General features: G+C 71.6%; 37 protein-coding genes and 1 pseudogene. 15 read left to right on the top strand and 23 right to left on the bottom strand.

The features are described 5' to 3' along the window. Positions 1-235: 235 nt before the first annotated feature. On the top strand, positions 236-685 hold the full coding sequence (locus tag C7C46_RS13815; protein WP_110669342.1) for a hypothetical protein: 450 nt from the start codon (positions 236-238) through the stop codon (positions 683-685). Between the two features lie 42 nt (positions 686-727). Here the strand turns inward: C7C46_RS13815 and C7C46_RS13810 are convergent, their stop codons facing one another. Beyond that, positions 728-1,708 carry a MerR family transcriptional regulator gene (locus C7C46_RS13810; protein WP_245984403.1) on the bottom strand — a complete coding sequence of 327 codons (981 nt, stop codon included), beginning with the start codon at positions 1,706-1,708 and terminating at the stop codon, positions 728-730. Between the two features lie 94 nt (positions 1,709-1,802). On the opposite strand from C7C46_RS13810, the gene C7C46_RS13805 reads away from it, so the two are divergent. Further along, on the top strand, positions 1,803-3,344 hold the full coding sequence (locus tag C7C46_RS13805) for an alpha/beta hydrolase family protein (protein WP_110669340.1): 1,542 nt from the start codon (positions 1,803-1,805) through the stop codon (positions 3,342-3,344). A gap of 61 nt (positions 3,345-3,405) precedes the next feature. Here the strand turns inward: C7C46_RS13805 and C7C46_RS13800 are convergent, their stop codons facing one another. Then, a complete protein-coding gene (locus C7C46_RS13800) occupies positions 3,406-4,725 on the bottom strand; it encodes a radical SAM protein (RefSeq protein WP_110669338.1) in 1,320 nt (439 codons plus the stop codon). A 170-nt stretch (positions 4,726-4,895) separates the two neighbouring features. Between C7C46_RS13800 and C7C46_RS13795 the strand changes: the two genes are divergently transcribed. Continuing rightward, positions 4,896-5,597: a Clp protease N-terminal domain-containing protein gene (locus tag C7C46_RS13795; RefSeq protein WP_110669335.1), complete on the top strand. Its 702-nt coding sequence runs from the start codon at positions 4,896-4,898 to the stop codon at positions 5,595-5,597. A 132-nt stretch (positions 5,598-5,729) separates the two neighbouring features. On the opposite strand, the gene C7C46_RS13790 is transcribed toward C7C46_RS13795, so the two are convergent. Together C7C46_RS13790 and C7C46_RS13785 are read right to left on the bottom strand one after the other, a co-directional pair. After that, on the bottom strand, positions 5,730-6,515 hold the full coding sequence (locus tag C7C46_RS13790; RefSeq protein ID WP_181442344.1) for a GNAT family N-acetyltransferase: 786 nt from the start codon (positions 6,513-6,515) through the stop codon (positions 5,730-5,732). Positions 6,516-6,636: 121 nt separating this feature from the next. Beyond that, positions 6,637-7,509: an acyl-CoA thioester hydrolase/BAAT C-terminal domain-containing protein gene (locus tag C7C46_RS13785; RefSeq protein ID WP_110669331.1), complete on the bottom strand. Its 873-nt coding sequence runs from the start codon at positions 7,507-7,509 to the stop codon at positions 6,637-6,639. A gap of 197 nt (positions 7,510-7,706) precedes the next feature. Here C7C46_RS13785 and C7C46_RS37305 point away from each other — a divergent pair, with 197 nt between their 5' ends. Continuing rightward, positions 7,707-8,300 (top strand): TetR/AcrR family transcriptional regulator, encoded by a 594-nt coding sequence (locus C7C46_RS37305; protein ID WP_110669354.1) that lies wholly within the window; start codon positions 7,707-7,709, stop codon positions 8,298-8,300. 27 nt (positions 8,301-8,327) lie between these two features. Next, a complete protein-coding gene (locus C7C46_RS13775) occupies positions 8,328-9,113 on the top strand; it encodes a VC0807 family protein (RefSeq protein WP_245984402.1) in 786 nt (261 codons plus the stop codon). 117 nt (positions 9,114-9,230) lie between these two features. On the opposite strand, the gene C7C46_RS13770 is transcribed toward C7C46_RS13775, so the two are convergent. The 5 genes from C7C46_RS13770 to C7C46_RS13750 all read right to left on the bottom strand — a co-directional run bounded on the left by C7C46_RS13770 (position 9,231) and on the right by C7C46_RS13750 (position 16,879). Next, on the bottom strand, positions 9,231-12,074 hold the full coding sequence (locus C7C46_RS13770) for a DUF5682 family protein (RefSeq protein ID WP_110669327.1): 2,844 nt from the start codon (positions 12,072-12,074) through the stop codon (positions 9,231-9,233). A gap of 62 nt (positions 12,075-12,136) precedes the next feature. Continuing rightward, positions 12,137-13,252 carry an ATP-binding protein gene (locus C7C46_RS13765; RefSeq protein ID WP_110669325.1) on the bottom strand — a complete coding sequence of 372 codons (1,116 nt, stop codon included), beginning with the start codon at positions 13,250-13,252 and terminating at the stop codon, positions 12,137-12,139. 191 nt (positions 13,253-13,443) lie between these two features. After that, positions 13,444-14,913, bottom strand: coding sequence for a VWA domain-containing protein (locus tag C7C46_RS13760; protein WP_110669322.1), 1,470 nt, complete (start codon positions 14,911-14,913; stop codon positions 13,444-13,446). After that, a complete protein-coding gene (locus C7C46_RS13755; RefSeq protein ID WP_181442345.1) occupies positions 14,910-16,382 on the bottom strand; it encodes a hypothetical protein in 1,473 nt (490 codons plus the stop codon). The genes C7C46_RS13760 and C7C46_RS13755 overlap by 4 nt, the downstream gene beginning before the upstream one ends. Then, positions 16,349-16,879: a hypothetical protein gene (locus C7C46_RS13750; protein WP_245984404.1), complete on the bottom strand. Its 531-nt coding sequence runs from the start codon at positions 16,877-16,879 to the stop codon at positions 16,349-16,351. Before C7C46_RS13750 ends, C7C46_RS13755 begins: the two co-directional genes overlap by 34 nt. A 181-nt stretch (positions 16,880-17,060) precedes the next feature. Between C7C46_RS13750 and C7C46_RS13745 the strand changes: the two genes are divergently transcribed. Next, positions 17,061-17,765, top strand: coding sequence for a flavodoxin family protein (locus C7C46_RS13745; protein WP_110669317.1), 705 nt, complete (start codon positions 17,061-17,063; stop codon positions 17,763-17,765). 353 nt (positions 17,766-18,118) lie between these two features. On the opposite strand, the gene C7C46_RS13740 is transcribed toward C7C46_RS13745, so the two are convergent. Together C7C46_RS13740 and C7C46_RS13735 are read right to left on the bottom strand one after the other, a co-directional pair. Continuing rightward, positions 18,119-19,045 (bottom strand): hypothetical protein, encoded by a 927-nt coding sequence (locus tag C7C46_RS13740; protein ID WP_146259087.1) that lies wholly within the window; start codon positions 19,043-19,045, stop codon positions 18,119-18,121. A 4-nt stretch (positions 19,046-19,049) separates the two neighbouring features. Beyond that, entirely contained in the window at positions 19,050-19,445 is a 396-nt protein-coding gene (locus C7C46_RS13735; RefSeq protein WP_110669312.1) for a hypothetical protein, read from the bottom strand. A gap of 73 nt (positions 19,446-19,518) precedes the next feature. Here C7C46_RS13735 and C7C46_RS13730 point away from each other — a divergent pair, with 73 nt between their 5' ends. Together C7C46_RS13730 and C7C46_RS13725 are read left to right on the top strand one after the other, a co-directional pair. Beyond that, positions 19,519-22,983 (top strand): CHAT domain-containing protein, encoded by a 3,465-nt coding sequence (locus C7C46_RS13730; RefSeq protein ID WP_110669310.1) that lies wholly within the window; start codon positions 19,519-19,521, stop codon positions 22,981-22,983. Between the two features lie 5 nt (positions 22,984-22,988). Further along, a complete protein-coding gene (locus C7C46_RS13725) occupies positions 22,989-24,413 on the top strand; it encodes a tetratricopeptide repeat protein (RefSeq protein ID WP_146259086.1) in 1,425 nt (474 codons plus the stop codon). 171 nt (positions 24,414-24,584) lie between these two features. Here the strand turns inward: C7C46_RS13725 and C7C46_RS35920 are convergent, their stop codons facing one another. Next, positions 24,585-25,298: a WD40/YVTN/BNR-like repeat-containing protein gene (locus C7C46_RS35920; RefSeq protein ID WP_220040614.1), complete on the bottom strand. Its 714-nt coding sequence runs from the start codon at positions 25,296-25,298 to the stop codon at positions 24,585-24,587. 117 nt (positions 25,299-25,415) lie between these two features. Here C7C46_RS35920 and C7C46_RS35915 point away from each other — a divergent pair. Then, a pseudogene (locus tag C7C46_RS35915) lies at positions 25,416-26,315 on the top strand (ricin-type beta-trefoil lectin domain protein); the annotation flags it as partial. A 131-nt stretch (positions 26,316-26,446) separates the two neighbouring features. Here C7C46_RS35915 and C7C46_RS13715 read toward each other — a convergent pair. The 4 genes from C7C46_RS13715 to C7C46_RS13700 all read right to left on the bottom strand — a co-directional run bounded on the left by C7C46_RS13715 (position 26,447) and on the right by C7C46_RS13700 (position 31,430). Then, positions 26,447-28,216: an amylo-alpha-1,6-glucosidase gene (locus tag C7C46_RS13715; RefSeq protein WP_110669304.1), complete on the bottom strand. Its 1,770-nt coding sequence runs from the start codon at positions 28,214-28,216 to the stop codon at positions 26,447-26,449. A 113-nt stretch (positions 28,217-28,329) separates the two neighbouring features. Next, positions 28,330-29,151 (bottom strand): carbohydrate ABC transporter permease, encoded by an 822-nt coding sequence (locus C7C46_RS13710; RefSeq protein WP_110669302.1) that lies wholly within the window; start codon positions 29,149-29,151, stop codon positions 28,330-28,332. Then, complete coding sequence (locus tag C7C46_RS13705) at positions 29,148-30,140, bottom strand: carbohydrate ABC transporter permease (protein ID WP_110669300.1); 993 nt, start codon at positions 30,138-30,140, stop codon at positions 29,148-29,150. Before C7C46_RS13705 ends, C7C46_RS13710 begins: the two co-directional genes overlap by 4 nt. 33 nt (positions 30,141-30,173) lie before the next feature. Then, positions 30,174-31,430: a sugar ABC transporter substrate-binding protein gene (locus C7C46_RS13700; protein ID WP_110669298.1), complete on the bottom strand. Its 1,257-nt coding sequence runs from the start codon at positions 31,428-31,430 to the stop codon at positions 30,174-30,176. Positions 31,431-31,755: 325 nt separating this feature from the next. Here C7C46_RS13700 and C7C46_RS13695 point away from each other — a divergent pair, with 325 nt between their 5' ends. Then, positions 31,756-32,778 carry a LacI family DNA-binding transcriptional regulator gene (locus C7C46_RS13695; RefSeq protein WP_110669296.1) on the top strand — a complete coding sequence of 341 codons (1,023 nt, stop codon included), beginning with the start codon at positions 31,756-31,758 and terminating at the stop codon, positions 32,776-32,778. Positions 32,779-32,929: 151 nt separating this feature from the next. Then, positions 32,930-33,157 (top strand): DUF6458 family protein, encoded by a 228-nt coding sequence (locus C7C46_RS13690; RefSeq protein ID WP_110669294.1) that lies wholly within the window; start codon positions 32,930-32,932, stop codon positions 33,155-33,157. 109 nt (positions 33,158-33,266) lie between these two features. Here the strand turns inward: C7C46_RS13690 and C7C46_RS13685 are convergent, their stop codons facing one another. The 5 genes from C7C46_RS13685 to C7C46_RS13665 all read right to left on the bottom strand — a co-directional run bounded on the left by C7C46_RS13685 (position 33,267) and on the right by C7C46_RS13665 (position 40,251). Continuing rightward, positions 33,267-35,015, bottom strand: a complete 1,749-nt coding sequence (locus C7C46_RS13685) for a cellulase family glycosylhydrolase (protein WP_110669292.1) — start codon at positions 35,013-35,015, stop codon at positions 33,267-33,269. 50 nt (positions 35,016-35,065) lie between these two features. Further along, on the bottom strand, positions 35,066-36,574 hold the full coding sequence (locus C7C46_RS13680) for a glycoside hydrolase family 43 protein (RefSeq protein ID WP_110669290.1): 1,509 nt from the start codon (positions 36,572-36,574) through the stop codon (positions 35,066-35,068). A gap of 88 nt (positions 36,575-36,662) precedes the next feature. Beyond that, on the bottom strand, positions 36,663-37,634 hold the full coding sequence (locus C7C46_RS13675; protein WP_110669288.1) for a carbohydrate ABC transporter permease: 972 nt from the start codon (positions 37,632-37,634) through the stop codon (positions 36,663-36,665). Continuing rightward, entirely contained in the window at positions 37,631-38,578 is a 948-nt protein-coding gene (locus C7C46_RS13670) for an ABC transporter permease (protein ID WP_245984401.1), read from the bottom strand. The genes C7C46_RS13675 and C7C46_RS13670 overlap by 4 nt, the downstream gene beginning before the upstream one ends. Further along, entirely contained in the window at positions 38,575-40,251 is a 1,677-nt protein-coding gene (locus tag C7C46_RS13665; protein ID WP_110669286.1) for an ABC transporter substrate-binding protein, read from the bottom strand. Before C7C46_RS13665 ends, C7C46_RS13670 begins: the two co-directional genes overlap by 4 nt. Positions 40,252-40,455: 204 nt before the next feature. Between C7C46_RS13665 and C7C46_RS13660 the strand changes: the two genes are divergently transcribed. The 4 genes from C7C46_RS13660 (at position 40,456) to C7C46_RS13645 (ending at position 48,636) form a co-directional block, all read left to right on the top strand. Continuing rightward, positions 40,456-43,308 carry a glycoside hydrolase family 3 protein gene (locus tag C7C46_RS13660; RefSeq protein ID WP_245984400.1) on the top strand — a complete coding sequence of 951 codons (2,853 nt, stop codon included), beginning with the start codon at positions 40,456-40,458 and terminating at the stop codon, positions 43,306-43,308. Between the two features lie 90 nt (positions 43,309-43,398). Next, the gene (locus C7C46_RS13655; RefSeq protein WP_110669284.1) at positions 43,399-44,382 is read left to right on the top strand and encodes an acetylxylan esterase; all 984 of its coding nucleotides are present in this window, start codon (positions 43,399-43,401) and stop codon (positions 44,380-44,382) included. A gap of 147 nt (positions 44,383-44,529) precedes the next feature. Beyond that, positions 44,530-46,812 carry an alpha-xylosidase gene (gene yicI, locus C7C46_RS13650; protein ID WP_110669282.1) on the top strand — a complete coding sequence of 761 codons (2,283 nt, stop codon included), beginning with the start codon at positions 44,530-44,532 and terminating at the stop codon, positions 46,810-46,812. A 264-nt stretch (positions 46,813-47,076) separates the two neighbouring features. After that, positions 47,077-48,636, top strand: coding sequence for an alpha-L-arabinofuranosidase B (locus C7C46_RS13645; protein ID WP_110669280.1), 1,560 nt, complete (start codon positions 47,077-47,079; stop codon positions 48,634-48,636). Between the two features lie 616 nt (positions 48,637-49,252). Here the strand turns inward: C7C46_RS13645 and C7C46_RS13640 are convergent. Together C7C46_RS13640 and C7C46_RS13635 are read right to left on the bottom strand one after the other, a co-directional pair. Further along, a complete protein-coding gene (locus tag C7C46_RS13640) occupies positions 49,253-51,637 on the bottom strand; it encodes a non-reducing end alpha-L-arabinofuranosidase family hydrolase (RefSeq protein WP_110669344.1) in 2,385 nt (794 codons plus the stop codon). 174 nt (positions 51,638-51,811) lie between these two features. Then, on the bottom strand, positions 51,812-52,819 hold the full coding sequence (locus tag C7C46_RS13635) for a sugar ABC transporter substrate-binding protein (protein WP_110669278.1): 1,008 nt from the start codon (positions 52,817-52,819) through the stop codon (positions 51,812-51,814). Positions 52,820-52,946 lie beyond the last annotated feature (127 nt).

The raw sequence follows: 52,946 nt of genomic DNA, 5'->3' as shown, positions 1-52,946 counted from the left end.
ACGCCGGGGAGGAGTCACGTCGGTCTGGACCAGGGTCGGCCCGCGGGTGGAACAGCGCGTGGTGGAGCAACTGCGTGCCGACCTCGCCGGCGGCCGCTGGGCCGAACGCAACCGAGACCTGGCCGCCCTGGACGCGGCCGAGTTGGGGCTGCGGCTGCTGGTGGCGTGACGGGGCTGACGGGCCGGACGGTCGGCCCTCTTGACCGGGGTGGCCCGGCGGGGGCATGAAAGGGGGATGGAGCAGCGGCGGCGGGCAGGGGCGGCGATCGTGCGGTGGCCGGTCGCGTTGGCGTGGGTGTGCGCGGGGGCCGCGCTGGTGGTGGTCGGGTACTGGGCGGTGTGGTTCACCCACCGGTCGGTGATCGCCAGCAGCAGCCGGCCGTCCTACCTGGACTTCGAGAACGCCTTCCCAGCGGCGGACGGCTGGCTGACGCTCTGTCTGCTGCTGGCCGCGCTCGCCCTGCTGCGCGGGTGGGCGAGCGCCGGGTACTGGCTGCTCGCCGCCGGGGCGAGCGGGCTCTACCTGTTCGGTATGGACGTCTGCTACGACGTTCAGCACGACGTCTGGGCAGCGGGCGCGGGCGGGGCGGTGGAGGGTGCGATCAACGCGCTCACCCTGGCGCTGAGCCTGCTCCTGCTCCGGGTGTCGTGGACGGCGCTGGTCGGCCCGGCCGCGGAGGAGTGAGCCGTCGGCGCCGAGCTGCCCCATGTACCACTCGCCGTCGGCTCACGCTCCGGCTCCGGATTTTGCGAGCGTGGCGTCCAGGGCGGCGTGGAGCCAGGTGTGGGCGGCGCCGAGGGTGGGGGGTGTGGTGAGGTCGGCGGCGAGGGACCAGTACTGGGTCATGACCGGGTCGGCAGTGCGGGTGAGCAGGGTGGTGAGGGAGCGGCGGAAGGCGGGGGTGTCCTGCTGGTCCAGGGAGCGGGCGTGGGCGGCGACGAAGCAGTCCACGGCCGCGCCGTCGCCCTGGGCCGGCGTGTGACCCGCCGTCAGGTCGGGTAGCGCGAGCTCGTACGCCTCGCGGAGGCCGTCGTAGAGCAGGGCGGGCCGGTGCCAGGGTTCGGGTTGACGGGCCGCCAGGCAGGCGTTGCTGACGCCGGAGACCAACTGGGTCAGCCGGGCGAAGGCGAGCACCTGGCCGGGCGCCGGGTCGGCGGGCGGCTGCGGCACGGCGGCGTCGACGATCGAGGAGGTGAGCCCGGTCGGCAGCCGGGCCGGCAGGACCAGCCGCCAGAAGCGGGCCAGGACGGCGGTGCTCGGCGGGGTGGTGATGCCACCGATCAGGCGCAGCCGTTCGGCGCGCTGGGCCGGGGTGCACTCGTGCAGCAGCCGCAGAGCGGCCTCGCGCCAGCGCAGGGCGGTCAGTTGGCTGCCCAGCTGGGTCAGTTGGCGAGCGACGGCGTCCTCCAGCGCGCTGTCCAGAGCGCCCGGGCCGTCCGGTTCGGCGGGGTCGGCAGCCGTGTCCAGCACCCGGCCGACCTCCGGTACCGGCAGGTCCAGCGCGCGCAGCGAACGGATCAGCTGCAGCCGGTCGAGCGCCTGCGGGTCGTAGCGGCGATGGCCCCCGCTGCTGCGGTCGGCCTCCGGCAGCAGACCGCGGTCGGAGTAGAAGCGCACGGTCTTGACGGTGACCCCGGCGAGCCGGGCCAGCTCGCCGATGCTGAGCAGGCCGTCGGGAGACGGGGACGGGAGCGGGGGCGCGGACACGACTTGAACCTCCCTCAGGGGGAGTTCCTACCGTACCCGTAGGTGCACGGCCGGGTTCGGCCGACCGTGCGGATCGAGGCGTGGAGGAGATGCCATGACGGCCACCGGAACGGTCACGGGTGCGGGTGCGGGTGCGGGTACGGGTGCCGGGACAGCGTTCATCCTGGTGTCGGGCCCGTTCACCGACGGCCGGGTCTGGACCGGGGTGACGGAGCGGCTGCGCGCGGCGGGCTGCGAGGTGCACCCGGCGACGCTCGCCGGCGCCGACCCGGGCGCCGGCCAGAACGTCGACCTGGAGGCCCACATCGCGGCCCTGGTCGAGCTGATCGACGTCGTCGAGGCCCCGACCCTGGTACTGGTCGGCCACGACTACGGCATCCACCCGGTGCTGGGCGCCGCCGACCGGCGGGCGCGGCGGGGGGCCCGGATCGTGTACCTGGACGCCGGGCTGCCGCAGGACGGGGACCCGGCGCTCGCCGCCGTCCCGGACCGCAGCGTGCACGAGCTGCTGTCCGCTGCCCCCGCCGACCCCGTGCCGGTGCCGGCGCCGGACGGCTGGCAGCGCTGGGGCAGCACCGCCGGCCTGACCGAGGACCAGCTGTCGCAGCTCACCGCGCTCGCCGCGCCCCAGCCGCCCGCCACCCTGACCCAGCCACTGAAGCTGACCGGCGCGCTCGCGGCCGTGCCGACCAGCGGCATCCTGTGCACCGCGGGCGGGATGAGCATCGACGGCCTGCAGCAGCTGGTGGCCGTCGGACCGCCGCAGGTGCGTGCGCTGGCCGACCCGCGGGTCGGGTTCTTCGAGCTGGCCACCGGGCACTGGCCGATGCTCTCCGCCCCCGCCGAACTCGCCGAGGTGCTGGTGCGCGCCGCCGCGGGCGAGGGGCGCCGGCTGACGCCGCCCGCCGAGGGGCAGAGCCCGTACGGGCGCCCGTTCCTGCTGGACCCGCCCAAGCGGCCGTGGGTGCGCAACGGCCGCCTGGACCTGCACCTGCCCGAGGGCGACGGCGGACCGTACCCGGCGGTGCTCTTCGTGCACGGCGGCCCTGTGCCGCGCGACGCCTACCCGACGTCCCGGGACTCGGAGTTCTTCCTCGGCTACGCCCGGTACGCGGCCGGCTTCGGCGTGGTCGGCGCCACCGTCGACCACCGGCTGCACGGGGTGGCCGACTGCGCCCAGGCCGCCGCCGACGTGGCCGAGGCGGTCGAGGCGCTGCGCGCCGACCCCCGGGTGGACCAGGACCGGATCGCGCTCTGGTTCTTCTCCGGCGGCGGCCTGCTGAGCGCCGACTGGCTGGGCGCGCCACCCGCCTGGCTGCGCTGCCTGGCGGTGAACTACCCGGTGCTGGCGCCGCTGCCCGGCTGGAACACGCTGGAGCCGCGGTTCCGACCGGTCGAGGCGGTGCGCGGTGCGGGCGCCCTGCCGATCGTGCTGACCAGGGCCGGGTTGGAAGCCGCCGAGATGGCGGCCACGGTGGCGGCCTTCGTCGCGGCGGCGCAGGACGCCGGGGCCGCGCTGGAGGTCATCGACGTGCCGAACGGCCACCACGGCTTCGAGGCCGTCGACCGGACCGAGGAGTCGCGGGCGGCGGTCGAGCGGGCGGTGCACACGGTGCTGGGCCACCTGCACGGCTGACCGGGCATCAGGGGCCGCCGCCGCACCGGCGGGGGCCCCTGGCAAGGCATCTGACGGGACATCAGCCCGGCAGCGAGTCCATGAACGAGCTCACCGAGAAGACCGCCTTGCCCGGACCCGCCGGGCCGTAGCCGGGCGGGGAGGAGAGGCCGAACTCCTCCAGCGCCGCGCGGTAGGTTCGCAGCAGTCGGATGTGGTACTCCAGCGGCGCGCCGCCCGGGTTGGCCTTGCCCAGCGGGGTGGTGGGCTCCGGGCACCAGGTGGTGAAGCGCGGCACGATGCCGTGCGACATGAAGAACCGCAGGCCCTCCTGGGTGGAGGCGATCGCCTCGTCGACCGTGGTGAACCCGAAGGGCTCGGCCATCTCCACCCCCGCCACGAAGTTGGGGATCACGTTGGCCGCGCCAAACACCTCGGCCGAGTCCAGGATCCGGCGGTGCCACTCGGCACGGCCCACGTACCGCTCCTTGCCCGGGCAGTACAGCTCGAACAGCCGCTGGTCCCAGACCTCGAAGTTCGGGTGGTAGATCCGCACCCCGTAGTCGTGGAACCGCTGCACGTCCTCGCGCGGCAGGGCCTGCGCCACCACCTTGCCGATCCACCGGCCCGGGAACCGCTCCTCGATCGCCTTGGCGTACTGCCCGTAGAAGTCGGCCTCGTCCTTGCCGCCGACCTGCGAGGTGATCGCGCCGCCGGTGAGGGTGTACGCCTTGGAGGTCCCCGCCGTGTCGTGACGGTCGATCAGCTCCAGAGCCTCCAGCACCTCCTCGACCGGCTTGACCCCGGTGTACGGGCGCCCGGCCGCCTTGTGCTGGCGCCAGTTGTGGTTGATGTCGCAGTACTGGCACTCCTCCTTGGCGCCGAAGTACTGGCAGACCCGGAAGACCGTCAGGTAGATCAGGTAACCCCACTGGATGGTGGGTGCCACCTCCATCACCGACTTGCCGTTGGCCAGCGTGTGCCGGTAGTAGTCCGGCATCGGGGGCAGGCCCACCTCGGCGATCCGGCGGCCGTCCAGGTAGAGGCCGAGCGTTCCGTCCTCGCCGGCGCCGACCCGGTACGGCGAATCCGGGTTGACCCGCACCGAGACCACCGTGCGGCGCAGCTCGTACGGACCGCCGGTCAGCACGATCTCCTCCGGCGGCCGGTTGAGCGCGGCCGCACCGAGTTCGGGCAGCGTGCGGTGGTCGAAGGAGAAGATGAAGTAGGACTTCGGCTTGACCTCGCCGCCCGCACCGCCGGCGCCACCGCTGAGCGCCGACTCGTCGAAGGCCATGCCGCCGCGCAGCAGGTCCTCCTTGATCACCGCCTCCCGGGGCACCTCGGGGAACCGCTCCATCAGGTCCTCGACCAGCTCGGTACGGGTACCCGCCTGAGGCATGCCTGTTCTCCCTCCCGGCCCTCTCGGTGCGGGCCTCGTTCGTCATCATCGCAAGCCGCCCGGCCGGATCGTGCGCGGGGGCGCGCGGCCGGCAGGGGCGTGTCCGGGCGCGCCGAGGTAATCGTCAAGGAGAAGTTGACGTCCGGGAGGCGTCAACCTAAGATTGACGCATGAGTCCACTCGACATCAGCCTCGCCGACCTGATCGCTCGGCTCGACGAGGAGCTCCCCGACGCCAGTGAGCTGGCCCGGATCAGCGAGGCGCGACTGCGCGCCCAGACCCTGTCCGACCTCGGTGACCAGCTCATCGACCACTACGTCAGCAAGGCCAAGCAGAACGGCGCCTCCTGGACCCAGATCGGCGACGCCATCGGGGTCTCCAAGCAGGCCGCCCAGCAGCGCCACGCGCCCTCCGCCTTCGAGCGGTTCACCAACCTGAACCGCCACAGCATCGTGCTGGCGCAGGAGGCCGCCCGCACGCACAAGCACGACTCCATCGGCACCGAACACCTGCTGCTCGGCCTGCTCGGCGAACCGCGGGGCGTGGCGTACGAGGTGCTGGTGGCGAAGGCCGGGTCGGAGCAGCGCGTCCGCGACGCGATCGAGGAGGTGCTGCCGCCGGCCGGCGAGAAGGCGCTGCGCGGCCACATCGCGTTCCGGCCGGAGAGCAAGGAGGCCATCGAGCAGGCCCGCCGCGCCTCGGCCGACCTCGGCCACGGCCGGGTCGGCACCGAACACTCGCTGCTGGGGCTGATCCAGGTGGCGCAGAGCCCGGCCGCGCAGGTCCTGCACACCCTCGGCTTCACGCCGGACGAGTTGCGCGAGAGGGTCAGGACCGAGGCCGCCGGACGGGGCGCCGCGGGCGAGGAGTAGTAGCCGGCAGGCCGTCTGTGGTGCGCGATCGGCCGGTCGCCCACCCGGACGGCTCGTTGCCGCAGCTGCGGCGCCGGCCCACGGTGTCCCCGTTCAGGCGCAGGGGAGCGCGGGTGGCCGCCGGGCGGGGGGTCAGCGCAGCGGGACGGCGTAGATCGGCTCCTGGCCGAAGGAGGTGAAGCCCGCCTTGCGCAGGATCGGGGCCGAGGTGTTCACGTTCCCCTTCACCACGGCCATCCTCGCGCCGTGCTCCGCCGCGTAGGCCAACCGCGCGTCGAGGAGCGCCCGGTAGATGCCCCGGCCGCGTTGGGCGGGGACCACGACCCCGCCCGAGAGCCGGGCGACACCGTCCAGCAGCGACAGGTCGCCGAAGCCGACCGGCGTCCCGTCCAGGTAGGCGACCAGCATGCCGCCACCGCCCGCGGGGACGGAGGCCGCATCCTTGGCCGCCCGCGCCTCGATCCGCGCAACGGGGGGCAGGGCGCCGCCGAACCCGGTGAGCGCGACTGCCATGCCGTCCCGCGAGGTCTCGAAGTCCGTCGCCCATCGGACCGTCAGGTCCGCTACGGGCGAGGGCAGCGCGGGCCCGTCCTCGCGCAGGTCCCGGGCCAGGACGTCCAGCGCCATCTTCACCTGCCCGCCGCGTGCCGTCAGCTCGGCGGCCAGTCCGGCGGGCGCGCCGAGTCCGACCTCCCAGTCCAACGCCGGGACCTCGAGCGCCCGCGCCCGCTCGATCACCGCGTCCACGGCCGGACCGAGCGGGCCGCTCGGTGTGAAGGCGAGCACCGAGAGGTCCCAGGCGAAGTGCTCGGGCATCCGCGCGATCGTGAACTCCTCGCCCTCGACGAGCTCGGCATCGTCCGGGATCCATGTCCACGCCGCACAGGCGGCCGCAACGTCAGTGGCTGTCAGGAGCATGCGTCGCATCCTAACTGCCTTGCCTTGCCTCGCCTTGCCTCGCCGTGCCTCGCCGTGCCGTGAGCCGGGCCGGTGAACTGACGGTGGACCAGCTCGCCCGGCGAGCGCGTCGGGCGCCGCCTCAGCCCCCGAAGGACTTCCCGGCTCCGAGCAGGGTGAGGAGGGGGCCCCAGGCCGCTGCGCCGAGTTGGGCGTCCGCGTCGGGCGTCCCGCCATAGGCGAAGACGGCGGAGGGTACGGCGGGTTCCTCGCCCGGGAGGTGGAGACGGTGGCCGGCGTCGGGGCGGGTGACCAACTGGACCGGGGCGCCGGCGGCGCGGCGGCGGGTGGCCAGGTGTTCGGCGTACCGGAGAGAGGGCCACATCTGGTCGTCGCCGCCGGCGATGAGCAGGAGGTCGGCGGCGGCGATCTCCACCGGGATGCCGGCGGCGGCCAGGCGCTCGGGGTAGCTCTGTTCGCTCAGTTCGTACCAGCCGCGGATCGCCACGGGGCCCCCGCTCCCCCCTTCGGGCTCCCAGGCGTCGCCGGCCGCCGGGACGAAGGGCAGCGGCCGGCCCCGCCAGCTCCAGGAGGAGCGCCAGGGCCGGTCCTTCCCGTCGAGGCCCGGTCCGACGTTGCACCAGACCAGTGCGGTCGGTGCGACGGCCACCACCGCGTCGACGCGCGGCTCGTGCACGGCGGTGAGCATCGCGGCCTCGGCGCCCTTGGACCAGCCGAGCAGGGAGATGCGCTCCGCGCCACGAGACCGGAGCAGGTCGACGGCTGCGACGAAGGTCTCCAGCGGGACCTCACAGATACCGGGCGGCTGCCCCGGTCCGCCGAACCAGCGGATGGCCAGGGTGAGGAAGCCCTGTTCGGCGAGCAATCTCGCCCGGTGCCGGTCGATCCGGCCGCTCGATCCGGCCAGGACGAGGACGGCGGCGCGGCTACCTGCGGCCGGCTCCAGCAGCACCCCTTCCCAAGGGGTCGTCAGCTCGTGCTCGATGACGGTCACGGTGTCCCCATCTCCCCGTACGAAGCCCGCGGAGAGGCTATCAGCGGGCCGAGACGCACCGGTGGGCCGGGCGGTGACGGCAGGGCGGTTTGCTCGGGTGTGCAGAAATTCTTCTTGCTTGCCTGAGCAAAGGGGCGTACCGTTTTGCTCAGGCAAGCAAGGAACTGCTCAGGCAAGCAGATGAGGGGGTGGCGGAGATGGCAAGGACGGTGACCGAGACGGCCCGGCGCGGGCAGATCGTGCAGGCCGCGATCGAGGTGATCGCGACCGAGGGGTACGCCAAGGCGTCCTACGCCCGGATCGCCAAGCAGGCCGGGCTGAGCAGTACGGGGATGATCTCGTATCACTTCGCAGGCAAGGGGGACCTGCTGCGCGAGGTGGTCGGGGAGGTGCTCCGGCTGTCGGGGGAGTACATCGTGCCCCGGGTGGAGGCGCAGAGCGGGGGCCGCGCGCGGCTGCGGGCGTTCATCGAGGCCAACGTGGGCCTGGCGGCGGTCTACCCGCAGCAGCTGCTGGCACTGATGGAGGTGCTGAACGTGCTGGGGGAGGACCCGCAGGGTCAGTTCGCCGAGACCCGCAGCGAGCTGATGGAGGCCCAGGTGCGGGCGGTGCAGGCGGCGCAGGAGACCGGCGAGTTCGGGCAGTTCGACGCCCGGGTGCTGGTCACCGCGATCCGGGGCGCGGTGGACGCCGTGCTGAGCCGCGCCGTGAAGGACCCGGCGCTAGACCCACTGGCCGCCGCCCGCGAGCTGGCCGAACTCTTCGACCGGGCCGTCCGGCCCGCCAACTGACAAGCGAAGCATGAGATGGGGGACATCATGAACGAGAAGCAGAACAGCACGGTGGCAGTGGCGGGTGCGGGTGCGGGTGCGGGTGCGGGGACGGATGCAGTGGCGGGGGCGGGGGCGGTCGGCACGCCGGGATCGGCTGCGGCGGTACCGGAGGGCGGGGCCCCGGCGGGGAGCCAGGTGAGCGAGAAGGAGAAGGCCGCCCGCGCCAAGCGGATGCTCGTCCAGTCGCTGCTCTTCGAGGCCGCCCTGCCGATCGGCGGCTTCTACCTGCTGCACGGCATCGGGCTCAACCAGTGGCTGGCGCTGACCCTGAGCGGACTGGCCACGGTGCCCTGGCTGGTCTACGGCTTCGTCCGCCGGCGCCGGGTGGAGGCGATGCCGCTCTTCTCGCTGCTGCTGATCGCCGTCGGCACCGTGCTCTCGATGGTCACCGGCAGCCCGCGGCTGCTGCTGGTCCGGGACAGCTGGGTGTTCGGCATCATCGGGCTGTGGGTCCTGGGCTCCCTGGCCACCCAGCGCCCGTTCATGCTCAGCATGGCCCGCACCATCGTCAGCACCAAGATCGGCGAGGCGGGCGCGGCCGCGTACGTCGCCCAGTGGCACACCGACGAGCGGTTCCGGCACCACATGCGGGTGCTGACCGCCTTCTGGGGCGCCGGGTTCGCCCTCGACACCGTCATCCGGGTGGTGTTCGCGATGACCCTGCCGGTCAACACCGTCCCGCTGGTCAACGGCCTGCAGTGGATCGCGGTGCTGGGTGTGCTGATCGGCGGCCACTACTGGTACGTGACCAAGAACGGCCTGAAGGTCTGACGGAGCGTCACTGTGCGGTGGTGTGCTGCACCCGGTGCCGGCAGCGGGTGCCGGAGCCGGATGTCGACAGCGGGTGGGGCGGGGCCGACCGGCCCCGCCCCACCCGCTGTGGCGCTGTCAGCCCACCAGGAGCAGGCTCGCCAGTGCCTCGGCGGTCTCGGGGTACCGGGCCGGCAGGGCCAGCCCCGCCGCCGCGGGCTGCTGCCAAACCCCTTCGCAGCCCAGCAGAGCGGCCAGCGCGTCGCAGCTCGCCGGGTGCGCCGCCAGCAGTGCCGAGCCCTGGTCCGTGCCGATGCCCGAGCTGGTGCGCCGGGGCCGGACCGGGGCCGGCGCCGACTCCGCCAGCCACGGCGGCGTCCAGGCGTCCAGCGCGCCCAGCTTGCCGGGGAAGATCCGCCCCGCCTCCCGGGTGAGCAGCGGCGCCAGCTCGGCACCGCCGGCCCGCAGGGTGGTGATCAGGGTGGGCAGCCACGGCAGCAGCACCGCGTCCGGCAGCCGGGCGAAGGCGTTGGAGACCGCCTCCACCACGAAGCCGGTCAGCCCCGGCACCGGCTCCAGCGCCTGCACCAGCCCGCTCAGGTAGCGCGGGTAGGCGGGCAGCACCAGCGGGTTGGCGAGCAGCGCGTCGCAGCGTTCGCGCAGCTCGGTCCGGCTCAGCGTGCCCAACTGCACCTGCGCGGCCCACAGCAGTGCCGTCCGGTCCGGCTCCTGCGGGTGCGACTGGGCCACCGCCAGCTCCAGTTGGGTCCGGTCGCAGCCCAGCGACAGTGCCAGCGACTCCATGCTGAACAGGAAGCCGAGCATGGCGGCGAGTTGGCGCACCGTCGCCTGGTCGTCGGCGAACGCGATCGGCAGCAGGGTGCAGTAGTGCGCGTACCCGGTCTTCACGAAGGACTCGATCCACCCCGGCAGCACCGGCTCGCTGGTCCGGTAGTGCGCGAGCAACCGCCTTATACGGCCCAGCACTTCGGGCGCGCCGTCGACACTGCGCTCGTTCGCCAACAGGTAAAGTGCCCGGGTGCCGAGCTCGTCGGCCAGCCGGCGGCTGCCCAGCAGGCGCAGGGCGTCCTCCACCGCCGCCAGTGCCACCGCCGCGGTGGCCTGCGGACCGTGGGCGGCCCGGCGCAGCCGCTGCTCCAGCACCTGCTCGATGCTCACGCCCTCGTAGCCGAGTTCGATCAGGGCCCGCTGGTGGGTGCCGAGCGCCAGGTCCCAGGACTCCTGGAGGGACCGCCGGCCCAGCTCGCGCTCGCCCATGATCGGGCGGGCCGCGCCGTCCGGCAGCAGCTGTCGCAGGATCCACAACGCGTCCGAGCAGGCGTTGAGTTGGGGTTGGCCGGTGAGGTCGAGCAGAGCCCGTTTGACGCCGCGCTGCTGGAGGTTCAGGCCGAGCGGGGCGAGCCGGTCGTGCACGTCGCGGGCCAGCGGCGGCAGCGACTCGTAGCCGACCTGGCCGATCCGGTCGCCGCCCATCATGATCTCGACCAGCCGCCCCACGTCCCGCCGGCCCGGTACCGCGTCCTTCTCGATGCAGGTCACCGCCGCGTCCTGGAAGTCGTACGGGGTGGGCCGGGCCCGGTCGCGCATCCCCGCCAGCAGGATCGAGGTCTCGAAGACCGCGATCGCGTCGGCGGTGGAGGCCAGGTAGCCGGCCCGGCGGGCGGCGCGCACGATGTCCACGGACCAGGTGAGGAGTTCGGCCTCGTCCAGGGCGTCGAGCACCGGCGGGCGCTGCAGGAAGCCGGTGAGGCGGTCGGCGGGCGGGAGGACTGGTGCGGGTGCGGCGGATGCGGCGGGTCCGGGGAGTGCGGGCGGGAGGGCTGTCGTGATGCTCTTCTTCGTGGTTCTCGTGGTCTTCGCAGTCCTGGTGGCCTTGGCGGATCCCGCCTGACCCGCGAGGCGGAACGGCTGCACCCCCGTCCGCTTGAGGTTCTTCGCCCAGACCGAGGCCGCGATCGAGACCGACCCTGCCGCCAGTGCGAACTGCGCCTCGATCGCCGCGTGGCTGGACGGGATCAGCCCGTACCGCCAGGCGGTGACGGTGCGCTCGCCGATCTCGAAGGTGTCGCTGCCGTGCACGCCGAACTCGGCCACCCGGCTGGCCGCGTGGAAGGCGCCGCAGACGTACAGGCAGTCGGCCGGGTCGGTCCCGGTGGCCGCCAGGTGCGCGCGCATCCTGGTCCACATGTACCGCTCGCGGTCCTCGTCCACCCTGGTGCGCCGGACGTCGCCCGGGGCAAGTCGGCGGAACAGGCTGCCGATCAGCAGCATCACCTGCCGGTAGGTGTCGTGGTCGGCGTCGCCGAGCGAGAGTTCGACGTACTGGTGCCACCACTCCGACCAGTGCCGCACCTTGCCGTGGTGCAGCAGGTACTGCTCCAGTTCGGCGAACCGGGGCCGCAGGTCGCCCAGTTCGACGCCCACCGCGTCGCCGTGCAGCGCGGACTCCTCGTCCTCGGGCAGCTCGCCGGCCGCCGGGCGCGGCTCCCACTGGAACACGTGGTCGCTGGAGCGGTCCACCAGCACCAGCTCCACGCCCGGGGTCTCCAGCGCGTAGGCGATCGCCTGGTACTCCGCGGAGGCCTCGGTGATCGGGGCCACCACCGAGAGCGGGGCCCACTCGGCGGGGAAGCCGTCCACCTCGCCCGCGAAGGCCTGCAAAGCCACCGGCAGGCGGCAGTTGCGCAGCTCGGTCAGCAGCGGGGCCAGGTCCTCGCAGAGCTCCAGGTAGACCACCTTGGGCTGCTTCTCGCGCAGCCGGCGGGCCATCGCGGTGGCCGAGGCGGGCGAGTGGTGGCAGACCGGGAAGATTTCCAGCGGCTCGCGCACCGCGCGGTCCACGTCGTCGACCAGGCCGAGCAGCAGCTCCGCGAGTGCGTCCGGCCCGTCGGCGAACGCCTGCGCGGCTTCCTGGAGTTGGGCGCGAAGCGGGTCGAAGACCGGCGGCTGGTGGGGGGACATCGGGGCGGCCTCCTCGGCGGCGGACGGGGGAGTGCTGGTCGGGGTGGACCGGGATCGGGGGGTCAGGACAGGTTGGCGATCGCCTCGCGGCCGCCCGCCAGGAACTCCGGCCAGTCGCCGCCCTCCTCCTTGCTGCGCGGCTCCACCACGCCGTGCAGGTACTTGTTGAGGATCGCCAGGTCCTCCGGCTCGCGCCGGGCCAGTGAGCCGACCAGCGAGGAGGCCAGGGTGTGCGCGTTGAGCGCCTTCTGGCCGAAGAAGTTGCTGTGCAGCACCGCGTCCTCCAGCACCCCGATCTGCTCGGCGGTGGAGAGCGCCGACTCCAGCTTCTCGTCGTCGCTGCCGGCCGCGGCCGCGGAGGCGCGCAGGTCGGCGAAGGACTGCAGCAGCACGTCCAGCAGCGTCGGCGGCACCTCCAGCTCGATCTGGTGGCGGCGCAGCAGCTCCTCGGTGCGGTAGCGGACGATCTCCGCCTCGCTCTTCCTGTTGGTCACCACCGGGATCCGGACGAAGTTGAACCGGCGCTTGAGCGCGGAGGAGAGGTCGTTGACGCCGCGGTCGCGGCTGTTGGCGGTGGCGATCACCGAGAACCCGGGCTTGGCGAAGACGATGCCCTCCTCGCCCGTCAGCTCCGGCACCGAGATGTACTTCTCGGACAGGATCGAGATCAGCGCGTCCTGCACGTCGCTGGTGGAGCGGGTCAGCTCCTCGAACCGGCCGACGGTGCCGGCCTCCATCGCGGTCATGATGGGCGAGGGGATCATCGACTCGCGGGACTGGCCCTTGGCGATGACCATCGAGACGTTCCAGGAGTACTTGATGTGGTCCTCGGTGGTGCCGGCGGTGCCCTGGACCACCTGGGTGGAGTTGCGGCAGATCGCGGCGGCGAGCAGCTCGGCCAGCCAGCTCTTGCCGGTGCCCGGGTCGCCGATCAGCAGCAGGCCGCGGTCCGAGGCGAGGGTGACGATGGCGCGCTCGACGATGCTGCGGTCGCCGAACCACTTCTGGTCCACCTCGCGGTCCAGGCCGTCGGCGCGCTCGGAGCCGAGGACGAACAGGCGGACCATCTTGGGGGACAGGCGCCAGCTGAACGGCTTGGGGCCGTCGTCCACCGACTCCAGCCAGTCCAGCTCGGCGGCGTACTTGAGCTCGGCGGGGGCGCGCAGCAGGTCGCTCATGGTGGTGTGGGCCTTTCGGGTGATTGATTGTCAGTTGACTGGCAATTGATCAGCAGTTGAGGGGGAGGTGTACCGGTGGCCGGCAGGTGTACTGGCGCGGCTGACTGGCTGGCTGGATGCCCGGGTTGGCGGGTGCGCGGGTCCCGGGTGCGTGGCTGGCGGGCTGCGCTGGCCTGCGCCGGGCTGGGTGGTCAGGCCAGGAAGGTCTTGAGCTCGTGCACCAGCTTGCGGATGTGGCCGGAGAGCACCGGTGTGCCCTGGTCCTTGAACCGCTCGCGGAACCAGGGGTTGACGCTGCCCTGGCCGCCGCTGGTCACCGAGCCGACCGGGATGAACTTGGCGCCCGAGCGGTGCACGGCGGCCATCTGCTCGAAGAGCTGCTCGCCGCGCCATTCGTAGAAGTCGGAGATCCAGACGACGACGGTGTTGCGGGGCTCGGCGATCTTGGGTTGGGCCAGCGCCATCGCGACCGTCCCGTCCGTACCGCCGCCCAGGTTGGTGCGGAGCAGCGTCTCGAATGGATCGTGCACCCATGGAGTCAAGTCGAGAGCCTGGGTGTCGTAGGCGATCAAGTGGACGTCAACCTTCGGCAGGCCGGTAAAGATCGACGCGAGGATCGTGCAGTTGACCATGGAGTCAACCATTGATCCGGATTGATCAACCACGACGATCAACCTTGCCGGCGTGGTGCGCCGTACAGTGTGGCGGTAGTACAGGCGATCAACGTAGAGCCGCTCCTCCTCCGGGCTCCAGTTCGTCAGGTTCTTCCAGATCGTCCGGTTCAGGTCCAGGTTGCGGAACACCCGCTTGGGCGGCACCGAGCGGTCCAGCTCGCCGACCGTACTTTTGGCCACCTGGGTGCGCAGCACCTCGGCCACCTCGTCGACGAAGCGTCGGATCAGCGCTTTCGCATTGGCCAGCGCGATGCCGGACAGGTTGTTCTTGTCCCGCAGCAACTGCTCGATGAGCGACATGCTCGGGGTCAGCTGGGCGGCGAGCTTGGGGTCTGCGAGCACCTCGCGCAGGTGCATCCGCTTGACCAGGTCGGCCTCGATGGCACCCAGCTCCGGGCCGATCTGCGGGATCAGGGTGGACAGGTCGGGGGTGGGCAGGCCGGCACCCGTGCCGGTGCCGGCGAGCCGCCCGCCCGTGCGGGCGCCCGTGCCCGGAGCCCGGCCGCGCAGCCCGCCCGGCTCGCACCCGAAGGCGCGCTCCAGCCACCCGGCGTCCGACTGCCAGCGGGACAGCTGACCTGCCGTCACCGTGCCGCGACCGGTGGCGAAGACGTTGAGCAGCACCTTCGCGGCCAGCGCGGCACGGCGCACCTCGGCCTGGCGGTCGCGGTCGTCGTCGCCGCCGCCGCCGACGCCGTTCTCGTCCCCGCTTCCGTTCCCGTTCCCGGCCTTGTTCTCGGCGGGCGGCACCATCAGGCCATCGAACTCCGCAGCCAGCTCCGGGTGGCGCTGCACGATCGCGTCGATGGAGGCGCCCGGATCCAGCAGCGCCGTCGGCAGTTCGGCGTCCTCCACCACCGCCAAGCTCGCCGACTCCAGCGTCGGCTGCTCCTCCTGGTCGAACAGGCGGGCGAGCAACCGCCAGTACAGCACCTGCCGACGGTTCTCCAACGCTGCTGGGTCCTGAATGTTCTGACTGTCCGTCACTTCCGCAGCAGCCTTCCCGCTCGCTCCCGCAGCACGGCGACCGCCTCGGTGGCGGCCTTCTCGGCCTTCACGCCGAGCTTGTCCGCGGTGCCACCCGCCCAGCCGCCCGCGTGCACCGCGACCGTCTTCTTCTTCACCGTGGTCTCCACCGCCAGCGGCTGGAGCACGAACCGCCCCGCGTCCCAGCGCAGCAGGCCGATGCAGGCGGTGGAGGCGGCGACGGCCGCCGGGGTGAGCGGACCGGCCGCCGGGATCCGGTCGGTGTCCACGAACAGCTGGTGGCCCGCAAGTTCGAACCGCACCCCGTTCTCCGGGTGCATCCCGACCTCCTGGTCCGCCCCGGCCCCCGGGCCCACCGCATCCTCCGGGCGCACCGCGTAGCCCACCAGGAACACCGGCTCGGCCAGCCGCGCCGGGTGCCGCTCCAGCGGCGGCGTCACGGCCGCGTGGGCGGCGGCCAGTGCGACCCGCGCCGTGGCGAACGGGTCGGCCGGCTCGCCCGCCACGGCCAGCTCGTCCTGCCAGTGCAGGTCGCCGGCCGCGGTGAGCGCCATGCCCGTCAGCTCCATCGCGCGACCCTCGCCGGCGGCGGCCAGCAGCGCGCACTGCGGGCGCAGCAACTGCCAGACGCCCGCGCCGACCACCGTGTCCGGCTTGGGCACCGCCACGCTCGCCCGCACCAACCGGCTCGGCCCACCGTCGGCGGGCTCGAAGACGGCGTGCACCTGGGCCTGGGCCGCGGTGGCGTGCTCCTGCAGGTCGACGCCGAGCGGCAGCAGGCGCCCGGTGACCGGGACGGCGGGCGGCTCGGCGAGCGCGCCGGGCTGGGTGAGCAGCAGGGCTCGTGCCCACAAGTCGGCCCAGCGGCGCACCGGGACGCGCTCCAGCGCCGCACCCGGGCAGCTCGCGGCCAGCTCGGCGGCGAACCCGTCCAGCAGCACGGCGAGTCGGCGCAGCGCGGGGTCGGGCAGCATCGCCGAGACCACCGGCGCGGCGCCCGCGACCAGCTCGTGGTCGATCCCCTGCCAGCCGGCGCGAGCCAGGTCGCAGAGCCAGGACCGGGCCGCCGCGAGGACGTTGAGGGGTGCGGCGGGCGCGGGCGCAGCAGCCGGGTGGGTGCCGGCGGTGCGCCCGGTCGCGGCCGTCACGACCGCCGCTAGCGCATCGTGCGCCGCGCCGAGCAGCGCACCGCGCGCGGCCGCGAGCAGCATCAGATGCTCCTCGCCCGCGGCCCCGGTCGCGGCCTTCTCGGCCGCCCCGGCGACGCCGGCGGCCAGCGGGCCTGCCGCGAGTGCGTCAGCCAGGTCGGCCAACGCGGCGGCCTGGGCGGGCTGCGGGCGGAGCAGGCCGTTGACCAGGGTGCGGTCGAACGCATCGACCACGGCGAGGAGTTCGGTAAGTCCGTCGACCGGTTCGGTCAGCAGGTCGGTGCGCATCAGGCCACCGCCACCCGGGTCGGCGGGAACCAGTGCAGCTCGGGCAGCGGCGCCGTGCTGGGGGCCAGCTCCAGGTAGGCCAGGTGGCGCAGGAAGCGGCTGAACACCGCGGCGGCCAGCTCCTTGCCGGGGACCGCGCTCGGCCGGGCCGCCCGCATCGCGCTGCTCAGCTGCGCCGCGGTGGGCTCGCCCTCGCCCGCGTCGACCTTCAGGTAGCGGGCCACCCGGGCACCGCCGTACTGCAGCACCGCCTCGCCGACCAGCGCCAGGATGTGGTTGCAGAAGCTGCCGCGCGCCCCGCCGCAGGGCCGGTTGTTGTTGGTGCTGCAGGCGAACGCGTGGTCGCCTGCCGCCACCGAGGAGACATAGACCCGCTCGATGTCCGAACCGCTGGACACCACCCCCTGCAACCGCCCGTCCGCCAGCTCGACGAACGGCACCTTGGCCAACTTGCGCACCCGTGCGGGCGCCAGCACCCGCGCGGTGCTCGACTCTCCCCAGCGCTGCTCGTCTGACGACACCTCGGACAACACACCAGCTCCTTCGGGGCAGGGGGAAGCGGCTCACCGCTGAGGGGGGATTCAGCACGCCGGACCGGCGCGATATGAAGAACCTATCGGTCTACGCTGACAACACCGGCCCCTGCGCCGACCGGCTGACGCCGCCTCATGCCTGCCGCGCACCACCCCCTCCACCTGCTGCAATGGCCGGGTGACGGACTACTCGGACCTGCGCGCCCTGGTCATCAACTGCACCCTCAAGCGCTCCCCGGAACGCAGCCACACCCAGGGCCTGATCGACGTCAGCACCGGCATCCTGGCCCGCCAGGGCGTCGCCGTCGACGTGCTGCGCGCGGTCGACCTCGACCTCGCCACCGGCGTCTGGCCCGACATGACCGAGCACGGCTGGGAGACCGACGACTGGCCCGTCGTCTACTCCCAGGTGATGGCCGCCGACATCCTCACCCTGGCCGGCCCGGTCTGGCTCGGCGACAACTCCTCGGTGATGAAGAAGGTGATCGAGCGGCTGTACGCCTGCTCCTCGATCCTCAACTCCGATGGCCAGTACGCCTACTACGGACGTGTCGGCGGCTGCCTGATCACCGGCAACGAGGACGGCGCCAAGCACTGCGCGATGAACGTCCTCTACAGCCTCCAGCACCTGGGCTACGTGATCCCGCCGCAGGCCGACGCCGGCTGGGTCGGGCCGGCCGGTCCGGGGCCGTCCTACCTGGACCCGGGCTCGGGCGGGCCGGAGAACGACTTCACCAACCGCAACACGACCTTCATGACCTGGAACCAGCTCCACCTGGCCCGGATGCTCAAGGACGCGGGCGGCATCCCGGCCCACGGCAACCAGCGCTCGGAGTGGGACGCGGGCTGCCGCTTCGACTTCGAGAACCCGGAGCACCGCTGAGCGCGGACCTGGTAGTGCGGCTGAGGAGGACCCGGCTGGGGCGCCGACCGGTGACGAGGTCCGAGCTGCAGCATCTGCGTGGCTGAACCGGTGGCGGGCGAGTCAGCTCAGGATCGCCGCTGACAGCCGCCGCGGTGGCGTCCCAGTTCCGATGGCCGTTGGCGCGGGGAGCCGGCTGATTCGGCCTGCCAGGTGAGGCGCTGGCCGAAGACCGCGGCGGAATGCTGCGGGGCCGATGCCCGGGACGATGGCGGTCGTGTGGGTTCTCACGGATCCGGTTGAGGTCGGCGGCGATCACGTTGTCGCCGGCGCCGACCCTGTCCGGGTTCCGCGAGGCCGCAGGGCCGGTCGGTTCAGGGCGTGATCGACGGTCGCGGGCGCAGGAGGGCGTTGAGGGAAGCTGCCGTCGTCGCGTCAAACCCCGCCTGGCACGCGATTCCCAGCTGCTCCGCGACCTTGCGGATGTTGAGGTCGACCGTGCTCTCGGCCAGGGTGGCGAGTGCGTCGATCGCGGCGCGTGCCCGCAGGACGGCCGTGCCGACGAGGGCGGCGCCGACGAGGGAGGCCGGCCACCATCCGGCGGAGACGGTGACGAGCAGGTAGGCCGTTCCCCAGGCGGCGAGCCGGCCGGCGTCCGCATAGCTGTCCCGAACGCCCTGGATGTCCTTGCGGGCCTCGCTGTCGGCGACGGCCCAGATGTGCGGCCAGACTTCCGCGAGTTCGACGTCGTAGCGTTGTCGGACCCGAACGGTTGCGGTGGCCATGCGCTGGGCCGTCCAGGTCGGCCGGTCCGGTGGGCCGTCCGGGAAGAGCCGCTCCTGCTTCGCGCGCAGTTGGGCTTCGGTCGGACGACGGCGGTACGGCGGCGTCCCGTGGAGGTGGTCGTCAACGCGCTGGTCACGAGCCTCCTGGATGGCGCGGGTGAGGGTGGTCCAGCGACGGATACGCCGATGGGTCAGCACCGTGACGTACCAGTGCGGCCGGTCCGGGATCCAGGCCCGCTCGAAGGTTCGGCCCGCCGAGGCCGCAGCTGCCCCGGCGGCGGTGGCGAGAGCGGTCACGAGCAGCAGGGCGGTGAGGAGTTCGGCCGGCTGCTTGTGTGCCTGCGAGCCGGCGAACGCGTTCAGGTAGGTGCGGAGGTACCGGAGGTCCACCGCGTGCCGGAAGCCCGAGTGTCGCGCGATCACCAGGCACATGACGAAGAGCAGGCCGGGGCCGAGCAGCAGCGCGGCCCAGCGCTCGGCGGCCTTCTGGGAGATCCCCAGGAGCAGTGTGGTCACGGTGTCAGGGGCAGTCGACGAGAGGGCGGTCGACCAGGGCACAGGTGGCCGCGCTCTCCTCGGCGCGGGTGCACCAGCGGACCGGGCAGACCCGCAGGGGCGGTACCTCGCGAGGGGCCCGGACCCCCGGCAGCGGGCTCCACGTCCGGTCCGGCCGGGTCAGGCCGTGCAGACCGAAGCCTTTCGCCGCTTTGTCGAGCTGGTCGAGGAGGTCCGTCATCCTGCCCACCGCGCGATCGCCCGAGGCCATCAGTTCGATCACCTCCGCGAGGTGGCTGTCGGCACCGGTCGCCGCCAGCAGGTCGGTCAGTTGACCGTTGCGGCCGTACTCGTGGCAGAGCTTCTTCACCCGCTCGGCGAGCTCGGTCGGCGCGTCATTCGAGGGTCGGCTCGTCGGCATAGCTGGCATATCATCAGCTTAGGTCAGCCAAGGCCGAGTTGGGTCTCTCGCAACGGATGTGGGGCCGGTCGTCATGCGTGATGAGTTGGTGGCGAAGGTCTTCGCGAGACTGGGCGCTGCCCGGGGCGGCAAGGGCAGGGAGGTCCTGCTGTCGATGGACGCCTTGGCGGAGGTGGTGGCACTCCTGGGGCATCGTCGACAGGGGCCGTTCGATCTGCAGGCCATCGGGCTCTCTGCCGGAATGTTTCTGGAACGCAGCCTGGTCGGACCTCCAGGACAGGACATGCTGGAGCTGGAGATAGCGGGCCAGTTGTTCGGCCCGGTATACGCCGTGACACCGCATCTCGTCCCCGAGCAGGTGAGCCGCGTCTACCGGGCCGGGTGCGACCCCCTGGCGACCTTCTCCCGGCGGACCGGCTTCGTCACCGATCCCACGGTCTGGCTTGAGCTGCACGGCGGTCCTCTCCTGAGCTACCACGACACGCGCGACCTCTCCACCTTGAGGCTCGCCGTCGACATTCTCGAGCTGGCCCTCGTGGCCGCCGCTCCGGATCATCCCGAGCTGCCCCGGGTGCTCAAGCAACTCCTCGTCGTGCTGAGTGTCCTGCGCGCGGCCACTCACGAGCGGGACGTCTGCATGCGCGCTGTCCAAGTGGGCAGCCTGGTGCTCCTTCGCATGCGCCCCGGGGAAGCCGACCGTTCACTGATGGACCACCACCATGACACGGCCATGCATGACTTGGCGGGGCGCGACCGCCCAAGCACAACGGCTTCGGGAGAGGTGGACCACCGCTTCGCCCTGATGAACGCGTTGATGCACCTCGGTCTGCTCACTGATGACGCCCCGCCACTGCTCAAGGCGCTTGACCTGTACGGAGAGTTTTCGGAGGAGTTCAGGAATCTGGTGGTCGGCCCTCTGTCGGCCGTGCTGACGAGACTTCTGGGCTGCGGACCGGACGAGCGGGCCGCCGCTGTGGCCCGCTGCCACGACATCCTGACCTCGTCGTCGCCGGCGCACCGCCCGATCGAAGCCGCCGCGCTCCGGGTCCTCTGCGAGGCGGCACTGGAGGATCTGGCCGAGGACGGTGACATCGACTGGATCCGACGGGCCGTCGGACTGAGCCGGCGCCTGTTGGCCGTGGCGGAGGACGGCGGTACACAGTCCCTGGCGAGGTTCTACCTGGCCGCCGGGCTGGGCAGGCTCGCTCAGCAGACCCATGACCTGGACGCGGCGCGGGAGGCGGTCGCGCTGGCGCGCACCGCTCTCGAGTCCATTCAGCAATCGGACCCGGCGAGGGCGGGACTCGTCAGGATCGGACTCTCGGAGGCCCACCGGACCGTCTACGAGTTGACCGACGACCTGGAGGCACTTCACGAGGCGGTCCATGAGAGCAGGCTCGCGATCGAGGTCTTCAACGACGCCGACGGCGTCGTCGCCTCGGGGGCCTACCTGAGCCATGCCACGGCCGTTCTGTACGACGGCGGACGCCGCCAGAGCCCGGAGCTGCTGGGCGAAGCACTCACCTCTCTCAGGCGGGCCAACGAGTACCCGGACCTCCCGGTGGCGGGGCGTGTGGCGATACTGCACCTGCTCACCAGGGTTCTGGGGGACATCTCCTTCCTCTCCCCGTCGGTGGAGACGATCGACGAGGCCGTCGAATTCGGCGAACAGGCCAGGGCGCTGGTGCCGCCCGGTGGCCCGGAGGAGCCGATGGTACTGTGCGAGCTGGCTCGTGTCCAGGGTCTCCGGGGTGCGGCCACGGACGACGCCGAGCGGTTCCAGACGGCGATCGGACTCGCCGAGCAGGCGCTGGCCCGCGCCGACGTCGCCATGCCCGGGACCCTGGTCGCCGCGGAACTGGAACGCGCGACGGCACTGCGAAACCTGGCAAGGGTCACCGGCGACCGGAGCCATGCCCTGGAGGCGCGCGCCGGGTTCGACCGGGTGATCGCCTCGCCGTACGCCCGGCTCGACGTCAGAACGACCGCCGCAGCACTGCGCAGCGGGCTCCCGGCGCCGACAGCCGCCCGGACCCTGGAGGACCTGGCGGAAATGATCGAACTCCGTTGGCTGAACGTCGCTTCCGGCCCGCTTCGGGCCGACCGTGAGAACGTCCTGCGCCGCTACCGCGGGTTCATCGGACAGCTCATCGAGGCCGGGAGCGCGGCCGAGGACCCGGTGCGGACGGTCGAGCTGATCGAGCAAAGCCGCGGCCTGCTGTCGCAGGAGGTCATGACCGTTCACCCGGGAGCATCCGGATCCGACCCGTCGCAGACCGCCGAACTGCTGCAGGTCACCGCCGCGTTGCGGGCGCTCGATCTCCGAGACAGTGCGGCGGAGACGAGTTCCCGGCGCCGCGAGCTGGAACGGGACATTGCGGAGGAACGGCGCAGGGTGATGGACCGCTGGCAGCACCTGCACGGCACGGTCGCACCGGACGCACAGTACTCCCTCGCCGATGCGGCGAGACAGGGCCCGATCGCCCTGATTGCCACCGGCGACGAAAAGGGGTACGCCGTCCTGGTCACCGCCGACGCCGACCGCCCCGTCCGCATCCTCGAACTGCCCGAACTGGCCCACGAGACGGCCCAGGAGCGGGTGTTGACCTTCCTGACTGCCCGGCACTACGCGATGTCGGACACATACACCCTGCGGGTCCGCCTCCAGGCACAGGCAGCGGTTGGTGACACGTTGGCCTGGCTCTGGACGGCAGCCGCCGAGCCGATCCTCGCCGACCTCGGGCTGGCACCCGTGTCCCAGGGCGGCGACTGGCCGCGCATGTGGTGGTGCCCGCTCGGCTTCCTGAGCCACCTGCCCTGGCACGCCGCCGGCGACGGGACCGAGGACGGCGTGCTCGACCGAGTGGTCTCCTCCTACACGACGAGTCTGCGCGCCCTGAACTTCGTACGGCAGATGCCGGAGAGTACCGGCCCGACCCGTACGGTGATCGTCGCACAGGCAGAGGCCCCCGCGACCGCCCCGCTGCGCGGCGTCGACACGGAGGTCGCCGCGATCCGACACTGGCTGCCCGACGCGAGCCTGCTGGCCGGGGCCGGGGCGACGAAGCAGGCCTTCCTGACGGCGCTGGCAAGTCATACGAACGTCCACCTGGCCTGCCATGCGGTGACCGACATCCACTCCCCGGGCATGAGCCGACTGCTGCTCGCCGACCACGAGGTGAACCCGCTGACGATGGCCGAGCTCGCCGCGCTCCAACTGGCCGGTCGTGAGCTGGCGGTGCTGTCGGCCTGCAGCACCGCCGAGACCGTCTCGGACCTGACCGACGAAGGACTGCACCTGACCGGCGCCCTCCAACTGGCAGGATTCCGCCACGTCATCGGTGCGCTCTGGCCGGTCAGCGATGCGACGGCCGGGGAGGTCTTCGATGTCTTCTACTCCCACCTGACGGATGCGGGGAGTCGAGAACTGCGGGTCGAGACCTCCGCCCGCGCGCTGCACCTCGCTGTCCGGCAGTTGCGCGAGCGCTGTCCCGCGGCGCCGACGGTCTGGGCCTCGTTCGTGCATACCGGAGCGTGATCAGGGTGGGCGACTTCGATCTCGGCTCGCTTCCCGGGACGGCGCTTGCAGTACTCGTGACCACCGCCTGGCTGGCGCCCGACCGGATTCCCGTCGAGTTGCTCCCGTCGACGCCGAATCGCGAGCAGGACCTGGCGGTGCTCGTCAGGGTCGGGCTGCTGACGCGAGGTTCGGACGGCACCTACTCCGTCACACCGCAGATCCAGCAGCGATGCCGCCAACTTTGCGGTGACGAATGGCAGTTCACTACGATCGGAGCCATCGCCGGTTATCTCGGCGACCCCGGGTCTCCGGGCGAGAGGGCGCGCTGCATCACGCTCACCCCGCACCTGTCCGCCTGGGTCAGCTACACCAGGGCCGAGGACCACGGCACGGAAACCGCCCTTCTCCTCGACCGCGTGATCGACCTACTGTTCGGAAGCGGGCTGGGGCGTGCAGCCGTGCCACTGTGCGAGCGCGTCAGGGACGTGGTCGCGCTCTGGTTCGCAGCGGACTCACCGGCCACCCGGCAGAGCAGGAGCAGGCTGGCGCGCGCCTGCAGCGAGGCGGGGCAGTACCGGCGTGCCGCCCGGATCTGGGAGGACCTCATCAGCGTCCAACTGGCGATAAGCGGGGCAGGGCATCCGTTGGTGTCGGACCTGGAGAGCGGGCTCGGCGAGGCCCTCCTGGAAGCAGGTGAGCACCGACGGGCACTGGAGGTCGTCGAACGGGTCGTCGCAGACCGGACGGCCAGGCTGGGAGCAGCACACCGTGACACCCTGACGGCCCGGAACAACGTCGGAGTCGTCCTCGAGAGAGCGGGGCGCCGGGACGAGGCCGCCAGCGTGTGGGCCGGGCTCCTTCCGGAGTTCGAGTCGGCCCTGGGGCCGGAGGACCCCGACACCCTCCTGGTGAGGACGCGATTGAAGGACGCTCAGGGCGGTGCGGACGGTCCGGCGGTCGAACCCCAGGCGGCGGCGGAGGCCCGGCCGCACGGGGAACTCACCGCGGAGACGGTCTTCGCCGAGCTGGGACGATGGCACGCGCTGCTGCCCGGCCAGGGCCCGGACTCGGTCGAACCGGAGGTCCGGCATCTTCTCGAACGGGGTGAAGCCGAGTTCGGCGCCGGCCATCCTGCCGTTCTCGCAACTCGACGGCTGATGGCGATCGTCTACGTCCTGCAGGAACGGTGGGACGAAGCGGTCAATGAGGCCGGGGAGACGCTGGATGCAGCAGACCGTTATCTGGGCCGGTCCGACGACCGCACCAAGAGGTCGGTGGCCCTCCTCATGGAGGTGCTGGTCCTGGCCGGGCGCTTCGACGTCCTCGCGCCCCTCCTGGAGGAGAGGCTCGAGGACGTGATCGAGCTGCTCGGCTTCGGCGATCCGCTGGTGCGCGCACTCGCCGCCCGCCGGGCGTTGGGCTATCTGAAGCAGCCGCGGCTGTGGTGACCGCACCTCCTTGCGGTCAAGAGGGGTGTCAGCGCGTTCCGACGGCCAGTACGCCTCCTACGGCCGGGTCGGCGGATGCCTGGTCACCAGCAACGAGGACGTTGTCGGACGCCGCCCCGGGCCCGGGGACGGAACGGCGTGGGGCCGCCGCCCGCCCACGGGCCAGGTCGGTCAGGACAGGTCGCCGTACACCACGCCGCGGCCGTAGCTGCCGAGGTAGACACGGCCGTACACGTCGGGGTCGCCGGTGATGACGGTGATGACGGTCCCGCCGTACTGGTGCTGGTCGTCGTTGATCCGGACCCAGGTCGAGCCGGCGTCGGTGGAGCGGAACAGCCCGGTCACGCCCTTGACCGTCCCGCTGAGGTAGAGGGCCTGGTAGCCGGCGCCCGGCGCCGCCCTGCCGAAGCCGAGGCCGCTCGCCTGGTCCACCCCGGCGACCTTGGTGAAGCTCGCGCCGCCGTTGGTGGAGTGCAGGAGGCCGTTCTCCCTGCCCGAGATCCACAGGTCGCCCGCGACGCCCGGGACCGCCTTGAGCTGACCGTAACCCACGCCGGTGGCGCGGGCGGTGAAGTGCCGCCCGCTGTCGGTGCTGGCGTACAGGGTGCCGCCGCTGAGGGCGTAGAAGGTGCTCGCGGTCGAGCGGTCGGCCACCACGGTCGTGTCCTTGGGCAGGCCGGAGACCGCCGCCCAGGACGCGCCGTGGTTGGTCGACAGGAACGGCAGCCGGCCCTCCGGGGTCCACACCACGGTTGCGCCGTCCGCCGAGACTGCCGTGGAGCCGCTGACGGCGTCGCCCGTCGGCGCCGCCGCGAACGGCGTCCAGTTCGCTCCGCCGTCGGTCGAGTAGGCGCCGTGCTGCTCCCCGCCGGACCCGACCCGCACCGAGACCTCCGGCTTGGCCTGGGCGAAGTCGATGCCCGTGGTGGTGGTGAACTTCGGTCCGGTCAGCGCCTTGGCAGCGGGCTTGGTCAGGTCGTCGTGCCGGAAACCGCTGACGCCGTCCGCGACGTGTGGTCGCGGACGGAGGTCGGCAGCTTCGGCACCGGCTACACCACGAGCGTCCCCGCCGCGGACGCGGTGATGCTCACCGTCACCGGAACCGAGGCGGTCGGCACGGTCTACGAGGCGGAGTCCGCCGCCAACACCAGGACCGGCTCGGCCGTCGACGCGGCCTGTGCCAACTGCTCCGGCGCCACCAAGGTGGGCTACGTCGGCAACGGTGCCGCCAACACCCTGCGGTTCAACGGCATCACCGCCGCCGGCGCCGGCATCAAGGTCCTCGACATCGCCTACGTCAACGGCGACAGCCGGTCCCGCACGGCCGTACTCCAGGTCAACGGGCAGAACGCCACCACGGTCTCCTTCCCCCCGACCGGCTCCTGGAGCGCCCCCGGCACCGTTTCGGTCGAGGTGGCGCTGGCCAAGGGTTCCGGCAACACGCTGGCCTTCTCCAACACCTCCGGCTGGGCGCCCGACTTCGATGCCGTCAAGGTGGGCGACCTCCCCGGCACGAACGGCACCGAGATCGTCGGGCAGCAGTCAGGCCGCTGCGCGGACCTCTTCAACAGCACCATCGGCAACGGCACCCAGGCTGCCCTGTGGGACTGCAACGGCGGCGGCAACCAGTCCTGGACGTACACCACGCGCAAGGAACTGGTGGTCTACGGCAACAAGTGCCTGGACGCCTACCAGGCCGGCACGACCAGTGGCACCAAGGTCGTCATCTGGGACTGCACCGGCGGCAACAACCAGAAGTGGAGCGTGAACGCCGACGGCACCATCACCAACGTGAATGCCGGCCTGTGCCTGGACGCCTCCGGCGCGGCCACAGCGAACGGCACCGCTCTGGACCTGTGGGCCTGCCACGGTGGCGGCAACCAGAAGTGGACCCTGCAGTAGGACGACCCCGGATCCTGCCGTCAGGACGACCCCCGCCCGCGCACGGCGATGCGTGCGGCCACCTGTGCCGCAGCCACCGGCAGGCCCCGGGGGCCCGGCACCGGCGGCCGAGCCGACCTGTGGGCGCCGACCTATCGGTGCGGTGCGCGCCGGTGGCCGTCGTTCCGGGTGTGGGTCCGCCTGGCGTGGTCTTCGGCGAGCAGCAGGTAGCTGCTGGCGGTCCAGGTGTAGGCGCGGTCGCGCAGCCCTTCGCCGGTGAGGGCGTCGAAGTTCTCGGCGAAGCCGTAGTTCTCGCACAGTGCGCGGAAGCGGGCGCTGATCTCGTCGGCCAGCCGATGGTGGCCGGCGCGGCGAAGGCCGTCCTCGATCAGGATGGTGGCGGGTGCCCAGATCGGCCCGCGCCAGTATCCGTCGGCCTGGTAGTGGGGTGAGTCGGGCCGCTCGGTGGCCAGCCCGTGGGCGGTCAGGTGGGTCTCGATGCGGGCGGCCAGGCGGGCGCTGACGTCGGCGGGCAGGTGCTCGCCGAGGACGACGGGCATCAGGTCCAGCAGGCTCAGGCTGGTGGCACCGGTGCCCGTGTGGGGCGACCGGGCCTGGAATCGGTCACCCGTCCACAGTTCCTGCATCACGGCGGCCTGGAGGGCGTCCGCCGTGCGCGCCCAGTCGGCGGCTTCGTCGGCGCGGTCGAGTTCGGCGGCCAGCTCGGCGAGTTCGCGCAGTTGCAGGATCAGGAAGGCGGACAGGTCGGCGGTGATCTGCACGCGGCCGGCGTCGAAGGTGGTGGCGTTGTCCCAGCCGCTGTCGTTGCCGTGCTGGTAGTGCGGCAGCGCCTGGCCGGGTGCCCGCCTGGAGTCGAGCCAGAACCTGGTCCACCGTTCCAGGCGGTGGTAGGCGTCGGTGAGTTCGGTGCGGCTCAGGGGGTGCGGCAGGCGCCGTCGCAGGTGGCGCAGGGCCCAGCCGTGGATGGGGGGCTTGACGAAGTTGTAGAGGATTTCGGAGTGGGTCACGGAGTCGGGCAGTGCGCCGCTCGCGTCCTGGTGGTCGAACATGACCCGGAACTGGTCCCAGGCCAGCTCCGGGGCCCCGGGGGCCAGGGCGAGGGCGTTGAAGCAGTGGTCCCAGCTCCAGACCTTGTCCATCCAGTGCTTGGACATCAGTACGGCGGGGCGCCCGAGGAACCCGGCGGGTCCCACCGTGGCGGACCACACCACGTAGGCGGCCAGTTCGGCGGCCGGGGTGTCCGGGGTGCGCCAGGGGGTGACCGCGTCGGCGAACTCGGTGAACGCCTGGTCGGCCTGGTCCGCCGTCTGCTCGTGGGTACCTGACGGGGCGTAGGGCGGCCGGGCGCTGTCGAGCTCCTCGACGGCCGCCTCCCACCAGCCGGTGCCGTCGTGGGTCAGGGTCAGCCCGCGGTCGGCGCCGCCGAGCGACTCGGTGCCGCAGACGTCCACCTCCTGCCCGGCCAGCACGGTGATGCGGTAGCGCCGGCCGGTCTCGTAGGAGGTGAACAGGTAGGAGCCGTCGAGCGGGTCGTGCAGGAAGTACGTGCCGCTGAACGGTGTGAGCCTTTCGGCCGCTGCGTGAATCCGCAGGCCCAGACCGGTACCGCGCAGCCGCAGGGTGTCGGCGCACTGGTAGGTCAGTTCGATGTGGCCGCCCGGCCCGACCCAGGTCAGCCGTCCCGGTGTGGCGTTCCATTGCGTCTCGGTCCGCTCGCCGCGCGGCCCTGCGACCGGGACCAGGCGCAGCACGGGGTGCATGCCGCCCTGGTGGGAGACCAGGTGCAGGTCCTGGGCACGGACGTGCTCGGAGGTCACGGGTGAGATGTTGAACCAGGAGCCGTGGCTGCTGAAGGGAATGTCGCGGATGTTGAAGGCCGGGCCAGTGAGGGCGTCGGTCATCGCAGGGCACTCGTTTCTGCTGCGGGGCGTGCTCCGCCGACCGTGCGGCAGCCGCGGTGCGCGGGATCGCCGGCGGGCAGAGGCTTCCGGGGGCGGGGAGGGACCGGCGGGTGTCAGTCCTTGACGGCTCCGGCGGTGACGCCGGCGGCGACGTAGCGCTGGGCCAGGACCAGGATCAGCGCGGTGGGGATCGAGGCGACCACGGCGGTGGCCATGATCGCGTTCCACTGCTGGTTGTTGTTGCCGATGTAGTGGTAGATCCCCAGTGTGATCGGCTCGTGGGCGCCGCCGCCGTCCAGGGTGCTGGCGAACACGAAGTCGGACCAGGACCAGAGGAACGCGAACAGCGAGACGGTGACGATCGCGTTGCGGCTCATCGGCAGGACGATCGACCAGAAGGTCCGCAGGCTGCCCGCGCCGTCGGTCCTGGCGGCCTGCAACAGTTCGCCGGGGATGCCGTCCATGAACGCGGTGAAGATCAGCACGGCGAACGGGACGGCGATCGTGGAGTCGGCGACGATCAGGCCCGGCACCGACTGCAGCATCCCGATCTTGAGATAGACGGTGTAGAAGCCCAGCGCCATGATGATGCCGGGGATCATCTGCGCGACCAGCAGCGCGAACCCGAGGGCCCCGCCGCCGCGCGGGCGCAGCTTCGCCAGCGCGTAGCCGGCCGGTGCGGCGAGGGCCACGGTGAGCCCGACGGTGCCGAGGGCGATGACCAGGCTGGTACCCAGATAGGGGAGTTGCTGGTCCAGGACGGCCCGGTAGCCCTCCAGCGTGCCGCGGACCGGGAACCAGGCCGGTGGGGACTTGCGCATGTCCTGGTCGCGGGTGAGGGACACGTTCAGCATCCAGTAGACCGGGAACAGCATCAGCGCGGTGAGTAGGACGCCGGTCGCGGTCCTCCGCCAGGAGGGGTGTCGTGTGGTCATGACGCCTGCTGCTTTCGCTGGACGCGGATGTACACCAAGCCGAAGACCAGGGCGATCAGGACCAGCAGGTTTCCGACGGCGGCGCCGTGGCCGAAGGACGGCAGTGCGTTCCCGAAGCCGAGCCGGTATGACCAGGTGGCCAGTGTGGTCGAGGAGTTGACGGGGCCGCCCCTGGTCATGACCCAGATGATGTCGAAGACCTTCAGGGTGTAGACCAGGCCCAGCAGCAGGGTGATCGCCGAGACCGGGCGCAGCAGCGGGAAGGTGACGTGGCGAAAGCGCTGCCAGGCGTCGGCCCCGTCCAGGGCGGCGGCCTCGTGGAGGGAGGCCGGAATGCCCTGCAGACCGCTGTACAGGACCACCAGGTTGAACGGGATCCCGATCCAGACGTTGGCGATCATCACCGACACCAGGGACCAGGTCGGGGAGGTGAGCCAGTTGACCGGGCCGATGCCCACCGAGTGCAGTACGGCGTTGACGACACCGGAGTCGCTGTTGAGCATCCACGACCAGGTGGAGGCGGACACGATCAGCGGCAGCAGCCAGGGCACCAGGAACAGGGCGCGCAGGGTGGCCGCCAGGCGGAAGTGCCGGCTGAAGAAGACCGCGAGGGCCAGGCCGATCCCGTACTGCAGGAGCAGGCTGACGGCGGTGAACACCACGGTGTGGGTCAGCGCGGGCAGGAAGGCGGGGTCGTCCAGGACGGCGCGGTAGTTCGCCAGTCCGGTGAAGGGGGCGTCGCCGTTGACGAACGAGCGCACCGTGTAGTTGCGCAGGCTCAGGTCGATGTTGCGGTACAGGGGGTAGGCGTAGAACACGCCGAGGTAGATCACCAGCGGTGTGAGGAATCCCCAGGCGGCCCACTGCTGGGAGCGGGGGCGGGACCTGGTTCGCCCGGTGCCGGCGCGCCCGAGGGACGGGTCGGCGGCGGCCGCCCCGTTCCCGACGCGCACAGAGCGGTTCTCCGGTATCCGTGCTGTGTCGTTCATCGGCGGGTCCTGGTGTCCTCGCGGCTGGTGGTGCTACTTGGCGGCGGCCGACTGTGCCGCGGACAGCGCGGCCTGCGGCGACTTGGATCCAGTCAGCGCGGCCTGCGCCGCGGTCCACAACTGCTCGGAGATCGTGGGGTACTTGGTGCCCAGGTTGTCGCTGGTGCGGCCCTTGGCGGCCTTGACCGCGTCGACCCACGGCTTCAGGTCGGGGTCGGCGGCGGCCTGCTTGTCCTGCACCGCGGGGGTGGCGGCGATGTAGGACAGGGTGGTGTCGGTGGCGTAGGAGTTGTCCGCGCTGGTCAGGCAGGACACGAGCTTGTCCGAGACGCCGTAGCGGGCCGCCTTCTTCTGGACCGGGACGGTGACGAACTCGCCACCGGTCGGGGCCGGGGCGGTGCCGCCGGTCATGCCGGGGATCGGGACGACCCCGTAGTCGAAGCCGGCCTTCTTCGCGTTGGCCAGCTGCCAGGTGCCGTTCTCCGCGAAGGCGAAGTCACCGGTGGCGAACTCCTGCCAGCTGGTGGTCTGCGTGTTGTTGATGACCGAGTTGGGAGCCAGGCCCTGCTTGACCCAGTCGGTCCACAGCGACAGTGCGGACGCGGCCTGGGCGGAGTCCAGGTGCGTGAGCTGCGCGCCCGATCCCCAGAACCACGGGAGGAACTGGAAGCTCCCCTCCTCGGTGCCGATCCCGGAGAAGGTGATGCCCTTCTTGCCGGCGGCCTTCACCTTCGTCAGGGCCTCGGTCAGTGACGCCCAGTCCCTGACCGAGGCGACGTCCACGCCCGCCGCCTTCAGGACCGTCTTGTTGTAGTACAGCGCCAGGGTGTTCGCACCGATCGGAGTTCCGAAGGTCTCGCCGCCGCTCTGGCCGGCCGCGAGCAGGTTGGGCGACACCGCCGAGGTGTCGACCTTGTTCTCCTTGGTCGAGGTCAGCACACCGGCCTGGGCGAGCGTGGGGACCACCGGATTGTCGACGATCAGCACGTCCGGGGAGTTGCCCTGCTGCGCCGCGAGGAGTTCCTTGTTGGTCAGGTCGCTGGTGTCGAAGGCGGTGCGCTTGATCTGCACACCGGCCTGGGTGCCACAGGTGTCCAGCAGCTTGGCCCAGGCCGAGCCGGCGTCGAACTGCGGGTACGGATCCCAGACGGTGTAGGTGCCGCCGGCGGAGGCACTGCCCCCGCCAGAAGCGTCCGCCCCGGTCGAGGAGGAGCACGCGGTGCCGGCGGAGGCGAGGACGACGGCAGCGAATGAGGCGGTGGCGAGCCGCCAACCGGTGGATCTGTTCATGGCACGGAACCCTTCGGTCTTACGGAAGGTGCTGAGGGGCGAGAGGAGGGGGAGGAGGCCGTTTCTGCGTTACGGGCCGATGTCGAATCGATTGCGCGAATCGGTTCGACAGAACATAGGTCCGGGGCCGAGGGCCGTCAATAGCCCGGGCGAACCTGATCGCCGGGACGACCGAGGGCTGGATCGAGTGCCCCAGGGGCGACCATGCCGCACGGCTTGCGGTGGAGTGGAGAAGCGCACTACCGTTTCCCGAATCGGTTCGACTGGGCGCGACAGTTTCGCGCGCAGCGGGACCAACGGCCGCCCCATCTCCGTGAGGACAGCGATGAACATCGGGGAGATCGCCAGCCGCGCAGGCGTCTCGCGGAGCACCGTCTCCTACGCGCTCAGCGGCAAGCGCTCGGTCTCGGACGCCACCCGCAAGCGCATCCAGGACGTCATCGACGAACTCGACTACCGGCCCAACGCCGCCGCTCGTGCCCTCAAGGAGGGCCGGACCCGGACCATCGGCCTGGTGATCCCGCCCGCCAGCACCCGGCTGACCCACATGCAGCTGGACTTCGTGGCCAGCGTCGTCGAGGCCGCGGCCCGCGCCGACCTGGACGTCCTGCTGTCCCCCTCCGGGGGCGACCACGACCGGTCGTTCGAGCGCCTGCTCTCCGGCGGGCGTGTCGACGGGGTGATCCTGATGGAGATCCGCCTGGAGGACTCCCGGGTCCGCAGGCTGCAGAACGCCAAGCTGCCGTTCGTCGGCATCGGGCACACGGCCCGCGCCGAGGAGATGTGCTGGATCGACGTCGACTACGCCGCCGTGATCAACCAGTGCGTGCACCACCTCGCGGACCTGGGACACACCCGCATCGCGCTGGTCAACCGCTCCGTCGAACTGGTGGCGGCCGGCTACGGGCCCGGACACCGGGCCCGTGACGGGTTCACCGCTGCCCTCGCCCAGCGCGGCATCCAGGGCATCGACCTGGAGTGCGGGGACGACGCGGCCGCCGGCCTGGAGTGCGTCACCCGGCTCCTGCGCGAGCACCCCGAGGTCACCGCGGCCGCGACCATCAACGAAGCCGCGCTGCCCGGCATCCAGCGCGGCCTGGAGGAGGCCGGTCTCAGCGTGCCCAGGGACTTCTCCCTCACCGGCGTCGTCGGCCGCACCTGGGCCGAGGAGTTCCGCCCCCCGCTGACCGCCGCAGACGTTCCGGCCCAGGACATCGGCACCCAGGCCATGGACCTGCTGATCGAACGCATCGCGAACCCGGCAGCTCCCCGCCGCAACATCCTGCTGGCCCCGCCCGTCTCCCTGCGCGCCAGCACCGGCCCCGCGCGCACCGGGTCCGCACGGTAGTCGGATCCCTCCGACCCGGGCCGATGTCTGGCTGGGCGAAACGGCAGGTTGCTCGAGCGGGACCTCTTGGAGGGCCTGGCGCGGCGGGTGCTGATTCAAGTTCAGTATCGCGGGTAGCCGAACTCCGTTCCCTGCTGGAGGAGTGGAGAAAATGGGTATCGGAGGCTGCGTTCTGTTGTTCGCTGCCGGTGCGGTGCTGGCCTTCGGGGTCAACTGGCACCTGGCAGCAGTCAATGTCCACGTAGTGGGGTGGATACTGATGGCCGCCAGTCTGCTCGGCCTGATCACCTACATGAGTGTCCTCAGGCGTCGGCGCTACGTTGGCCGGCCCGGTCCCGACGAGGTCGTCGAGGAGCGCCGGTACTACGACGGGCTCTGACCGACCTGGTCAGGCGGGCGTGGACCGGTGAGCGCTGCGGCGGGTTGCGGATGTGGGAGCCTCGGGCGCCGGTGGGCCGGCGGCCGAGGCGGGGTGGCCTGGCGGTGGGTCAGGAGGCGGTGCCGGTCACGGTGGTGCCGGACTTGGTCACCTGGTAGGTGAGGGTGGCTCCGGTCCAGTAGTGGAAGGTGAGCCTGACCGGCGCGCCGTCCCTGAGGCTGGTGAGGAAGTCGGAGGTCAGGGTCGTGGTGCCGGCGGTGTAGTCGGAGGCGAAGGAGTACCCGAACTGCTGGTACGGGGTCCAGCCGGCCGGGCCCGCGTTGGTCCCGTCCGCGTAGGTGGCCTCCATGGTGGCCAGCAGGTCGCCGTTGAAGCGGGTCGGGACGGTGAGGCCGGTGGTGGTACCGGTGGCGTCCGTGACGGTCGGCTTGTCAAACGAGCGGACGTTGAGCGGCCAGGGGACACCGTCGGAGTACCTGACCTGGAGGGTCGAGTTGAGGCCGTAGGCGCGGTCGCCGGCCAGGCGGGTGAGTGCTCGGGAGGTCAGCGTCAGCTGGTCGCCGGCCAGGGTGTAGTCGAGGTAGGGGATCAGCGGGGTGTCGCCGTGCCACAGGCCGGCGAAGAAGAGCCCGTTGGTGTTCAGGGTGATGGTCTGTGCCGGGATCGGGCCGGACTTCGGCACGAAGAGGTTGTCGGTGGAGGCCGTGCCCGAGCGGGTGGTCCAGGACGCCTTGACCAGGGCCACCAGCTCGGGGTCCCGCCACTGCATGGTGGCGCGGTTCAGGACTTGGTAGGCGTCCCAGAGCGCGGTGGTGAGGCCGTTGATCCGGGCTTGGTAGTCGACCGCCTCGAAGTACTTCAGCATCTCCCCGCGCTCGATCCAGCCGGAGTTGGTGTCGGTGAGCAGGCCGTACTCGCCGAGGTAGACGGGGATGCCCTTGGCGACGAGGGTGTCGTGCACGCGGGTGAAGCCCTCGGTCAGGTCCTGCTGCGCCTTGGCGTCGAAGTTCGTGCCGCCGGCGATGTTCACGCTGAACGGGTACCAGCTGTAGTAGTGCACGGTGGCGACCAGGTTGCGGTCGTGCAGCGCGTGGATCGTCGTCGTCAGGTCGTCGAGCCGGTTCTGGGCGTTGTTGGTCTCCAGCGAGGGCAGGACGAGCAGGCGGTCCTTGTTCTGGCCGCCGGAGTTGCGCACGATGTCGTGGAACGAGGTGTTGAGCTCGTTCAGGTACTGGCTCTTCCGGGCGTCGGTCGCGTCGTTGAACTGCGGCTCGTTGATGCTCTCCATGAGCAGCTTGCGCGGCTCGTCCTTGAACTCCGCGGCGATCTGCTGCCAGGTCGAGTTGAACCTCGCCACGGTGGTGTCGTGGTCGGTGGACATGTACTCGATCCACTTCCACGAGTCGTGGTGGACGTTGATCTCCACGTAGAGGCCGTCCGCCATGGCCCAGTCCACCACTTGCCTGACCCGCTTCATCCAGACCGGGTCGATGGTGTACGGGGCGGTGTCGGACTGGTGGGGGAACCAGGTGACGGGGATCCGGACGCTGCGGAAGCCCTGGGACCGGATGTGGTCGAACAGCGCCTTCGTGGTGAGCGGGTTGCCCCAGGAGGTCTCGTCGGGGATGGCGTCCAGCGTGTTGCCCAGGTTCCAACCGGGCTGCATGGCGGCCACGGCGGCCATCGGATCCCGGGGCGCCGGTGCGGTCGGCCCGCCCCCGGCCCGGTCGGGATCGGTCGGGGCGGCCAAGGCGGTGCCGCCGGCCAGGCTGCCGGTGGTGGCCAGCGCCACCAGGAGGGCCGCCGCGCGGCCGAGCCGGCGGCGGTTCGGGCGGGTGCTCCGCGGTGCGTCGTTCACGTGTCGTGCCTTTCGTGGGGAAGGGAGACCGTGGTCGGGATGACGATCCGTCAGGCGAACGGCTGGGGCCGGTAGTCGAACCAGTCGAAGTGGACGGTGCCGGCGGCGGCGTACATGCCGACGACCCGCCCGGTGAAGCCGCCGGCCACCTCGGTGGACAGGTAGCGGCCGTCGAGGGTGGCGAGCACGGTGAAGGTGCCGTCAGGTTCCTCGACGCCGAAGGAGAGCAGATCGGGGCCGGTCCGCGGGCCCTGCCGCGGCGCCGGGGCGGTCTCGACGCCGAGCACCGCCGGCCCGGGAGGCAGCGGTCGGGCCGCCACCTCGGTGCGCAGCGGTCCGATCCGGGCGAGGACGCGCACCTGGCCGTCGCCGGCCTCGATCTCGTAGTGGTGCTGCTCGTCCAGCCGCACGGCCAGGCCGCCCCGCCCGGCGGCGGCGTCGACCAGGGTGCGGACCCGGCAGGACAGGTGCTGCTGGCGCCGGCCGGTGAACACGGCGTCGGGCTCGTCCAGTGAGCTGCCGGCGGCGTTCAGGGTCAGCCAGCCGGACCGCTCCTTGGTGGTGCAGTGCTCGGCGCGGCGCTCGCGGACCGAGATCCAGCGGGGATGCAGCTCGGCCTGGTCGAACTCGTCGCGGGCCGGCTCCGCCGGAGCGGGCCGGATCGGCCAGGGCGGCGCGGGCAGCTCCAGCGACGGCTCGCCCACCACCGGCCAGCCGTCGACCCAGCTCACCGGTGCGAGGAAGGTCTCGCGGCCCAGCACGTGCCACCCGGGGGTGCCCCCGCCGGGCCGGACGCCGAGCAGCAGGAGCCACCAGGAGCCGTCGGGCCCCTGGACCAGGTCCGCGTGGCCGGTGTTCTGGACGGGGTGGCTGGTCCCGCGGTGGGTCAGCACGGGGTTGGCCGGGCACGGTTCGAACGGGCCGGCCGGCGAGCTGCCGCGGGCGACGGCGACGCTGTGGCCGCGCTCGGTGCCGCCTTCGGCGATGAGCAGGTACCAGTACTCGCCGATCCGGTACAGGTGCGGCGCCTCGGGCGCCAGCGCGCCGGGTGTGCCGGACCAGACCTGGTGCGGCTCGGAGGTCTCCCCGGTGACCGGGTCGAGGCGGACCTGGCTGACCCCGGCGACGGTGCACCAGCAGGTGCCGTCCTCGTCCCAGGCCAGGTCGGGATCGATGCCCGGCACCCCGGGCAGCCGCAGCGGGTCCGACCACGGGCCGGCCGGGTCGGTCGCGGTGAAGAGCAGGTTGCCGCCGTCGCCCACGTTGGTGACGATCAGCCAGAACCGGCCGTCGTGGTGGCGCAGGGTGGGGGCGTAGATGCCGCCGGAGGAGGGCATGGTGCGGGGCAGGCGCAGCTGGCCGGGCCGGTCCAGGGCGTTGCCGAGCTGGGTCCAGTTCACCAGGTCCCGGCTGTGGAAGACCGGGATGCCGGGGAAGTACTCGAAGCTGGAGCAGACGAGGTAGTAGTCGTCGCCCACCCGGCAGACGCTCGGATCGGGGTGGAAGCCGGGGATCACGGGGTTGGCGACGGTGCCGTCCGCCTGGTGCTGGCCTGACACGCGGTCATGTCCTTTCGGGGGCTGTGGGGATGGTGTCGAGTGGTGCTCGGTGGCGGGTGGGCGACTCCTGATCGGGACGGAAAGCGGCTCAGCCCTTGATCGCGCCGGTGAGGACGCCGGTCCGCAGGTGCTTCTGCACGAACGGGTAGACGATCACCAGCGGCACCAGGGTGAGCACCACCACCGCCATCTGCAGCGAGAGCGGCGCGGTCTGGGCGTGCGTGCTGCCGAAACCGGCGTTGACCGAGCCGGGCAGCCCGTTGCCCCGGTTGACGTAGGTGAGCAGGACGTACTGCAGCGGCCACTTCTGACTGTCGGTCGGCAGGTAGAGCATCACGTTGAAGAAGGAGTTCCAGTAGCCCACGCCGTAGAAGAGCGCCACCACGGCCGTCACCGCGCGTGAGGTGGGCAGCACCACGGACCACAGGATCCGCCAGTCGCCCGCGCCGTCCATCCGGGCCGCGTCGATCAGTTCGCCGGAGGTCTCGGAGTAGAAGGCGCGCAGCACCAGGATGTTGAAGACGGAGACCGCGCTGGGCAGGATCAGCGCCCACCACTGGTCGTAGCCGCCGAGGCCGGTGACCACCAGGAAGGTGGGGATCAGGCCGCCGCCGACGAACATGGTGACGACCAGCAGCAGCAGGATGAAGCGGTGTCCGAGCGAGCGGGGGCGGGAGAGCCCGTAACCGCACAGGATCGACACCACCATCGACACCACCGTGCCGACCGCGGTGATGCCGAGGCTGACCAGCAGGGCGGTGAGCACGGTCGGGCTGCCCAGCATCTCGCGGTAGGCCTCGGTGGTCAGGCCGTCCGGCCAGATCACCAGGCCGCCGGCCCGGTTGACGGCTCCGGCGGTGGAGAAGCTGGTCACCACGATGATCCAGAGCGGGACCAGCACGAGCGCCACGGCGCCGCCCAGGGTCACGCCCTTGGCGGCCTGGCCGACCGGTGTCGGCGGCTCCTGCCAGGGCGGCCGGGCGGGCCGGGCGGAGCGTCGGACGGCGGTGGTCGCGGGCCGCCTGCGGTTGCCGCGGCCGAGGCTGAGTACGTTCGTCATCTCCGGTAGAGCCCGTCCTCGCCGAAGGCGTGCGCCAACCGGTTGGCCCCCCAGATCAACAGCAGCGAGACCACGCTCTTGAAGAGCCCGGCCGCCGCGCCGTAGCTGTAGTTGCCGGTGGCGATGCCGTAGTAGAAGGAGAAGGTGTCCAGCACGTCGGAGGCGTCGTGGCCGACCGCGACCCGCTGGATCAGGAACTGCTCGAAGCCCACCGACAGCGCGTTGCCCAGGCGCAGCACCAGCAGCAGCACGATCACGCCCCGCAGGCCGGGCAGGGTGACGTGCCACATCCGCCGCAGCCGCCCCGCCCCGTCGGCCGCCGCCGCCTCGTACAGCTCGTTGTTGATCGCGCTGAGGGCGGCGAGGAAGACGATGATGCCCCAGCCCGCCTCCTTCCAGACCGCCTGCGAGGTGACCAGCAGGGCGAAGGTGTGCGGGTCGGTCATGACGTCCCAGGTGCCGGCTCCGTGCGTGCGCAGCAGCTGGTTGAGCACACCGGCGCCGCCGAGCATCTGCTGGAAGACCGTGATGGCGAGCACCCAGGAGAAGAAGTGCGGCAGGTAGAGGACGGACTGGATGACGTTGCGCGTCCTCTCGCTGAGGACCGAGTTGAGCAGCAGGGCGAGCGCGATCGGGACGGGGAAGAACAGGATCAGCTGGACGAAGCTCAGGTACAGCGTGTTCTTCATCGACTCCCAGAACAGCGGGTCGCCGAAGAGCTGTCGGAACTGGTCGAGCCCGACCCAGTCGCTGTGCCAGACCCCCACCAGCGGGTCGTAGTCCTGGAAGGCGGTCATCAGGCCGAACAGCGGCGCGTAGTTGAAGACCAGGAGCAGGACCACCGCCGGCACCGTCATCAGCAGCAGCGACCGGTCGCGCCGCAGCCTGATCCGCCAGTTCAACCGCGCGGGCGCCGCCCGGCGTCCCGACCGCGCGGTGCTCACTGGCCCGTGCCGTACTTGTCGAGGACGTTCTCCGTCATCCACCGCTTGAGCCGGTCCCCCTGGCCGGACTTCCAGGTGGAGACCGCCGCCTGGACGTCGGAGACCTTCTTCTTGCCGTGGTAGCAGTCGATGATGGTGTCGTTGACGGCCTGCGCGGCCTCGGCTGCGGCGAGCTCCTGCGGCATGCTGTAGTTCATGGCCCAGAAGGGCGGCTTGGCCAGGGTCCGGACGTTGGCCGCCTGCCAGGCGGAGTAGTCCTTGGTCACCACGTCGCCGCCCGGGTTGCTGATCACCGCCGGGCTGGAGGCGAGGAAGTTGTAGGTCGTCACCTGGACGTCCTTCTTCCCCTCGTCGGTGAAGGTCGGTACGCCGTTGACCCGGTTGTAGTGGGTTCCCTCGACCCCGAAGTTGACCAGCGTGTACTCGGCCGAGCCGTACGGTGCGGCCAGGTAGTTCGCCACCGCGAGCAGTTCCTCGATCTGGTCCGGCTTCAGACTGGCGTTGAGGTAGCTGATCATGCTGCTGGGGGCGCCCATGTAGAGCACCGGCTTGCTCCTGCCGTCGGCGGCGAAGGAGTTGAAGGCACCGCGCCGGTACTTCGGGTCGGCCGCGATGCCGGACTGGTAGTCGGCGAGCGTCCAGGCACCGGTCCCGTCGCCAGTGATCAGGGACTTGCCGGCGTAGAAGCGGGTGGAGCTGTTGGTGTCGCCCGCGAGCGCGTCGGGGTGCATGTACCCGGAGGTGGCCAGGCGGTAGTGCCAGTCGAGGGCTTCCAGGAACTCCTGGGTCTCGAAGAGGTGGACCAGTTTGCCGCCGTCCACCTTCCACTTCCGCGGGGCGCCGAAGGAGGTGAAGAAGTAGGTCCACACGTCTTCGAAGGCCCACACGCCGCGTTTGGCGTCGGTCAGTTCCCTGCCGAGGTTCATCAAGTCCTCGGCGGACTTCACCTGGTCGGCGGTGATCCCGCGCGATTCGAGGACGTCCCGGCGGTGGAAGATGGCGCCGGGGGCGGGGAACCCGGTGGCGAAGCAGGGGATGCCGTAGAGCTTGTCGCCCCAGACGCCGGCCTGCCAGGCGCCGGTGGGGAGGGCGGCCAGGTTGGGGTACTTCTTGATGTTGTCGCCGGACAGGTGGGGCGTCAGGTCCGCGAGCTGGGTCCCGGCCAGCTCGCCGGTGTTGAAGTTGGGGTTCCACCAGGCCGGCAGGTTGACCCAGTCGGGCAGCTTCCTGGCGGCCGTCATGGTCGGGACGATGGTGTTGTAGTTGTTCCCGTCGGCCGGCTTGATGGTGAGGTTCACGCCCAGCGCGTTGTCCATCGCCTGGTAGAAGGAGTTGCCGGGCTGCGGCACGGTGCCCCACAGCGGAGTGACCGCCGTGTAGCTGCCGCCCCTGCCCGGGGGGCCGGACACGGTGGCGACGGGGGAGGCGGGGTAGCTGGCGAAGCCGGGGTCCGTCGCCGCGTCGGGGCCGCCCGCGACGGACGGGATGTCCGGCTTGAGCGCCGTGCTCGGCAGGTAGGCCGGCAGCGCCGCCTTGAGGCCCGACGCGGTGTTCGCACCCGTCTTCTGGTGCGCGCCGCCGCCGCAGGCGGAGAGCAGCGGCGCCATGGTGACCGCTCCCGCGATCGAGGCACCGGCGGTCAGCAGCCGTCTCCGGTTCAGCTCGGTGGTCATGATGGGCCGGCCCTTCCCCACAGAGGATGTCGAAGCGCTTGGATGTTTCGGCGAGACTAACGGCGCGTTACTGGTTCAGCAAGGCCCTGAACAAATGCAAATTCCTTCTGTGCAAAGGACATTGACAGGCCATTGGGATCATGTCAGCGTCGAAGCGTTTCACCGCCCGGTCACCGCGCCCGACCCGCTCGAAGGGTTTGCCACGTGAGTTCCGCGCCTGCGTCAGCAGCCGACCTGCTTCCTTTCCGAGACTCCGCGCTGCCCCTGCGCAAGCGTGTCGACGACCTGCTGGACCGGCTCACGCCGGACGAGCGGCTCGCCATGCTGCACCAGCACGCACCCGCCGTCCCCCGCCTCGGCCTCGCCGCCTTCCGCACCGGGAGCGAGGCGCTGCACGGTCTCGCCTGGCAGGGGGTCGCGACGGCCTTCCCACAGGCCGTCGGCCTCGGCGCCAGTTGGGACGAGGACCTGGTGCGCCGGGTCGGCGAGGCGACCTCGGTCGAGCTGCGCGCCTCGCACGGCCACCGCAAGCCGTCGACCGGCAGCAGCGCCCACAGCCTGCAGGCCTGGGCGCCGGTGTTGAACCTGCTGCGCGACCCGCGCTGGGGCCGCAACGAGGAGGGCTACTCCGAGGACCCCGCACACACCGCCCGGATCGGAGAGGCGTTCTGCCGGGGCCTGGCCGGCGACCACCCGGCCTACCTGCGAACCGCCCCCGTGCTCAAGCACTTCCTCGCCTACAACAACGAGGACGACCGCTGCACCACCTCCTCCGGACTGCGCCCGCGGGTGCTGCACGAGTACGACCTGGCGGCCTTCCGCCCGGTCGTCGCCTCGGGCGCCGCGACCGGCGCGATGGCCGCCTACAACCTGGTCAACGGCCGCCCCTGCCACGTCAGCGGGCTGATCGAGGAGGAGCTGCGCCGGTGGGCCCGCCCGACCGGGCACGAGCTGTTCGTGGTCAGCGACGCCGAGGCCCCGTCCAACCTGGTCGACCCGGAGCACTACTTCGACGACCACGCCGTCTCGCACGCGGCGGCGCTCAAGGCCGGCATCGACAGCTTCACCGACCACGGGGAGGACAGCGCCACCCCGGTCGGCCGGCTGCGCGAGGCGCTGGAGCGCGGCCTGATCGACCAGCAGGACGTGGACCGCGCGGTCCGCCGCCAGCTCGAACTTCGCTTCCGTCTGGGGGAGTTCGACCCGGAGCTGGACCCCTATGCGGGCATCGGACCGGAGCTGATCGACTGCCCCGAGCACCGCGACCTGGCGCGCGAGGCGGCGATCGGGTCGACGGTGCTGCTCAAGAACACCGGGCTGCTGCCGCTGGACCCGGACCGCACCCGGCGGATCGCGGTGATCGGCCCGCTGGCCGACACGCTGTGCGAGGACTGGTACAGCGGCGACATGCCCTACCGGGTCACCGTCGCGGACGGCCTCGCCGCGGCCCTGGGCCCGCACGGCGGCCAGGTGGTCCGGGTGGCCGGCACCGACCGGATCGCGCTGCGCTCGCGCACCACCGGCGAACCGCTGCGCGGCACGCAGTTCGACGTGGCCGAGTGGGGCCAGGACGTGCTGACCCTGTGCGCCGCGGACACCGGGCTCTTCCTGAGCGTCAAGGAGGACGCCACCCTGGCGGCCGACCGGGAGCAGCTCAAGACCTGGTTCATCAACGAGACCTTCCGGCTGGCGCCGGCCGGGGACGGCGCCGTGCTGCTGCAGTCGGTGCACACCGGACGCTACGCGGCCGTGGACCCGGCGGACGGCCGGGTCACCGTCACCGCCGAGACCCCGCAGGATGCCGAGCGCTGGCACCGCGAGCTGGTCCGGGACGGCCTCGCCGAGGCGGTGGCCGCGGCGGGCGAGGCGGACGCGGCGGTCGTCGTCCTCGGCAACCACCCGATGGTCAACGGCCGCGAGACCGAGGACCGGACGGACATCGCGCTGCCCCGGATGCAGGACGCGCTGCTGCGCGCGGTGGCCGCCGCGCGCCCCGAGACGGCCCTGCTGGTGATGAGCAGCTACCCGTACGCCCTCGACTGGGCCGACGAGCACCTGCCCGCCGTGCTGTGGACCTCGCACGGCGGGCAGGAGACCGGCAACGCGGTGGCCGCCGTGCTGCTCGGCGCGGCCGAGCCGGGTGGGCGCCTGCCGCAGACCTGGTACCGGGGCGACGACCCGCTCCCGGCGCGGCTCGACTACGACATCATCAAGGCGGGCTGGACCTACCAGTACCACCGGGCCGCCGCGTTGTACCCGTTCGGCCACGGGCTGTCCTACACCGAGTTCTCCTGCCGCGACCTGGTCCTCTCGCACTCCGTGATCGACCGGGACGGCGCGGTCGACGTCACGGTGAGTCTGGCCAACACCGGTGCGCGGCCCGGCACCGAGGTGGCGCAGCTCTACGTACGGGCCGTGGACGCCCGCTACGAGGCCCCGCTGCTGCGGCTCGCCGACTTCCGCAAGGTGCGCCTGGAGCCGTACCAGCAGCGGGAGTTGACGTTCCGGCTGTCGGCCGGGCAGCTCGCCCACTGGGACGTGGCCACCGGCGCCTTCGCGGTCGACCCCGGCGGGTACGAGGTCGTCGTCGCCCGCTCCTGCGGGCACCCGCTGCGCACCGCCCCGCTCACGGTGACCGGGCCGCCCCCCGACCCCCGCGTGGTCGTCGAACGCCGCACCCGGGCCGTCGACTTCGACGACCACGCGGACCTCACCATCGTCGACGCCACCCGGGTCGAGGGCGACGCGGTCACCCCCACCGACCCCAGCCGTCCGGGCACCCTGCTGTTCCGCGGCGTCGACCTCTCCGGCGCCGTCCGGGTGACGGCCGAGACCGCGCTGGAGGTGCCGGGCGCCACCTCGGCACGGCTGGAACTGCGGGCGGGGGAAGGCTTGGTGGCCGAGATCGCGGTGCCCGTCACCGGGGACCGCTACGCGTGGACCACCGCCACCGCCGAGTTCGCCGCGCCGTTGGACGGCGTCCACGACCTGTCGCTGGTCCTGCACGGCGCCTTCCGCCTCGCCGGCTTCCGGCTCGGCTCCGCCGACGGCTCCTGACCGCCCGTCCGTCCACTCGTCCGGCTCGTCCACTCGTCGGGCTCGTCCGCCCGTCCGGCGCGTCCGCCCGTCACCCGAAGGAAATCCCCGATGCCGCTCACCGATTTCGTTCCGACGGAACTCGCCTGCTACCGGCCGGAACTGACGGTCCCGCAGGACTTCGAGGCGTTCTGGCGGCGTACCCTGGCCGAGGCCCGGGCACAGGGCGGATCCGTCAAGGCCGAGCGGGTCACCGACCGGTACGGGCTGCGCACCGTCGAGGTGGACGACGTGCGGTTCCCCGGCTGGAACGGGGAGCCGGTGGCCGCCTGGCTGCTGCGCCCGCGCGACGCGGTCGGACCGCTGCCGGTCGTCGTCGGCTACCAGGGCTACACCGGTGGCCGCGGCCTGCCCACCGAGCAGCTCTTCTGGTCCGCCGCCGGATACGCCCACCTCGTGGTCGACACCCGCGGCCAGGGCCACGACACGCCGGACCCCTACGCGGGCGACGGCACCCAGTGGAGCGAGGGTTTCATGACCCGCGGCATCCAGTCGCCCGAGGAGTACTACTACCGGCGGCTGATCAGCGACTGCGTGCGGGCCGTGGACGCGGTCGCCGAACTGCCGGGCCTCCACGCCGGGCGGATCCTGGTGGCCGGCGGCAGCCAGGGCGGCGGCCTGGCCCTGGCCGTCGCGGCGCTGGCGGGGGAGCAGGTGGCGGCGGTGATGGCGGAGGTCCCGTTCCTGTGCCACTTCCGCAAGGGCGCGCAGACCAGTGCGGACGGCCCGTACCAGGAGCTGGTCAAGTACCTGCGCTGGCACAGCCGTGACCGGGTGGAGCAGACCTTCGCCACCCTGGACTACTTCGACGGGGTGCACTTCGCCCAGCGCGCCACCGTGCCGGCCTGGTTCGGCGCCGCCCTGATGGACCCGGTCTGTCCGCCGCCCACCGTCTACGCCGCCTTCAACCACTACGCGGGCGGGGATCGCACCATGACGGTGTGGCCCTTCGGCGACCACAGCGGAGGCTGCGGCTCCACCCAGCCCGCCCAACTGGCCTGGCTGGCCGAGCGCGGGCTGGTGCCGCAGCCGTGAGCGCCGGCGCCGGCGCCGGCGGTACCGCGAGCGCCGGCGGCACCGCCCGGGACCGGCCGGGAAGTACCGGACGAGCCTGCGGCGCATCCCGCTGCTCCCTCGCGCCGTCCGTTTCGCAAGCACGTCGACCACGGAGGAACCCGCGCGATGAAGTTCACCGACGGCTACTGGCTGATGCGCCCCGGCTTCACCGCGCGCCACGCGACCGAGGTCGCCGAGGTGCGGGCCGAGGAGCACCGGATGACGCTCTACGCCCCGGTGAAGCACGTGACCGGCCGCGGTGACACCCTCAACAGCCCACTGCTGACCGTCGAGTGCTGGTCCCCGGCCGAGGGCGTGATCGGGGTGCGTACCACCCACCACGCCGGATCGGTGCGCCGCGGCCCGGAGTTCGCGCTGGCCGGCGCCGAGGCGGGCACCGGCAAGGTGCGGCGGGAGGGGTCGGTGGTGGAACTCGTCGCCGGCGACCTGACGCTCCGGGTGGACACCGCCCGGCCCTGGTGCCTGGAGTTCACCGCCGGCGGGCGGGTGCTGACCTCGGTGGGCGAGCGGGGCACCGGCTTCGTCACCGACCCGGCCGGCCGGCACCACATGACCGGTCAACTCGCCCTGGGAGTCGGCGAGCTGGTCTACGGGCTGGGGGAGCGGTTCACCCCGTTCGTCCGCAACGGCCAGGTGGTGGAGATCTGGCAGGCCGACGGCGGCACCAGCAGCGAGCAGGCCTACAAGAACATCCCCTTCCACCTGACCAACCGCGGCTACGGGGTCTTCGTCAACCACCCCGGCAAGGTCAGCTACGAGATCGGCTCCGAGTCGGTCGGTCAGGTGCAGTTCAGCGTGGAGGACCAGTCGCTGGAGTACTTCCTCGTCCACGGACCGACCCCGAAGCAGGTCCTGGAGCGCTACACCGCGCTGACCGGGCGCCCGGCGCTGCCGCCGGCCTGGGCGCTGGGCCTGTGGCTGACCACCTCGTTCACCACCGACTACGACGAGGCGACCGTGAACCGCTTCGTCGGGGGGATGGCCGAGCGCGGCATCCCGCTGAGCGTCTTCCACCTGGACTGCTTCTGGATGCGCGAGTACCAGTGGAGCGACTTCGAGTGGGACGCGGACACCTTCCCGGACCCGGTGGGCATGCTGGCCCGGCTCAAGGCGCGGGGCCTGCGGATCTGTGCCTGGATCAACCCCTACATCGCCCAGAAGTCGGCACTGTTCGAGGAGGGCAGGCGCGCGGGGTACCTGGTGCGCCGCCCGGACGGCAGCGTCTGGCAGTGGGACCTGTGGCAGCCCGGGATGGCGCTGGTGGACTTCACCAACCCCGCCGCCCGGGACTGGTACAGCGCCAAGCTGCGCACCTTGCTGGCCCAGGGCGTGGACTGCTTCAAGACCGACTTCGGCGAACGCATCCCGACCGACGTCGTGTGGCACGACGGCTCCGACCCGCAGCGGATGCACAACTACTACACCCAGCTGTACAACCGCGCCGTCTTCGAGCTGCTGCGCGAGGAGCGCGGGGAGGGCGAGGCCATGCTCTTCGCCCGCTCCGCCACGGTCGGCGGCCAGCAGTACCCGGTGCACTGGGGCGGGGACTGCGAGTCGCACTTCAGCGCGATGGCCGAGTCGCTGCGCGGGGGCCTGTCCCTGGGCCTGTCCGGCTTCGGTTTCTGGAGCCACGACATCGGCGGCTTCGAGGGCACCCCCACGCCGGCGGTCTTCAAGCGATGGGTGCAGTTCGGCCTGCTCTCCTCGCACAGCAGGCTGCACGGCAGCAAGTCCTACCGGGTGCCGTGGGACTACGGCGAGGAGGCCGTCGAGGTCACCCGGGAGTTCACCCTGCTCAAGCACCGACTCGCCCCCTACCTGCAGCACGCCGCCCAGCGGGCGCACGCCACCGGCGTTCCGGTGATGCGGGCCATGGTGCTGGAGTTCCCCGAAGACCCCGCCGCCGCCACCCTGGACCGCCAGTATCTGCTGGGCGAGGACCTGCTGGTCGCCCCGGTGTTCACGGACGACGGCACGGTGGAGTACTACGTGCCGGAGGGGAGCTGGACCAACCTCCTGACGGGAGGTCAAGTGATCGGCCCGCGCTGGGTCCGGGAGCTGCACGGCTTCCACACGCTGCCGCTGCTGGCCCGCCCGGACTCCGTGATCCCGCTCGCAGCCGACGACCAGCGCCCGGTCTCCGCCTGGGCGGACGGTGTCGAGCTGCGGGTGCACACCTTCGCCGACGGCGCCGAGCGTACCGTGGAGATCCCGCGGACCGAGGGCCCCGGTCGGACCGCCGTCTTCCGCCTGCGCCGCGAGGGCGACCGGCTGCGGGTGACCACCGACAGCCCGCACCCGTGGCAGCTGCGGGTCGGCGGCCCGGACGGTGCGCTGCACACCCGCCCGGCGGGCACCTCGGCGGCGGACCTCCCGTACCCGTCGTGAACCGTCACCGATCGGCCGGCGCCGGGCGTGTTCACCCGGCCCAGGCTCGGCCGATCGGGTCGCCGATCCAATGTTCGCGCTCACAAATGAGCCCTGCACGAGTCTTGACCGGGCTGAGCGCGCTCCTTGATAGTGAGGGCCGCAGGGCGCTCCTGGTGCAGCAATGCGGCTGGGCCACCATGGCCACGTCGTCGCGCTGGGATGTTAGCGCTCACAAAAGGCCGACGAGGCCTCAGGTACCGTACCGATCAGAGGAGTCCATGCATGCTGCCCGTCCCAGGCTCTGGTCGCCGCCTGCTCAGGAGACTGCTCGCCTCCCTCGTCACGCTCGCACTCACCGTGACCGGCATCCTCGCCCTCGCCGGCCCGTCCCAGGCCGCCACGCAGGAACCCTGTGACCTCTACGCCGCCGGCGGCACGCCGTGCGTCGCGGCGCACAGCACCACCCGCGCCCTGTTCGCCTCCTACAACGACCCGCTGTACCAGGTGCAGCGGGCCTCGGACGGCACCTCGCAGGACATCGGGGTCCTGTCCGCCGGCGGCGTCGCCAACGCCGCCGCGCAGGACTCCTTCTGCGCGGGCACCACCTGCACCATCACCCGCCTCTACGACCAGACCGGCGGCGGCAACACCCTGGTCTACCAGGGGCCCGGGGGGACCGGCGGCGCCGATACGGCGGCCACCGCGAACACGGAAGCCCTGAGCGTGGCCGGCCAGAAGGCGTACGCGCTCCACATCAACCCCGGCAACAGCTACTTCGCCTACAACCCGGCCGGGGGCGTGCCGACCGGCAGCTCGCCCGAGGGCGAATACATGATCACCAGCGGCACCCACGCCAACGGAGGCTGCTGCTTCGACTACGGCAACACGGAGACCGACCACAAGGCCGACGGCAACGGCGCCATGGACGCGATCAACTTCAGCACCGAGTGCTGGTTCGGCGGTTGCAGCGGGACCGGGCCGTGGGTACAGGCGGACCTGGAGAACGGCCTGTTCTCCGGCGGCGGCAGGAGCTGGAACCCGGCCCAGGTCTCCGAGACCAGCGACTTCGTCACCGCCATGCTCAAGAACAACGGCACCACGCTGATGGCGCTCAAGGGTGCCGACGCCCAGGCCGGGAGCCTGACCCAGCTCTACGGCGGTGCACTGCCCAGCGGCTACAACCCCATGCACAAGCAAGGGGCGATCATCCTCGGCAGCGGCGGCGACTGCTGCCAGACCAACCACAACGACAGCGCGGGCACCTTCTACGAGGGGGCCATGGTCAAGGGCTATCCCTCCGACGCCACCGACGCCGCGGTCCAGGCCAACATCGCCGCAGTCGGCTACCGCACCGGCTCGCCGGCCCCGCTGACGCCCGGCTCGCGGATCTCCCTGCGGGCCACCACCGCCTGCTGCACCTCGGACTACCTGCGCCACGACGACGCCGACAACAAGGCCGTCATCTCCGCTATCAGCTCCGCGAGTTCGGCCACCGACAAGGCCGACGCGACCTGGATCGTCCGGGCCGGCCTGGCCAACAGCGCCTGCATCTCGCTGGAGTCGGCCAACGCGGCCGGCAGTTACCTCCGGCACTACGCGTTCGAGCTCTACCTCGATCCCAACGACGGGACCGGCCAGTTCGCCGCCGACGCCACCTTCTGCCCGAAGTCGGGAAACAGCGGAACGGGTTACTCCCTCCAGTCCTTCAACTACCCGGCCAAGTACGTCCGCCACTACGCCTTCACCGCCTACGTGGCCGGTGACGGCGGCTCCTACGCCTGGGACGCCACGTCCTCCTGGGCCCAGGACACCAGTTGGCTCACCACGGCGGCCTGGAGCTGACCAGCAGCCGCCGCGCCTCTGCCAGCCGGTACAGCTTCAGGTAGTCGCCGATCGTGGTGCGCACGACCTTGCGGAGCGCACCGTCAGGCGACCGGCCAACAGCCCGCCCGCTCTTCCTGAACTTCGTGTTCTCACTCGGCATCACGACCCCCGCACCGCGTGACCCCACCTGACCACGTGCCACGACCCCGAGGACCCCACCCATGTCCTACCACCTCCGCTCACCGGACGCGGGTGGGAGGGCGGGGCGGTGCTCGACGCCGAGGCCCCGCTGGAACGGATTCCGGTCTTCGCGCGGGAGGGGGCCGACCTCGCACTTCGACCGGGAGCGGTACTGGTCACCTGAGGACGTGACAACGGCGGCGGCCCCGCCCCCTGGAAAGGGGGGCGGGGCGCCGCCGGTGTCGCGTCCCGGTGGTGGGGCGCCGCCCCGGGGGGGTCCGCGCCGGCCGGGGGGGGGGGGCGGGGCGGCAGGGGGGGGAAGCCGGGCGGCCCCGGGCGGTGGGCGGTGGGGGCGGGGGGGGGGGGGGGGNNGGGGGTGCGGGCCCGCCGCCGTTGTCACGTCCGTGAGTCGGCGCACCGCACCGGACGGCTCAGCGCCGGCCGGGTGGGCGGGTCAGTGCTGCAGGGTGAGAACGCCGGGCTGCCACGGCAGTTGGTCGTAGGGGCCGGTGGCGGTGGGGGACTTGCCCTGGTAGAGGAGTTGCAGGTTGCAGGGATCGATGGTCATGGTCTGGTCGGGGTTGTCGCGGACCAGGTCGCCGTGGCTGATGTCGTTGGTCCAGGTCGCGCCGCTGTTGGCCTTGCCCGCGAAGGGGCTGCCCTCGGTGGCGGCCTGCGGGGTCCACGAGCCGTCGAGGCTGGTGGCCGTGAAGGAGCGGAAGTAGCGCTGCTCGTTCGCGCCCCTGGCCTCGACGAGCATGAGGTACTGGTTCTGGTCCTTGACCTTGTAGACCTGCGGGGCCTCGAACAGGTTCTTCGCGGTGTCGCTCATGACTGTCGTGTAGGACGAGCCGAAGTTGCCCGGGAAGTTCCCGATCGGCATGGCGGCCCGGTAGATGCTGCCGTTGTCGGCGGCGAAGAAGAGGTACATGTTCTGGCCGTCGGCGATCAGCGTCTGGTCGATCGGGCCGGTACCCGAGCCCGGAATGCTGCCGGTGAACAGCGGCTGCGGCGCGGACCAGCCGTTGGGGTTGGTCGGGTCGCTCGACGTGCGGTAGATGAACGGCCACTGGCCCCACTGGTACGCCAGCACCCAGATGTTCTTGGGCGCGAAGTAGAACAGCGTGGGCGCCACCGCGGCCTGGCCCATCCCGGTCTGGCCGGCCGACGCCATGTCCGACCAGTTCGTGAACGGGCTGAACATCATCGAGCCGTAGGACGCCCCGGAGACGTCCGAGGCGTAGACCAGGTGCTTGCCGTTGTAGACCACGTCGGTGAAGTCCTTCACCGACGACCACCCGTTCCCCGGCTTGGCCAACGAACCCGTGGAGGACCACCGGTAAGAGGAGGGCAGCGCACAGGTGCCGCTCGTCGCCCCGACCAGGGTGAAGGTCCAGTGCTGGTGGGCGCCGCCGTTGGAGTCCCAGATCTGGGCGGGAGCGCCGTTGCCGGTCCGACCGCTGGGGACCTCCAGCACCCGGTGGCTGGCGCCGTTGGTCAGGGTGTAGGAGCCGTCGCCGTTCCGGGCGGCGCGCCAGCGCTGGTTGGCGCCGCCGTTGGAGTCCCAGACCTGCAGCCTCGTCCCGTTGCCCGTCTGGTTGCCCGGCTCGTCCAGGACGCGGCCGCTGGCGACGTTGGTCAGCGTGTAGGAGCCGTCGCTGTTCTGGCCGACCCGCCACTGCTGGTTGGCGGCCCCGCCGGCGTCCCACACCTGGAGCGGGGTGGCGTTGCCGTTCTGGCCCGCGTACTCGTCCAGCACCCGCCCGGCGGCCACGTCGGTGAGGGTGTAGACGCTGCCGGGGGTGAGGCCTCCGCCCGAGGTGCCGCCGCCACCACCGCCGGCGCTGCCGGCCAGGGCGGTGAGCACCGCGTTGTAGGCGGGCTTCTTGTTGCCGCTGCCGTCGAACAGCAGCGGGTTCTCGCCGGTGCGCCAGGAGTCGCTGTCGCGGATGCCCCAGACCGTGATGCCCGTGCAGCGGGCGACGTCGAGGCAGGTCCGGACGGCGGTGGTGTACGCGGCCGGGGACGCCTGGGCGATGTCGAGCTCGGTGAGCTGGACGTCCACACCGAGCGCCGCGAAGTTGGACAGCGTGGTGCGGAAGTCGGCCGGGGGACCGCCGGCCCCGAAGTGGCTCTGGAAGCCCACGCAGTCGATCGGCACACCACGGGACTTGAAGTCCTTGACCATGGCGTAGACGCCCTGGGTCTTGGCGTCGGACCAGTTCTCGATGTTGTAGTCGTTGTAGCAGAGCTTGGCCGCGGGGTCGACGTTCCGGGCGGTACGGAAGGCCTCCTCGATGAAGCCGTTGCCCAGCACGTTCTGGAACACCGAGCTCCGGTGCTGGCCGCTGCCGCCGTCGGCGAACGCCTCGTTGACCACGTCCCAGGCATAGATCTTGCCCTTGAAGTGCGTCATCTCCTGGGTGATGTGATTGTCCATCACACCCCGCAGGGTATTGGCGTCGGTGATCGATCCGACCCAGGAGGGGAGCTGGGAATGCCAGACCAGGGTGTGGCCGCGCATGCGCTGGCCGTGTGCGGAGGCCTGGTTGACGATCGACTCGGCCGGGGCGAAGTTGAACGACCCGCGGGAGGGCTCGGTGGTGTCCCACTTCATCTCGTTCTCCGGGGTCACCATGGTGAACTCCCGGTCGAGGACGGTGGAGTAGGTCGAGTCGCCGAGCCGGCCCGCGGCCACCGCAGTCCCGAAGTAGCGGCCGCTGCCGGCCGCCGCGCCGCCGAGTGTGGTCGGCGCCGCGGCATTCGGCGTGAACGCGGCCTGGGCGACCAGCGGCACGGCTGCCCCCGCCGCGGCGAGGACCACAGCGGCGGCGATCAGGCGGCGGGTCGGCGGACGGCGGCGGTGAGAGCGTTTCTGAGCTGGCAACGGCTTGTTCCTCTGACGTAGCGGGCCGTGGTTCGGCGCGGTTTTCCGTCAGTTGCCGCCGCGCGCGTAGAGGTTGCCGCGATCAGGGAGAAATTTTTCTGGTCGGCCGCGACCGCCCGAGCGGGCTCAGCCGCCGGTTGCGTGGTTGCCCCAGAGGGCCGGGTCGGCCACGTTGTTCTTGGTCACCAAGGGGGAGGGGAGTTGGTCCTCCAGACCGTTGGGGAGGGCGATGATGGTGGACCCGTGGTCGGTCGGGCCGGGGGCGAAGGCCGCACCGGTCGCGGCGGCCCGGGCGTAGTACAGCGCGTACTTGGCGTAGAGGTCGGCCGGCTGGCTGACTGTCGCGTCAATCTGGCCCGTGCGGATCGCGTCGAGTTCGGCGGGCGTGCCGTCGTTGGCCACGATGGCGATGTGTCCCGGGCGGCCGGCCGGCTGGAGCACGGCCTCGTGCTGGAGCAGGGCCAGGACGGGTTGCAGGAAGGCACCGCCGGACTCCAGGTAGAGGCCGGCCAGGTCCGGATCGGAGGCCAGGGTGGACTGGAGCTTTGTGGTGGCCATCTCGGCCTTCCAGTCGGTGGCCAGCGGGAGCACCTGGATCCCGGGGAACTCGGTGCGCATGCAGTAGCCGAAGGCCTGGGACCGGTCGTAGCCGTTGATCGAGTCCTGCGCGCCCTGAAGATCGGCGACCTTGCCCGTTCCGTGCAGCTGCTTGCCGAGGAACTCGCAGGCCTTGGTGCCCATGGCACGGTTGTCCGCCCGCACCACCATGTAGACCTGGCCGTTCTCCGGCACGGTGTCGACGCTAATGGCGTCGATGTGCTTGGCCAGCAGCCCGTCCAGCACGCTCTCGGTCGTGGTGGTGTTCTGCGGCGCCAGCACGATGGCCCGGGGCCGGTGTTCGGCGAGCGCCTTCACGTTGGCCGCCAACTTGGTGTCGTCCCCCTGGGACTCGGTGATCGGCAGCACGTCGAGGTGTTCGGCGCTGACCTCCTGCCGGAGTTCCCGCGCGTACACCTGCCAGAAGGCGGTGTCGGTGCGCGGGATGTCGATCCCGATGCTCATGGACGGGCTACCGGCAGGGGTCGGGGCGGCGGCAGTCTGTCGGCAGCCGGCGAGGCTGCCGGTCAGCAGCATGATGGTCCCGCCGATGGCCGCGGCTGGAGCACTGAGGGGTCTCTTCACGGGACGGACCGTTCTGGGGAGTCGGGGGTTCCTCGCCGCTGGAGGTGATGCCTCGTCAGTCCTGTTTCTCGCCGGAGGC

Origin of the sequence: Streptomyces tateyamensis, assembly GCF_003205575.1 — a bacterium.
Taxonomy (GTDB): Bacteria; Actinomycetota; Actinomycetes; order Streptomycetales; family Streptomycetaceae; genus Kitasatospora; species Kitasatospora tateyamensis.
The sequence above is the reverse complement of the archived record's forward strand: the minus strand, read 5'-3'. Positions and strand labels throughout refer to the sequence as shown.

Coding starts and splice junctions, on each gene's coding strand:
- C7C46_RS13815 (WP_110669342.1), top strand. CDS start 236: ATGGAGCAGCGGCGGCGGGCAGGGGCGGCGATCGTGCGGTGGCCGGTC.
- C7C46_RS13805 (WP_110669340.1), top strand. CDS start 1,803: ATGACGGCCACCGGAACGGTCACGGGTGCGGGTGCGGGTGCGGGTACG.
- C7C46_RS13800 (WP_110669338.1), bottom strand. CDS start 4,725: ATGCCTCAGGCGGGTACCCGTACCGAGCTGGTCGAGGACCTGATGGAG.
- C7C46_RS13795 (WP_110669335.1), top strand. CDS start 4,896: ATGAGTCCACTCGACATCAGCCTCGCCGACCTGATCGCTCGGCTCGAC.
- C7C46_RS13790 (WP_181442344.1), bottom strand. CDS start 6,515: ATGCTCCTGACAGCCACTGACGTTGCGGCCGCCTGTGCGGCGTGGACA.
- C7C46_RS37305 (WP_110669354.1), top strand. CDS start 7,707: ATGGCAAGGACGGTGACCGAGACGGCCCGGCGCGGGCAGATCGTGCAG.
- C7C46_RS13775 (WP_245984402.1), top strand. CDS start 8,328: ATGAACGAGAAGCAGAACAGCACGGTGGCAGTGGCGGGTGCGGGTGCG.
- C7C46_RS13770 (WP_110669327.1), bottom strand. CDS start 12,074: ATGTCCCCCCACCAGCCGCCGGTCTTCGACCCGCTTCGCGCCCAACTC.
- C7C46_RS13765 (WP_110669325.1), bottom strand. CDS start 13,252: ATGAGCGACCTGCTGCGCGCCCCCGCCGAGCTCAAGTACGCCGCCGAG.
- C7C46_RS13735 (WP_110669312.1), bottom strand. CDS start 19,445: ATGCCGACGAGCCGACCCTCGAATGACGCGCCGACCGAGCTCGCCGAG.
- C7C46_RS13730 (WP_110669310.1), top strand. CDS start 19,519: ATGCGTGATGAGTTGGTGGCGAAGGTCTTCGCGAGACTGGGCGCTGCC.
- C7C46_RS13715 (WP_110669304.1), bottom strand. CDS start 28,216: ATGACCGACGCCCTCACTGGCCCGGCCTTCAACATCCGCGACATTCCC.
- C7C46_RS13710 (WP_110669302.1), bottom strand. CDS start 29,151: ATGACCACACGACACCCCTCCTGGCGGAGGACCGCGACCGGCGTCCTA.
- C7C46_RS13705 (WP_110669300.1), bottom strand. CDS start 30,140: ATGAACGACACAGCACGGATACCGGAGAACCGCTCTGTGCGCGTCGGG.
- C7C46_RS13700 (WP_110669298.1), bottom strand. CDS start 31,430: ATGAACAGATCCACCGGTTGGCGGCTCGCCACCGCCTCATTCGCTGCC.
- C7C46_RS13695 (WP_110669296.1), top strand. CDS start 31,756: ATGAACATCGGGGAGATCGCCAGCCGCGCAGGCGTCTCGCGGAGCACC.
- C7C46_RS13690 (WP_110669294.1), top strand. CDS start 32,930: ATGGGTATCGGAGGCTGCGTTCTGTTGTTCGCTGCCGGTGCGGTGCTG.
- C7C46_RS13675 (WP_110669288.1), bottom strand. CDS start 37,634: ATGACGAACGTACTCAGCCTCGGCCGCGGCAACCGCAGGCGGCCCGCG.
- C7C46_RS13665 (WP_110669286.1), bottom strand. CDS start 40,251: ATGACCACCGAGCTGAACCGGAGACGGCTGCTGACCGCCGGTGCCTCG.
- C7C46_RS13655 (WP_110669284.1), top strand. CDS start 43,399: ATGCCGCTCACCGATTTCGTTCCGACGGAACTCGCCTGCTACCGGCCG.
- yicI (WP_110669282.1), top strand. CDS start 44,530: ATGAAGTTCACCGACGGCTACTGGCTGATGCGCCCCGGCTTCACCGCG.
- C7C46_RS13645 (WP_110669280.1), top strand. CDS start 47,077: ATGCTGCCCGTCCCAGGCTCTGGTCGCCGCCTGCTCAGGAGACTGCTC.
- C7C46_RS13635 (WP_110669278.1), bottom strand. CDS start 52,819: ATGCTGCTGACCGGCAGCCTCGCCGGCTGCCGACAGACTGCCGCCGCC.